General features: G+C 63.6%; 55 protein-coding genes, 1 tRNA gene and 1 pseudogene (1 of these 57 only partly in view). 25 read left to right on the forward strand and 32 right to left on the reverse strand.

What is annotated here, in order from left to right; genetic code table 11:
- The 7 genes and pseudogenes from KF827_RS02090 to KF827_RS02120 all read left to right on the forward strand — a co-directional run.
- A pseudogene (locus tag KF827_RS02090) lies at nucleotides 1–710 on the forward strand (F0F1 ATP synthase subunit alpha); the annotation flags it as partial.
- A gap of 21 nt (nucleotides 711–731) precedes the next feature.
- Nucleotides 732–1619 carry a F0F1 ATP synthase subunit gamma gene (locus KF827_RS02095; RefSeq protein WP_290999186.1) on the forward strand — a complete coding sequence of 296 codons (888 nt, stop codon included), beginning with the start codon at nucleotides 732–734 and terminating at the stop codon, nucleotides 1617–1619.
- Between the two features lie 49 nt (nucleotides 1620–1668).
- Nucleotides 1669–3093: a F0F1 ATP synthase subunit beta gene (gene atpD, locus KF827_RS02100; protein WP_290999189.1), complete on the forward strand. Its 1425-nt coding sequence runs from the start codon at nucleotides 1669–1671 to the stop codon at nucleotides 3091–3093.
- A gap of 33 nt (nucleotides 3094–3126) precedes the next feature.
- Nucleotides 3127–3528, forward strand: a complete 402-nt coding sequence (locus KF827_RS02105) for a F0F1 ATP synthase subunit epsilon (protein ID WP_290999192.1) — start codon at nucleotides 3127–3129, stop codon at nucleotides 3526–3528.
- A gap of 381 nt (nucleotides 3529–3909) precedes the next feature.
- Nucleotides 3910–5019, forward strand: coding sequence for an autotransporter outer membrane beta-barrel domain-containing protein (locus tag KF827_RS02110; protein WP_290999195.1), 1110 nt, complete (start codon nucleotides 3910–3912; stop codon nucleotides 5017–5019).
- 190 nt (nucleotides 5020–5209) lie between these two features.
- Complete coding sequence (locus tag KF827_RS02115; protein WP_290999198.1) at nucleotides 5210–6118, forward strand: alpha/beta hydrolase; 909 nt, start codon at nucleotides 5210–5212, stop codon at nucleotides 6116–6118.
- 73 nt (nucleotides 6119–6191) lie between these two features.
- Nucleotides 6192–8252, forward strand: coding sequence for a hypothetical protein (locus KF827_RS02120; protein ID WP_290999201.1), 2061 nt, complete (start codon nucleotides 6192–6194; stop codon nucleotides 8250–8252).
- A 198-nt stretch (nucleotides 8253–8450) separates the two neighbouring features.
- On the opposite strand, the gene KF827_RS02125 is transcribed toward KF827_RS02120, so the two are convergent.
- Nucleotides 8451–8675, reverse strand: coding sequence for a hypothetical protein (locus KF827_RS02125; protein WP_290999204.1), 225 nt, complete (start codon nucleotides 8673–8675; stop codon nucleotides 8451–8453).
- Between the two features lie 176 nt (nucleotides 8676–8851).
- Here KF827_RS02125 and KF827_RS02130 point away from each other — a divergent pair, with 176 nt between their 5' ends.
- The 4 genes from KF827_RS02130 to KF827_RS02145 are packed head-to-tail and all read left to right on the forward strand — an operon-like array spanning nucleotide 8852 to nucleotide 12906.
- Nucleotides 8852–10102, forward strand: coding sequence for a hypothetical protein (locus KF827_RS02130; protein WP_290999207.1), 1251 nt, complete (start codon nucleotides 8852–8854; stop codon nucleotides 10100–10102).
- Nucleotides 10099–10920 carry a VanZ family protein gene (locus KF827_RS02135; RefSeq protein ID WP_290999210.1) on the forward strand — a complete coding sequence of 274 codons (822 nt, stop codon included), beginning with the start codon at nucleotides 10099–10101 and terminating at the stop codon, nucleotides 10918–10920. Before KF827_RS02130 ends, KF827_RS02135 begins: the two co-directional genes overlap by 4 nt.
- Nucleotides 10895–12541 carry a sulfatase-like hydrolase/transferase gene (locus KF827_RS02140; protein WP_290999213.1) on the forward strand — a complete coding sequence of 549 codons (1647 nt, stop codon included), beginning with the start codon at nucleotides 10895–10897 and terminating at the stop codon, nucleotides 12539–12541. The genes KF827_RS02135 and KF827_RS02140 overlap by 26 nt, the downstream gene beginning before the upstream one ends.
- Entirely contained in the window at nucleotides 12538–12906 is a 369-nt protein-coding gene (locus KF827_RS02145; RefSeq protein WP_290999216.1) for a hypothetical protein, read from the forward strand. The genes KF827_RS02140 and KF827_RS02145 overlap by 4 nt, the downstream gene beginning before the upstream one ends.
- Nucleotides 12907–12928: 22 nt before the next feature.
- Here KF827_RS02145 and KF827_RS02150 read toward each other — a convergent pair whose 3' ends face one another.
- The 4 genes from KF827_RS02150 to sfsA all read right to left on the reverse strand — a co-directional run bounded on the left by KF827_RS02150 (nucleotide 12929) and on the right by sfsA (nucleotide 15824).
- The gene (locus tag KF827_RS02150) at nucleotides 12929–13546 is read right to left on the reverse strand and encodes a hypothetical protein (RefSeq protein ID WP_290999219.1); all 618 of its coding nucleotides are present in this window, start codon (nucleotides 13544–13546) and stop codon (nucleotides 12929–12931) included.
- Nucleotides 13546–14250, reverse strand: a complete 705-nt coding sequence (radC, locus tag KF827_RS02155) for a DNA repair protein RadC (RefSeq protein ID WP_290999222.1) — start codon at nucleotides 14248–14250, stop codon at nucleotides 13546–13548. Before radC ends, KF827_RS02150 begins: the two co-directional genes overlap by 1 nt.
- Nucleotides 14243–15058, reverse strand: coding sequence for a type I methionyl aminopeptidase (gene map, locus KF827_RS02160; RefSeq protein WP_290999655.1), 816 nt, complete (start codon nucleotides 15056–15058; stop codon nucleotides 14243–14245). Before map ends, radC begins: the two co-directional genes overlap by 8 nt.
- A gap of 70 nt (nucleotides 15059–15128) precedes the next feature.
- The gene (sfsA, locus tag KF827_RS02165; protein WP_290999225.1) at nucleotides 15129–15824 is read right to left on the reverse strand and encodes a DNA/RNA nuclease SfsA; all 696 of its coding nucleotides are present in this window, start codon (nucleotides 15822–15824) and stop codon (nucleotides 15129–15131) included.
- 46 nt (nucleotides 15825–15870) lie between these two features.
- Here sfsA and KF827_RS02170 point away from each other — a divergent pair, with 46 nt between their 5' ends.
- The 5 genes from KF827_RS02170 to KF827_RS02190 are packed head-to-tail and all read left to right on the forward strand — an operon-like array spanning nucleotide 15871 to nucleotide 18118.
- The gene (locus tag KF827_RS02170) at nucleotides 15871–16638 is read left to right on the forward strand and encodes a molybdopterin-binding protein (RefSeq protein WP_290999230.1); all 768 of its coding nucleotides are present in this window, start codon (nucleotides 15871–15873) and stop codon (nucleotides 16636–16638) included.
- Complete coding sequence (locus KF827_RS02175; protein ID WP_290999233.1) at nucleotides 16638–17009, forward strand: Rap1a/Tai family immunity protein; 372 nt, start codon at nucleotides 16638–16640, stop codon at nucleotides 17007–17009. Before KF827_RS02170 ends, KF827_RS02175 begins: the two co-directional genes overlap by 1 nt.
- Before the next feature lie 37 nt (nucleotides 17010–17046).
- On the forward strand, nucleotides 17047–17400 hold the full coding sequence (locus tag KF827_RS02180) for a hypothetical protein (RefSeq protein ID WP_290999236.1): 354 nt from the start codon (nucleotides 17047–17049) through the stop codon (nucleotides 17398–17400).
- Nucleotides 17397–17732, forward strand: a complete 336-nt coding sequence (locus KF827_RS02185) for a hypothetical protein (RefSeq protein ID WP_290999239.1) — start codon at nucleotides 17397–17399, stop codon at nucleotides 17730–17732. The genes KF827_RS02180 and KF827_RS02185 overlap by 4 nt, the downstream gene beginning before the upstream one ends.
- Nucleotides 17733–17773: 41 nt before the next feature.
- Entirely contained in the window at nucleotides 17774–18118 is a 345-nt protein-coding gene (locus KF827_RS02190) for a hypothetical protein (RefSeq protein WP_290999249.1), read from the forward strand.
- Between the two features lie 14 nt (nucleotides 18119–18132).
- On the opposite strand, the gene KF827_RS02195 is transcribed toward KF827_RS02190, so the two are convergent.
- From KF827_RS02195 to KF827_RS02215, 5 genes are read right to left on the reverse strand one after another with little or no spacing between them, the layout of a single operon-like run.
- Nucleotides 18133–19125, reverse strand: coding sequence for an ABC transporter ATP-binding protein (locus KF827_RS02195; RefSeq protein WP_290999253.1), 993 nt, complete (start codon nucleotides 19123–19125; stop codon nucleotides 18133–18135).
- Nucleotides 19122–20132 (reverse strand): ABC transporter ATP-binding protein, encoded by a 1011-nt coding sequence (locus KF827_RS02200; RefSeq protein ID WP_290999257.1) that lies wholly within the window; start codon nucleotides 20130–20132, stop codon nucleotides 19122–19124. Before KF827_RS02200 ends, KF827_RS02195 begins: the two co-directional genes overlap by 4 nt.
- 10 nt (nucleotides 20133–20142) lie before the next feature.
- Nucleotides 20143–20988, reverse strand: coding sequence for an ABC transporter permease (locus KF827_RS02205; RefSeq protein WP_290999260.1), 846 nt, complete (start codon nucleotides 20986–20988; stop codon nucleotides 20143–20145).
- Nucleotides 20981–21928 carry an ABC transporter permease gene (locus tag KF827_RS02210; protein ID WP_290999263.1) on the reverse strand — a complete coding sequence of 316 codons (948 nt, stop codon included), beginning with the start codon at nucleotides 21926–21928 and terminating at the stop codon, nucleotides 20981–20983. Before KF827_RS02210 ends, KF827_RS02205 begins: the two co-directional genes overlap by 8 nt.
- A 12-nt stretch (nucleotides 21929–21940) precedes the next feature.
- A complete protein-coding gene (locus tag KF827_RS02215) occupies nucleotides 21941–22159 on the reverse strand; it encodes a DUF1289 domain-containing protein (RefSeq protein WP_290999266.1) in 219 nt (72 codons plus the stop codon).
- A gap of 204 nt (nucleotides 22160–22363) precedes the next feature.
- Between KF827_RS02215 and KF827_RS02220 the strand changes: the two genes are divergently transcribed.
- Genes KF827_RS02220 through htpG form a run of 5 tightly spaced genes read left to right on the forward strand, consistent with a single transcriptional unit; the run spans nucleotide 22364 to nucleotide 28889 of the window.
- Nucleotides 22364–23104, forward strand: a complete 741-nt coding sequence (locus tag KF827_RS02220; protein WP_290999269.1) for an ABC transporter ATP-binding protein — start codon at nucleotides 22364–22366, stop codon at nucleotides 23102–23104.
- A 22-nt stretch (nucleotides 23105–23126) separates the two neighbouring features.
- Nucleotides 23127–23861 carry an ABC transporter permease subunit gene (locus KF827_RS02225; protein WP_290999272.1) on the forward strand — a complete coding sequence of 245 codons (735 nt, stop codon included), beginning with the start codon at nucleotides 23127–23129 and terminating at the stop codon, nucleotides 23859–23861.
- 3 nt (nucleotides 23862–23864) lie between these two features.
- A complete protein-coding gene (locus tag KF827_RS02230; protein WP_290999275.1) occupies nucleotides 23865–25823 on the forward strand; it encodes a Gldg family protein in 1959 nt (652 codons plus the stop codon).
- A gap of 29 nt (nucleotides 25824–25852) precedes the next feature.
- Nucleotides 25853–26983, forward strand: a complete 1131-nt coding sequence (locus KF827_RS02235) for a hypothetical protein (protein ID WP_290999278.1) — start codon at nucleotides 25853–25855, stop codon at nucleotides 26981–26983.
- A gap of 22 nt (nucleotides 26984–27005) precedes the next feature.
- Nucleotides 27006–28889 carry a molecular chaperone HtpG gene (gene htpG, locus KF827_RS02240; protein WP_290999281.1) on the forward strand — a complete coding sequence of 628 codons (1884 nt, stop codon included), beginning with the start codon at nucleotides 27006–27008 and terminating at the stop codon, nucleotides 28887–28889.
- Nucleotides 28890–28982: 93 nt separating this feature from the next.
- Here htpG and KF827_RS02245 read toward each other — a convergent pair whose 3' ends face one another.
- The 16 genes from KF827_RS02245 to KF827_RS02320 all read right to left on the reverse strand — a co-directional run bounded on the left by KF827_RS02245 (nucleotide 28983) and on the right by KF827_RS02320 (nucleotide 48174).
- Nucleotides 28983–29774 (reverse strand): hypothetical protein, encoded by a 792-nt coding sequence (locus KF827_RS02245; protein WP_290999284.1) that lies wholly within the window; start codon nucleotides 29772–29774, stop codon nucleotides 28983–28985.
- 43 nt (nucleotides 29775–29817) lie between these two features.
- Nucleotides 29818–30342 (reverse strand): GNAT family N-acetyltransferase, encoded by a 525-nt coding sequence (locus KF827_RS02250; protein WP_290999287.1) that lies wholly within the window; start codon nucleotides 30340–30342, stop codon nucleotides 29818–29820.
- A gap of 67 nt (nucleotides 30343–30409) precedes the next feature.
- Nucleotides 30410–31150: a DUF1223 domain-containing protein gene (locus KF827_RS02255; protein ID WP_290999290.1), complete on the reverse strand. Its 741-nt coding sequence runs from the start codon at nucleotides 31148–31150 to the stop codon at nucleotides 30410–30412.
- Nucleotides 31151–31262: 112 nt separating this feature from the next.
- Nucleotides 31263–34721 carry a double-strand break repair helicase AddA gene (gene addA, locus KF827_RS02260; RefSeq protein WP_290999293.1) on the reverse strand — a complete coding sequence of 1153 codons (3459 nt, stop codon included), beginning with the start codon at nucleotides 34719–34721 and terminating at the stop codon, nucleotides 31263–31265.
- Nucleotides 34718–37657 (reverse strand): double-strand break repair protein AddB, encoded by a 2940-nt coding sequence (addB, locus tag KF827_RS02265; RefSeq protein WP_290999302.1) that lies wholly within the window; start codon nucleotides 37655–37657, stop codon nucleotides 34718–34720. Before addB ends, addA begins: the two co-directional genes overlap by 4 nt.
- The gene (locus KF827_RS02270; RefSeq protein WP_290999305.1) at nucleotides 37641–38393 is read right to left on the reverse strand and encodes a nucleotidyltransferase family protein; all 753 of its coding nucleotides are present in this window, start codon (nucleotides 38391–38393) and stop codon (nucleotides 37641–37643) included. The genes addB and KF827_RS02270 overlap by 17 nt, the downstream gene beginning before the upstream one ends.
- Complete coding sequence (locus KF827_RS02275) at nucleotides 38390–39409, reverse strand: phosphotransferase (RefSeq protein ID WP_290999308.1); 1020 nt, start codon at nucleotides 39407–39409, stop codon at nucleotides 38390–38392. The genes KF827_RS02270 and KF827_RS02275 overlap by 4 nt, the downstream gene beginning before the upstream one ends.
- A complete protein-coding gene (tsaE, locus tag KF827_RS02280) occupies nucleotides 39406–39867 on the reverse strand; it encodes a tRNA (adenosine(37)-N6)-threonylcarbamoyltransferase complex ATPase subunit type 1 TsaE (RefSeq protein WP_290999326.1) in 462 nt (153 codons plus the stop codon). The genes KF827_RS02275 and tsaE overlap by 4 nt, the downstream gene beginning before the upstream one ends.
- Before the next feature lie 6 nt (nucleotides 39868–39873).
- Entirely contained in the window at nucleotides 39874–41991 is a 2118-nt protein-coding gene (locus tag KF827_RS02285) for a PAS-domain containing protein (protein WP_290999328.1), read from the reverse strand.
- A 96-nt stretch (nucleotides 41992–42087) separates the two neighbouring features.
- Complete coding sequence (gene ahcY / locus KF827_RS02290) at nucleotides 42088–43482, reverse strand: adenosylhomocysteinase (protein WP_290999331.1); 1395 nt, start codon at nucleotides 43480–43482, stop codon at nucleotides 42088–42090.
- Between the two features lie 116 nt (nucleotides 43483–43598).
- Nucleotides 43599–43880: an HPr family phosphocarrier protein gene (locus tag KF827_RS02295; RefSeq protein ID WP_367273109.1), complete on the reverse strand. Its 282-nt coding sequence runs from the start codon at nucleotides 43878–43880 to the stop codon at nucleotides 43599–43601.
- Nucleotides 43880–44287, reverse strand: a complete 408-nt coding sequence (locus tag KF827_RS02300; protein ID WP_290999334.1) for a PTS sugar transporter subunit IIA — start codon at nucleotides 44285–44287, stop codon at nucleotides 43880–43882. Before KF827_RS02300 ends, KF827_RS02295 begins: the two co-directional genes overlap by 1 nt.
- On the reverse strand, nucleotides 44284–45273 hold the full coding sequence (gene rapZ, locus KF827_RS02305; protein WP_290999337.1) for an RNase adapter RapZ: 990 nt from the start codon (nucleotides 45271–45273) through the stop codon (nucleotides 44284–44286). Before rapZ ends, KF827_RS02300 begins: the two co-directional genes overlap by 4 nt.
- Before the next feature lie 10 nt (nucleotides 45274–45283).
- Nucleotides 45284–45766, reverse strand: coding sequence for an HPr kinase/phosphatase C-terminal domain-containing protein (locus tag KF827_RS02310; RefSeq protein ID WP_290999340.1), 483 nt, complete (start codon nucleotides 45764–45766; stop codon nucleotides 45284–45286).
- Between the two features lie 68 nt (nucleotides 45767–45834).
- Nucleotides 45835–47463 carry a stimulus-sensing domain-containing protein gene (locus KF827_RS02315; protein WP_290999343.1) on the reverse strand — a complete coding sequence of 543 codons (1629 nt, stop codon included), beginning with the start codon at nucleotides 47461–47463 and terminating at the stop codon, nucleotides 45835–45837.
- 3 nt (nucleotides 47464–47466) lie between these two features.
- Nucleotides 47467–48174, reverse strand: a complete 708-nt coding sequence (locus KF827_RS02320; protein ID WP_290999346.1) for a response regulator transcription factor — start codon at nucleotides 48172–48174, stop codon at nucleotides 47467–47469.
- A 139-nt stretch (nucleotides 48175–48313) separates the two neighbouring features.
- On the opposite strand from KF827_RS02320, the gene KF827_RS02325 reads away from it, so the two are divergent.
- Nucleotides 48314–48703: a DUF2306 domain-containing protein gene (locus KF827_RS02325; protein ID WP_290999349.1), complete on the forward strand. Its 390-nt coding sequence runs from the start codon at nucleotides 48314–48316 to the stop codon at nucleotides 48701–48703.
- Between the two features lie 57 nt (nucleotides 48704–48760).
- Here the strand turns inward: KF827_RS02325 and KF827_RS02330 are convergent, their stop codons facing one another.
- Complete coding sequence (locus tag KF827_RS02330) at nucleotides 48761–49138, reverse strand: VOC family protein (RefSeq protein ID WP_290999352.1); 378 nt, start codon at nucleotides 49136–49138, stop codon at nucleotides 48761–48763.
- A gap of 84 nt (nucleotides 49139–49222) precedes the next feature.
- On the opposite strand from KF827_RS02330, the gene KF827_RS02335 reads away from it, so the two are divergent.
- Nucleotides 49223–50086 (forward strand): AraC family transcriptional regulator, encoded by an 864-nt coding sequence (locus KF827_RS02335; protein ID WP_290999355.1) that lies wholly within the window; start codon nucleotides 49223–49225, stop codon nucleotides 50084–50086.
- Here the strand turns inward: KF827_RS02335 and KF827_RS02340 are convergent.
- Genes KF827_RS02340 through KF827_RS02350 form a run of 3 tightly spaced genes read right to left on the reverse strand, consistent with a single transcriptional unit; the run spans nucleotide 49994 to nucleotide 52120 of the window.
- Nucleotides 49994–50542: a GNAT family protein gene (locus tag KF827_RS02340; RefSeq protein ID WP_290999357.1), complete on the reverse strand. Its 549-nt coding sequence runs from the start codon at nucleotides 50540–50542 to the stop codon at nucleotides 49994–49996. The two genes, KF827_RS02335 and KF827_RS02340, sit on opposite strands and share 93 nt — an antisense overlap.
- Before the next feature lie 4 nt (nucleotides 50543–50546).
- Nucleotides 50547–51359 (reverse strand): ABC transporter permease, encoded by an 813-nt coding sequence (locus KF827_RS02345; protein WP_290999359.1) that lies wholly within the window; start codon nucleotides 51357–51359, stop codon nucleotides 50547–50549.
- Complete coding sequence (locus tag KF827_RS02350) at nucleotides 51356–52120, reverse strand: ABC transporter ATP-binding protein (protein WP_290999361.1); 765 nt, start codon at nucleotides 52118–52120, stop codon at nucleotides 51356–51358. Before KF827_RS02350 ends, KF827_RS02345 begins: the two co-directional genes overlap by 4 nt.
- Before the next feature lie 161 nt (nucleotides 52121–52281).
- On the opposite strand from KF827_RS02350, the gene KF827_RS02355 reads away from it, so the two are divergent.
- Nucleotides 52282–52357 (forward strand) — tRNA-Phe (locus KF827_RS02355).
- A gap of 133 nt (nucleotides 52358–52490) precedes the next feature.
- Nucleotides 52491–53891: an esterase-like activity of phytase family protein gene (locus KF827_RS02360; RefSeq protein WP_290999366.1), complete on the forward strand. Its 1401-nt coding sequence runs from the start codon at nucleotides 52491–52493 to the stop codon at nucleotides 53889–53891.
- A gap of 62 nt (nucleotides 53892–53953) precedes the next feature.
- Here the strand turns inward: KF827_RS02360 and KF827_RS02365 are convergent, their stop codons facing one another.
- A complete protein-coding gene (locus KF827_RS02365; RefSeq protein WP_290999370.1) occupies nucleotides 53954–54658 on the reverse strand; it encodes a GDSL-type esterase/lipase family protein in 705 nt (234 codons plus the stop codon).
- Nucleotides 54655–55071: the 3' portion of a helix-turn-helix domain-containing protein gene (locus KF827_RS02370; RefSeq protein ID WP_290999373.1), read on the reverse strand. It continues 309 nt past the right edge of the window; 417 of the gene's 726 nt are visible here — the last part of the coding sequence; the start codon falls outside the window, past its right edge — the gene reads right to left on this strand; its stop codon occupies nucleotides 54655–54657. Before KF827_RS02370 ends, KF827_RS02365 begins: the two co-directional genes overlap by 4 nt.

A 55071-nucleotide genomic window follows, 5' to 3' on the forward strand; every position in this document is an offset into this window, starting at 1 on the left:
AGGCCGTTGCCTACCGCCAGATGTCGCTGCTGCTGCGCCGCCCGCCGGGCCGCGAAGCCTATCCGGGCGACGTGTTCTACATCCACTCGCGCCTGCTGGAACGCGCCGCGAAGATGAACGACAAGCTGGGTGCCGGTTCGCTCACCGCCCTGCCGGTGATCGAAACCCAGGCCGGCGACGTGTCGGCCTACATTCCCACCAACGTGATTTCGATCACCGACGGCCAGATCTTCCTGGAAACCGAACTCTTCTATAAGGGCATCCGTCCGGCCATCAACGTGGGTCTGTCGGTCAGCCGCGTGGGTTCGGCGGCGCAGATCAAGGCGATGAAGCAGGTTGCCGGCTCGATCAAGCTGGAACTGGCGCAGTATCGCGAAATGGCCGCCTTCGCCCAGTTCGGCTCGGATCTCGATCCGGCCACCCAGCGCCTGCTCAATCGCGGCGCGCGCCTGACCGAACTGCTGAAGCAGCCGCAGTATCAGCCGCTGCCGGTGGAAGAGCAGGTGGTTTCGATCTATGCCGGCGTGAAGGGTTATCTCGACAGCATCCCGGTGAATGCCGTGAATCGCTACGAGGCCACCTTCCTCAGCACCGTGCGTGCCAAGCATGGCGATATTCTGCAGGGCATCCGCGATGCCCAGGCGCTCACCCCCGAGGTGGAAGCCAAGCTGAAATCCGTGCTCGAGGACTTCACCAAGAGCTTCGCCTAAAGGCCCTGAGGGAACAGCCCGATGCCAAGCCTTAAGAGCCTGCGCATTCGGATCAACTCGGTCAAATCGACCCAGAAGATCACGAAGGCGATGAAGATGGTGGCGGCCAGCAAGCTGCGCCGCGCCCAGGAGGCGGCGGAAGCCGCCCGCCCCTATGCCGAGCGCATGGGCGCCATGCTTGGCGCCTTGGCCAGCGGCCAGGCGGGCCAGGATAACGCTCCGCGTTTGCTGGTCGGTACCGGCAAGAGCGATGTGCATCTGCTGGTGGTTGCCACTGCCGAGCGCGGCCTGTGCGGCGCCTTCAACTCGTCCATCGTGAAGCTGGCCCGCCGGCAGATCGAAGAGCTGACGGCACAGGGCAAGACCGTGAAGATCCTCTGCGTGGGCAAGAAAGGCCGCGACCAGTTGCGCCGCGACCATGCCAGCAAGATCGTCGATACCGTCGATCTCTCCAAGGTGCGCCGGATCGGCTTCACCGAGGCGCAGGAAATCACCGACCGTGTGGTGGCGATGTTCGAGGCCGGCGAATTCGACGTGGCCACGATCTTCTTCAACAATTTCGTTTCGGTGATCAGCCAGGTGCCCAGCACCACCCAGCTCATTCCCGCCCAGGTCGGCGGCGAAGCGGCGGGTGCGGGCGAGGCGGCCGGCGGCGCGATCTATGAATACGAGCCCGAAGAGGGCGAGATTCTGGAAAAGCTGCTGCCGCGCAATCTGTCGGTGCAGGTATACCGGGCGCTGCTGGAGAATGCCGCTTCCGAACAGGGCGCGCGCATGTCGGCGATGGACAACGCCACCCGCAATGCCGGCGAAATGATCAAGAAACTGACCACCGTGTACAACCGGTCGCGTCAGGCCCAGATCACCAAGGAACTCATTGAAATCATCTCCGGCGCCGAGGCCGTGTAAGAACGGCGCGCGCGGGACGGACGGAACAAGCCAAGAGCGGAGCAGTATCATGACAACCAACAAGGTCGGTCGCATCACCCAGGTCATCGGCGCCGTCGTCGACGTGCAGTTCGATAGCCATCTGCCGGCGATTTTGAACGCGCTGGTCACCACCAACCAGGGCAACCACCTGGTGCTGGAAGTGGCGCAGCATCTGGGCGAAAACACCGTGCGCACCATCGCCATGGATAGCACCGATGGTCTGGTGCGCGGCATGGAAGTGACCGATACCGGCGCGCCGATCTCGGTGCCGGTGGGTCCGGAAACGCTCGGCCGCATCATCAACGTGATCGGTCAGCCGATCGACGAGCGCGGCCCGGTGAATGCCAAGGCTGCCGCCCCGATCCATGCCCCGGCACCGGACTATATCGACCAGTCCACCGAACAGAAGGTGCTGGTCACCGGCATCAAGGTGGTGGATCTGCTCGCGCCGTATTCCAAGGGCGGCAAGATCGGCCTGTTCGGCGGCGCCGGCGTGGGCAAGACCGTGCTGATCATGGAGCTGATCAACAACATCGCCAAGACCCATGGCGGCTATTCGGTGTTTGCCGGCGTGGGCGAGCGTACCCGCGAAGGTAACGACCTTTACCACGAAATGATGGAATCCGGCGTTATCAAGACCGATGGCCCGGGCTCGAAGGTGGCGCTCGTGTACGGTCAGATGAACGAGCCGCCGGGCGCCCGCGCCCGCGTCGCGCTGACCGGCCTGACGCTCGCGGAATACTTCCGCGACCAGGAAGGCCAGGACGTGCTGTTCTTCGTGGACAACATCTTCCGCTTCACCCAGGCGGGTTCGGAAATGTCGGCCTTGCTGGGCCGTATCCCGTCCGCCGTGGGGTATCAGCCCACGCTGGCCACCGACATGGGCGGCCTGCAGGAGCGCATCACCTCCACCAACAAGGGCTCGATCACCTCGGTGCAGGCGATTTACGTGCCGGCCGACGACTTGACCGACCCGGCGCCGGCCACCTCGTTCGCCCACTTGGACGCCACCACGGTGCTGAGCCGCCAGATCGCCGAGCTGGGCATCTATCCGGCGGTGGATCCGCTCGACTCGACCTCGCGCATCCTCGATCCGCGCATCGTCGGCGACGAGCATTACGAGGTTGCCCGCCGCGTGCAGAACATCCTGCAGAGCTACAAGTCGCTGCAGGATATCATCGCCATCCTGGGCATGGACGAACTCTCGGAAGAAGACAAGCTGACCGTGGCGCGCGCCCGCAAGATCCAGCGCTTCCTCAGCCAGCCCTTCGACGTGGCGCAGGTCTTCACCGGCTTCCCGGGCGTGCAGGTGCCGATGGCCGAGACCATCCGCGGCTTCAAGGAAATCGTGGAAGGCAAGCACGACCATCTGCCGGAATCGGCCTTCTACATGGTCGGCACCATCGACGAAGCGATCGCCAAGGCGAAGAAGATGGCCGCCGAGGCGGCCTGAACCGCTTTCGGTTCGGAAAAGGAGTAACGCATCATGGCCGAGACCTTCGGGTTCGAGCTGGTGTCGCCGGAAAAGCTGCTGCTCTCGGTGCAGGCCGAGATGGTGACTGTGCCGGGCGAGGCGGGCGATATGGGTATCCTGCCGGGCCATGCCCCGGTGATTTCCACCCTGCGCCTGGGCGTGATCGAGGTGAGCAAGGCCACGGGCGGCGAAGAGCGCATCTTCGTGGCCGGCGGTTTTGCCGAAATGTCGAACAACAAGCTGACCGTGCTGGCCGAAGAGGCCGTGCCGGTGGCCCAGATCGACCGTGCCAAGACCGAGGCCAAGCTCAAGGATGCCCGCGAGGATCTCGCGGATGCCAAGACCGATCTGGCCCGCGCCAAGGCGCAGGCTGCGGCCGATAAATTCCAGGCGATGCTGGACTGCGCGGCCTGATAGTTTTCTCTCATAAGTTTTAAGCGTCGGCGCGAGTGTTGCTCGCGCCGATTGCGTTTCTGGCGACTCGCATCATTCGGAATGGCGAGTCGGACGCGCTCTCTTCTCTGCCAGGTAAATTTCGGGAAGAATCCCACTCCCCCTCACCTGCCCGGGGGATGCCCTGCCTATGGCCGGGGTTACGGGCGGGGTATTTGTTACCAAATTCTTTCCAGTGCTGTGGCTTTTACGCCACAACATGGTGTTTTTCTTATCGATATTCGGGGTGTTACGTGTAATGGCAATTGACGCAGCGCCAGTCGATCCCCTAACCTCACCCTGATTTTTCTGGCCATTTCATAACGGTCGGACATGGGGCTGGTTTTAATCGGGAGCGCATTGATGATCCGCAAATTCGTATTCGGCCTTGCTGTCGCAGGGTTTGCCGGCCTGGGGCTGATGGCCACCACTTCGGCTTTTGCCGCGTCTGACGTGAGCAACAGCGGTTCCGCCGCCAATCAGGCCGTCACAGCCGTGGCTGCGCCGATTGCCTCTGCCCAGACCGCGTCCCTCATCAGCGGCGCCATCGGCGGTGGCTTAAGCGGCGGCTTAGGCGGCTTCAGCGGCGGCACCGGCGGCGGTTTTTCGCCTGGCGGCGGCGGCGGCGGTTTTTCGCCTGGCGGCGCCGGCGGCAATACCACCAGCTTCCTGAACAGCCGCGAACAGGGCCGCGCTGCCGGTAACGGCGACAAGCGCTGGGGCGCCTGGGCCATGGGTTCCTACACCACCATCGAGAACACCCAATCCGGCGTGCAGATGGATGGTAACGTCTACAACCTGGTTGGCGGCCTCGATTACATGCTCACCGACCGTGTGGTTGTGGGCGTGTCGCTGGGTTACGAAAATCTCGACCTCGACACCACGTTCAACCTCGGTAGCGTAAAGAACGACGGTTTCTCGCTGATCCCGTATGTTGGCTATCAGATCAACAATACCTGGAGCGTCGATCTGGCCGGCGGTATGTCCTGGCTGAACTACGACGTGAAGCGCAACACCACCGTAACCGGTTCCTACGATGCCGAGCGTTGGTTGGTTTCTGCCAACCTGAGCGGCAATTACGGCTTCGGTCGTGTGCGCCTGATGCCGAAGTTCGGTGTGCTCTATCTTGAGGAAGAGAGCGATGCCTACCGTGAATCGACTGGCGGCACTGTCGCTGGCAACAAGACCAAGCTGGGCCGTCTGACGGCCGGTGGTAAGGTCGGTTATGCCTTCGACTCGGTCATGCCCTTCTTCAAGCTGGTCGGCGAATACGACTTCGATAAGAACGATCCTTCGTTGATCGCCCCGGGCCGCTTCACCCATGATGAAGATTTCGGTGCGCAGATCGGCGGCGGTTTCGATTTCTACGGCTCGAGCGTTATCTCGGGCACCGTGGAAGGCGCCTATCTGTCGGCTGGCCGCGAGGATCTGAACATCTGGACCGTCAGCGCCCGCCTCCGCGCCAAGTTCTAAGCTGACGGACCGGCGGGGCATCGCTCCCGCCTACCCGGTCCATCGCTGAACTTACGCAGCAAATCAGGGCCAGACCGCAAGGTCTGGCCCTTTTGCGTTGTTGCCCGCTTTACGGCGGCGCAGGCCCTTTTGTCGTATCGGCGATCTGCGGCATAGTGCCTGTCAGGTGCAAGGCAACGGGGGTGGATGGATGAGCGGCAGGAAGATCGGGCGGCTGGGTTTTATGCTGCGACTGCCGCTGCTTGCCGGTTTGCTATCGGCCAATCTGCTATCGGTCGGTTTGCTGTCTGGTTGTGCCAGCGATGGCGCGGCTGGGCTGTTCCAGTCCAATGCCGCGCGTGCCGATGCGGCGGCGGCCAGCGCCAATCCGCCGCTTGCCCGCACCCGCTTTGCTGCCCGCAGCTTCGATCTGGTCGGTTATTATCGCCAGGCCGCGCCCAACGACCCGCGCCTTGCGGTGTTCATCGAGGGCGACGGCATCGCCTATATCACCAGTGGACAGCGCTCGATCGACCCCACGCCCGACAAGCCGGTGGCGCTGGATCTGGCGGCGCGCCACACCGCTGCCAACGTGCTGTATCTGGCGCGGCCCTGCCAGTTCACCGGCGGGCAACGCGCGCGGAATTGCGATTCCGCTTATTGGACCACCCATCGTTTTGCCCCCGAGGCCGTGGCCGCGATCAACGAAGCCCTGGATCAGTATGTGCGGCAATTCGGCCCCCGGCGCATCACCTTCTATGGCTATTCGGGTGGCGCGCTGATGGCGCTGCTGCTGGCCGGCCAGCGCCAGGATGTTGATGGCGTGGTCACCATCTCAGGCCTGCTGGATCATCAGGCCTGGACCCAGCATTTCGGCGATACGCCGCTTTATGGCTCGCGCAACAGCCTGGAGGTGATCGACCGCCTGCGCCGTCTGCCGCAGCGGCATTTCGTCGGCATGCGCGATGACATGGTGCCGCCTGCGCTGGCCACGGCCTTCATGCGCCGCCTGGATCTGGCGCCGGAACGCTTCATCACAGCTTTGCCCAATGCCGACCATACCTGCTGCTGGGCTTCGCTTTGGCCGCAGCTTTCGCAGATGCCGCCCGTGACGCCGTGAAGCGTGCGCCGTGAAAAAGGCAAAGCGCCCTGCATCCCCAAAGCCGACCGCGCGGCAGGCGGTTGCGACAGCCATGCAGGCTGAGGCCCCGGCGCCGATTAAGCGATGGCTGGCCTTTGCCGCGGTGCCGGTTTTCTGGCTTGGCCTGGCCGGGCCGCTCTATACCTTGCCGGTTTTCAAGCGCGGCTTCTGGGAATTGGCCGAGCCGTTGGTGATCGGCAGCTTCGCCGCTGCCGGGCTGGCGGCCTTGCTGCTGGCGATCTGGCTGCTGGTTGGCGGCAGGCCGAGCCGTGCAGCCATCTGGCTGGCCATGCCGGCTTTCGGGCTGGGCCTGTGGCTGCTGTTCAGCGGACCGGGCGGCTTTGCGCTGGAGCATTGGCGCCTGCGCCTGTTGGGCACGGCACAATCCGGTTATGGCGCTCTGTGGTTCTGTGCGCTTGGCTGCTGGCTGTTGCTGGGCGATCTGCTGCGGCGCCAGGCCCTGGCCTGGCGGCTGGGCTTGTGGGGCGGCTTGCTTGCGGCGGCGGGTATTGTCGGCGTGCTGCTTGCCGACTTCATCCTGGACCGGTCCACAGTGTTCACCGTGCTGGCCTATTACGGCTGGATCGGCCTGCTGCTGCCGACGATAGCCCTGGCCCTGCCGCGTCCCGCTAAGCGGCAGCTTAGGGATCGCCTGGAATTGCTGCTGGCTTTGCTGCTGGCCCTGGCGGTGTTGCTGTTGTGCAAGGCGATCACCTTGCTGGGCGCGGGCCTGATCGGATTGATCATTGCGCTGGCCTGGCATTGGCTGCCGCAGGAAGGCGGCTGGGCTTTGCTGCGCCGCCCGGCTTGGCAGCCATTGCTGCTGGCAGTGGCGGCGCTGGCGCCGTTGGTGCTGGTGAGCCAGCCTGAGCTTACCCAGCAAATGCAATCGCTGGAATCGCGCCGGCTGGTCTGGCGCATGGTCTGGCTGATGCTGGGCGATCAGCCGCAGCATTGGCTGCTGGGCCATGGCGTCGGCAGCGTGCCAGACATGATGATGCAGCAGCTTGCCGCAACCGGCTATCCGCTCTGGGATCTGGATGGTTGGGATCTGCTGACCGGCGATTATTTCGATGTGCATAACTGGATTTTGCAGGCGCTGCATGATGGCGGGCTGCCGGCTGTGCTGTTGATGGCCTGGCTGTTGCTGCAACCGGTCTGGCGCGCAGATAATGCGCACCATGGGGTCGCCTTGGGCCTCACAGTGGCTTACCTGATCGGCATCGGCCTGTGGTTCCAGCTGATTTTCGTGTTGCCGTATCTGGCGCTGGCCTGGCTGGCGGTTGTTATGCCCGGTATCACGGCGGAAGCGGAGGCAGAAGCGCGGACCAGGCAAAAAACATCCATGGCGCATTTTGCCACGGCTGCGGGCTTGTTGTTGCTGGCCGGCTGTTATGGCTGGGGCGTATTGGCGCTGGAGCGTTTTGCGCGGCAATTCGATGCCCAGATCGCCTGGCTGTATGAAACCGATGAAAGGCAGCGGCCGGGCCAGGTGCCGGCATCGGATGCGCCCCTGCCGCCGCCGCCCGCCTATCCGGAAGATCCCCGCCGCCACGATGTGGTGATGGCGGATATGATGATGCAGTTGAACGGCCGCTTCATCGCGCGCTACAGCCAGCCCGTGGCGCCGGAAATGCATGATCGCCATGTGCAGCGATTGCAATGGCAGGCGCAGATCATCCGCGACCACCTGGCCTCGGCCAGCACGCCGCGCTTTGCGTATTTTGCCAGCCAGCTTTTTTCCAATGTGATGCTGTTGCCGGAGCTGGAGAAACTGCGCCCCGCCTTGCAGCCCTATCTGCCGCTCTGGCGCCAGGCGATTGATCGCGGCCTGCAATTGGCGCCGAAACGTCCGGATATCGCCTTGGGTTATCTGAACTGGACCCTGCAGAATGGCCGCAGCCAGGAAACCTTGAACCTTGCCCGCATCCTGCGCCAGCGCAATGCGGATGATCCGATCGGGCTGTATTTCGAGGGTGGCGTACTGGTGCTGCGCGAGGATCAGGCCAGCAAGCAGCAGGGCATCGCCTTGCTGCGCCGCGCATTTGCGATGGGGGTGGAGCAGTATTTCAAGGCGGATGAAACGCTGAAGCGCAATATCGGCGCGCTATGAGCAGGTCCGGATTGGGCCCGGATTGACCGGTGCGTAGTTGAAAAATCATGCACCTGAAAAATCATGCACCTGAGAAATCAGACGCCCGTGAATCAAATGCTCATGAATCAAAACGCCAAATCTGCCGGTCCGATGCGTTCTGCGCATTGTGCGCTTATGCAAGGGGCCGGCATATCCGGCATGCGCGCGAAGAGGCCGTTACTTCGCCTTCTTGGCGGCGTCTTCGGCTTTCTTCTTTTCGGCTTCCTGCTTTTTCTTCAGCGCATCCTGGGCGGATTGCGAGGCGCCCTGGGTCTGATTCTGAACGGCAGGCGGGGTAACGACCGGCGGCACAACCTGATTGGCGGCCTGTGCGAAGACCGGCGACTGCACGGCCAGAACCAGGCCGAAAGCAGCGAGGGAAGCGAGCGTGAGATATTTCATCGGAAACCTCCTAAAGAGTATTTGCGCCTAATTGGTGTAGCATATAAATGGGTGCACGTCAGTTTTCTGCAAGAGCGAGCCCAGGGATGACCGGCAGTAAATGCCTGCAGAAATTGTCAGCCGTCACACTTCTTGTCGGTTCAATTCTGCTTCTATCTGCATGCGGATATCCTCGTGTGCCGCAAGACCCGTTGCCGGCGGCGCAGCAAAATCAGCATTTACAAGGGGTTCCGCATACCGACCGGCAGGGCCGCGTGCGCTTTGCCTATGACGCAGCGGCCTCGTTCTTTCCGATCGGAATCTACCATGCATTGCATGGCGAGGCATTTGGTCGCAGCCATGATCTGGCGCAGTTCAGCCAGGCCGGCTTCAATACCGTGCACCTCTGGCCGATGCAGGATATTCCGGCCGCGCTGACGGCTGCGCGGCGGCTTGGCCTGCAAGCCATCGTGCAGCAGCCCAGCGAAGATTTCGTAGCCGCGCAACGCGGCAATCCTGCCGTGCTGGCCTGGATGATCGAGGACGAGCCCAGCGCGGTGGTTTCCGCTGCCGATACGCCGGCGCATCTGGCCGATTACGATACCCGCGCCGCGCGCTACAAGGCCATCGATCCCGATCGCGGTATGCTGCTGCTGGATGCACCGGGCATATCCAGGACGCAATATTGGCGGTGGCGCCATTGGCTGACACGGCCCGATATCCACATGCATTTCAATTATCCTTTCGCGCGCCGGCTCGATCCGGTGCGCAATATCGAGCGTGTGGCGGTTTCGGTATCGCGTGCCGTACGCTTCACCGATCAGCGCAAGCCGATCTGGTTCGTGGCGCAGGCATTCGAGGAACCGCGCCGCAGCTGGTATATGCCCGATGCCGATCAATTGCGCGCCATGGTGTTTGCCGCGATCATCCATGGCGCTAGCGGCATCGTGTATTTCGGCTATGACAGCCATGCCACGCGCGACGACAATGTGCTGGGCATCGCGCCGGATCCGCTGATCGAATATGGCGACACCCCGGATTACAACAATAACGGCTTGCCGCATCTGCGCACCGATGCTGCCGGCCTGCAGCGCAGTAAGACACTTTGGCATGGCGTGGAAGCCATCAACCGGGAATTGGCCGCGCTGGCGCCTAGCCTGCTGCAGCCCACTCTGCCTTATGTCTGCAACGCGCAAACCGCGAAATCCGATGGCCTGGCGCAGCCGATCCGGCTGTTGGCCAAGCCGGCGCCCGCGACAGACGGCCTCCTGCTGCTGGCGGTGAATCTGGAAAACCAGGCCCATGACGTGCGGCTCGATTGCCCGACCGGGTTTGCCACGGTATCGTCGTATTCGCCTGATCAAATGCCGCCGATGCAGCAGGATGGCACAAGTTTCACCGACCGATTTCCGCCCTTCGGTGTGCGGCTCTACCGGATAGTACGATGACGGCAGCGGCATCCATCAAGCAACGGGATTTCATGGCCTGGCTTTGCTGGGGCCTGGCTGTGTTGCTGGTGGCGGCCTTTGCAAACAGTTTTCCGCTCTGGCTCTGGTTGAGCGACCGGTTGGGGGCGGGCGCCAGGTTCATGCCCTTCGCGCTGGCGGGTTTGCTGCTGGCCGGGATGCTGTTCGCCAGGATGCTGTTCGCCAGTCATGGCCGGCAGCGCGATATCCGCTGGCTGGCGGCGGGGCTGTTGGCCGCTTTGCTGGGGCTTGTGCTGGCCGATCCGGATTTTCCGGCCAAGCGCGTGCATGTGGCGGAATACGCTCTGCTGGCCCTGGTGCTGCGTCGGGCCGTGCGGCCATGGTTTAGCGGCGGCGATCTGGTTTTTGCGGTGGCCCTGCTGGGCTTTCTGGCCGGCTTGCATGACGAAGCCATTCAGGGCCTGTTGCCTTCGCGCAGCTATGGCCTGCGCGATATCCTGGTGGATGGCCTGGGCGCCATTGCCGGGGCCTGCATTGCCCAGGGGCTGGGATTTCACAGCTCTGCCGCAGAGCCGGCGCGCTGGCGTGCCATGCCAAAGCCGTTATTGGCGCCGCTGGCCGGTGCCGTGCTGCTGGCGCTGGCGCTGCCGGGTTTCGAGGGCAATCCGATCCCGCCATGGAGCGCGGCGCCTTTGCTGGCCGGTTGCGCCGTCTGCCTGATGCTGCCGCTGCCCGCACAGGCCGCTTGGCGCGGCTTCATGATTGCGTTGCTGCTGATCCTGGCGCCGTTGGCGCTCTATCCGGTGTTGAGCCATGTACCGCCGCTGGTTTTTCGCTAGCCTTCTGGGCCTGGCCGCAATGGCAGCGGCGGCCACGGCCTGGTGGCCGGGCGGCGATGCCAGGCGGCTGAACGTGATTCTGCTGACGGTGGAAAGCACGCGGGCAGACATGGTGCGGCCCGATACCGCGCCCAATCTGCTACGTGCCGCCGAGAGCGGCCTGCATTTCCGCAATCATCGCGCCGTATCGGCCTGGACCGCGCCCAATGCCGTGTCGCTGCTCACCGGGCTGGATGCATTCGCGCTTGGCATTCACGCCGCCGGCGACAGCCTGCCGCGCATTGCCCTGCCGCCGGTGGATGGAAAAGCCGCCGAAGATCCGCCCTTGCGCAAATTGTCGGAACGCGGCTGGCGGGTGGCTGGATTGCAGGCCTTCATGCTGATCGATCAGTTCAACAATACCGGGCTGACCGTGGAGAGCGGCGGGGAATTTCTGCCCTGGCTGGCCGGGCGCGTGGTGGATCGCAAGCCGTTTTTCCTCTGGCATCATTATCTCGAAACCCATCTGCCCTATGGGCCGGCACCGGAATTCATGCCGGATTGGCGCGCCCTGTTGCCGCCCGGCGATACCGCCGCCCGGCAGCGGATCGAAACCATCATGCGTCAGCCGGCGGTACCGGCAGGCAGCGTGGCCTTCAAGCCTACCGACCGCGATGCAGTGGTGGCCGTGCATGAAGCAACCCTGCGGCAATTCGATGCCTGGTTCGGCCGCTTCTGGGATTTTTTCCAGGCCAGCGGTTTGCGCGACACAACCATTCTGGTGGTGACCGCCGATCATGGCGAGGAACATCTCGAACGTGGCGATGTGGGCCATGCCTCCACCACCCATCGCGGCCATCTGTATGAGGAAATCGTGCGCTTGCCGCTTTTCGTATGGCTCCCGCCCGATGAAAAGCGGTTAGAGCGCGGCCTGCGCAGCATCCAGGCGCCCACGCACCATAGCGATGTGATGCCCAGCATCATGGCCTGGCTGGAACAGCGGCGTTCGGCGCCGCTTACCCGGCTGGCGGAAAAACCCTGGCAAGCGATTACCAGCCTGGCCGGCTTTGCCGAGCCTGACCCGCTGCATGTGCGCGAATTCGTGGCGGCGCGGCTGGAAGCCGGCTGGAAACTCCATCGCCGCTATCGCGATGAAAAGCCGGTGGAGAACCGGCTCTATCATCTGGCCACCGATCCCGGCGAAACCACCGATCGGGCCGCCGAACGGCCAGACTTGGTGGAAAAGCTGGCCAAGCCGCTGGATGCAGCTTTCGCCAATCGCCGTCAGGTGCGGCGCGAGGCGGAGGCGGCAGCTCTCAGCGGCAATGCTGCCGCGCCGGCCTGGATTTTTCCCGCCGGCAACCGCGCGGTGCGCTTTGCCGATATCCGCGACGGCATCACGCTGCGCTGGAGCGGCGATCCGGCGGCGCGGTATGTGATCGAATACCAGGCCGGCGAGGGCGGTGCCTTGCGCTTGCAAGGCCGGCTGGAGGCGCAGGGGCTGGAAAAGGCTTTTGGCCGCATCGACGCGACCTATTGGCGCGATTATGTGTTGCCCTATGGGCGGCTGCGCATGCGGGTGGGTTTGCCGGGACGCGATGATGCCTGGAGCGAATGGGTAGAGGTGAGGGCCTTGCCATGACGAAGACCCGCGCCATGGCGCCACGCATTGCGATTGCGGCGCTGCTGCTTGCCGGTTTCGGCTCTTATGCCTGGGGTGCATTGCATGCGCCGTGGATGGATTCCAACCGCCCGGCGCAGCTGCAATTGGCGCGTCAGGTGATCAAGGAAGCCGATCAACGCAACGATATGGCCGAGCGCCGTCTCGCCGAGGATTACTGGACGCGTTATCCCGACGTGGCCGCCGACGCCTATTTCGGCCGCAATGGCAAGCTGGGCATCCAGGGCGCGCATGAACATTACCGGCGCCATGGCCGCCATGAGGGCCGCGTCTGGGGCCCTGATGCCGATGCGCCGGCCACAAGCGAGCCGGCAAAGTCGAAATGACGGGTCGGGGTTGCCCCAATAATCAGGGCTTGCCAAGGGCAGCGCAGGGCTGGCCGCGCAAACGGGTGTCGCAAACCTCCACCTGGCTGAAGAATTTCGCCCAGGCATCGCCGGTGGATTTGTCGGTCAGCGGCAATGGCGCGTATTCCGGCCCGCCGCGCCAGGCGCGCTGCACCAGATAGAGGCTGTCGGCGCCCTGCACGATCTTGGCCATCACGAATTCTCGGTGCATGCGGCCGGGCGGCGGCTCGGGATAGGAACAGGCCATGGTGGTGATGCTGGTGGGATAGTTCTTTTCCAGCCGTTGCTCCGGCGCGTTGCTGGAAAAAGCCGGGCAGGAGGCGCGCCATTCATTTTGCAAGGCGCTGGCCAGATCCTTCGGGTTGCGGCCCTTCATGCCGAAGAACACCACGATGCCGATGCGCTCGGTCCAGCTTTTTGCGGTCTGGCCTTCGGGCAGGAATTCGAACACGCGCTGCTTGTCGTCGATCTTGCTGTCGGTCAGCTTGAAGCCCGGCGGTGTGGGTGCAAAAATCTGCTCGGCCGGCGGTACGTCGTTTTGAGCCCAGGCTGGGCTGCAGGCTTGGCCGCAGACCTGGCTGCCAAGCAACAGCAATGCCGGCAAGACCAACCGCCGCATCAAAACAGCCCCTGTCCCTTGAAGCTGACATGGCCATGGCGGCCCACGATCACATGATCATGCAGCGTGATGCCCACGGTTTTGGCGGCATCGCGCACCTGGCGGGTCATGTCGATATCGGCCTTGGATGGCGTGGGGTCGCCGGACGGATGGTTATGCACCAGGATCACCGCGCTGGCCTGCAACTCCAGGGCGCGGCGCACCACTTCGCGCGGATAGACCGGGGTGTGATCCACGGTGCCGCGCTGCTGTTCTTCGTCGGCGATCACCACATTCTTGCGGTCGAGAAACAGGATGCGGAATTGTTCGGTGGGATTATGTTGCATGGCGGCGTGGCAGTAATCCAGCAAGGCCTGCCACGACGAGATGGCATTGCGCTGCATCACTTCGCCCTTCAGCAGCCGCAGCCCGGCCTCGCGCGTGGCTTTCAGCATGGCGATGGTGGCTTCCGTGCAGCCGGCCCGGTGCAATTGCTCCGGTTCGGCGCTGAGCAGCGGGCCGATGCCGCCGAATATCCGCAGCAATTCCTTGGCGATCGGTTTCACATCGCGGCGCGGGATGGTGCCGAATAACAGCAATTCCAGGATTTCGTAATCCGGCATGCCGGTGCCGGCGGTTTGCACGAAGCGTTCGCGCAACCTTTCGCGGTGGCCGTGATGATGCGGCTTCGCGGCCTGCCCTTTCGCGCCGGGTTTTTCAGGCATAGGGCGGTTTATGCAATCCCTTCGGCGAGATCGTGAAAATCTCGTAGCCGGTTTCGGTCACGCCGATGGAATGCTCGAACTGTGCCGACAGCGAGCGATCCTTGGTCACCGCGGTCCAGCCATCCGACAGCACCTTCACATCGAATTTGCCGGCATTCACCATCGGCTCGATGGTGAAGAACATGCCGGCACGCAGCGGCACGCCGGTGCCCGGGCGGCCGTAATGCAGGATATTGGGCGGTTCGTGGAAAATCCGGCCCAGGCCGTGGCCGCAGAAATCCCGCACCACCGAGAAGCGCTCGCGCTCCACGAATTTCTGGATGGCATGGCCGATATCGCCCGTGGTGGCGCCGGGCTTCACCACTTCGATGCCGCGCATCATGGCTTCGTAGGTGATGTCGCACAGCCGGCGGGCTTTCACGCCCACCGCGCCCACGTGATACATGCGGCTGGTATCGCCATGCCAGCCATCCAGGATGGGGGTCACGTCGATATTGAGTATATCGCCTTCTTCCAGGCGCTTTTCGCCGGGAATGCCATGGCAGACCACGTGGTTGATCGAGGTGCAGCAGGATTTCGAATAGCCGCGATAGCCCAGCGTGGCGGGGATGCCGCCATTCTCCACCATGAAGTTATGGCAGAGTTCGTCCAGCTTGCCGGTGGTGACACCGGGCACCACGAAGGGGGTGATGTAATCCAGCGTGGCTGCCGCCAATTGCCCGGCTTTGCGCATGCCCTCGAAATCCTCGGGCTTGTGCAAACGGATTGCGCCCGGGAAGAGATCCTGGTCTTCCGCTTCGGCTTCCATGGCTTTGGCAGTCTGTTGATTCAACGCGAATAATCCTCGGCAAGGCGTCGGGTTAATCCAAAATGTCGGGTTAATCCGAAATGGGGAGCGGTTCCGCCAGGGCAATGCCCTGCAACGTAACGTCGCAGGCGTAACATAACGCCTCGATGCCGGCTTTCCTAGCCTTGTGGAAGGCGGCGGCATAGGCCGGATCGCAATCGGCGGCTAGGCGGAATTCGCGGCAATCGGGCCTTTGCACCAGAAACAGCATCACTGCCCGCGCGCCGGCCTGGGCCTGTATGGCCAGTTCGCGCAAATGCTTGGCGCCCCGGGCGGTGACGCAATCGGGGAATTCCGCTAGGCCGGCCTGACGGCTGAGATGCACGTTTTTCACTTCGAGATAGCAATCCGGCCGGCTGGCATCGCTCAGGCGGAAATCCACCCGGCTGTTTTCGCCATAGGGCACCTCCGGGCGGATCTCGCCATAGCCGGCCAGTTCCGGGATGCGGTTGCCGGCCAGCGCCTCGGCTACCAGGCGATTGGGCAGGGTGGTGTCGATGCCAACCATCGCTCCTGAGGGCAGTTCCGTGAGCACCCAACCGTATTTCAGCTTGCCGCGCCCGGTTTTCAGCCAGATTTGCATGCCCGGTTCGGCCAGGCCCAGCATGGCGCCGGGATTCGGGCAATGCAGGGTGATCTCGCTGCCATCCGGCAGGGTGGCATCGGCCAGGAAACGCTTGTAGCGGCGGATCAGGCGGGCAGGCTGTAACGGCTCGGCAAAGCGCATGGTTTGGCTATACCCCAGCCGCGCCGGTCATGCTATGTCCTGCCCCATGCCGGAAGCCAATACACCGAAGATCGTCACAGCCGCCATCCTGGTGATCGGCAACGAAATCCTGTCTGGCCGCACCCGCGATACCAACATGCATTTCCTGGCCGGCAAGCTGACCGAACTGGGCATCCGCCTACGCGAGGCCCGCGTGGTGCCCGATGACGAGGCACGGATCGTGGCCGCGGTAAACGAACTGCGTGCGGCTTACGATTATGTCTTCACCTCGGGCGGTATCGGGCCCACCCATGACGACATCACCGCCGATTGCATCGCCAAGGCCTTCGGTGTCGGTATCGACGTGCAGCCCGAAGCGCGTCGCCGCCTGGAAGCGCATTACGAGGCCGGCATGCTGAATGCCGCGCGCCTGCGCATGGCGCGGATTCCCGATGGCGCCGGATTGATCGACAATCCGGTTTCCGCCGCGCCGGGCTTTTGCATCGGCAATGTTTTCGTGATGGCCGGCGTGCCGGCGATCTTCCAGGCCATGGTGGGCTCGGTGGCGCCGCAATTGGTGGGCGGCGATAAACTGCTGTCGCGCACCATCGTGGCGCAGGTGCCCGAAGGCGTAATCGCCGAGAAACTGCAGGCCCTGCAGAACGACTATCCCGAGATCGAGATGGGTTCCTATCCCGCCTTTCGTGGCGGCAAGGCCTCCACCTCTGTGGTGTTGCGCGGCACCGATGTTGAAAGACTTGCCCCGGCGGCAGCGCGCATGCATGAAATCTTCCGCGAATTGGGCGGAAATCCGGTAGAGAACGAGATTGTGTGATGCGCCGCGCGATTATCTTCGCCATGCTTTTGCTGTTTCCCGCCATTGCCATGGCGCAGATGCCGTCTGCATTGCAGCCGCCGCCGCCCTTCCTGGGGCGTGACCTGGCGGGCCTGTGCCGCGAGGCCGATGGCAGTGCCGGCCAGACCGGTTGCCTGCGCTATCTGCAGGCGGCGGTGGGAATGTACGAACTCGTGCTGACGGAGGGGCGAGACAACGCCTGGTTCTGTGCGCCGCGCGATGTGCCCCCGGCCACGTTGCGTAAGCAATTCCTGGAATTCGTTGGCGAGGCCACCGATCAGGAATTGGGCAAGGAAGCCATACAACTGGTGCGCCAGGCTTTCACAGACGCGTTTCCCTGTCAGGAATAGCCTTTTTTTTGCCATGCGGCGGGTGCAGACTCCGGTCATGCGCAAGATGCTTCTGATGGTTTCCCTGCTCACGCTGGCCGGTTGCGGCCCGGCGCTGCAATGGCATAAGCCGAACACCTCGGCCGAGGCGGTGCAGCTTGATGCCAAGGAATGCCGCGTGGCGGCGCGCGACGAAGCCTTCCGCGAAAACTTCCTGTACGGCCCGCCTTTCTACAGCTTTCCGTCTTACGGTCCGCGCGGCCTGCGCCATTGGCGCGACCCGTTTTATGACCCGTTCTTCGCACGTGAGATGCGCGAACAGAGTTTGCAGGATTTCTGCCTGCGTGCCCGTGGCTACCAGCTTGTGCCAATGTCGAAACAGCCGGAGCCGCAACAAGGAGCCCCATCATGAAGCCCGCCTATCTGCTGCCTCTGCTATTGCTTGCGGCTTGCGCGCCGGCCACCCATTGGGCCAAGCCCGGCATGAGCGGTTCCGGTGCCGATGCCGATGCGCTGTACAACGATACGGCCGCCTGCCGTGCCACGGCCTATGAACGCGCCAGCGCCGAACAGGCCGGGCTGTTGCCGGTGGATCCGCCCAGCAAGGTGGTGGTTGGGTCCAGCGGCGGCGGCGATGAAAGCGGCATGAATTACCGCCGGCAATACCGCGTGGCGCGCGAATACGAACTGATCGATTATTGCCTGCAGGGCAAGGGCTGGCGCCGGGTTTCCGACGGCAAATGAGGCGGGTCATGCGCGGGGCCAGGCTTCGGGCGGTTTTGCCATTGTTGTCCCTGGCTGGCCTGTCCCTGGCTGGGCTGTCGCTGGCCGGCTGCACCTTCGGTACCGGCACCGAATACTGGCGCGCCGATATAACGCCGGAAAACCTGGCCAGGGATGAGCAGGCCTGCCGCGAGATCGCCCGCGAACAGGCCTTCGAGGAAAGCTTCCATGCCGGGCCGATCTATCCGCCGCTGCGCGATACGCAATTCGTTTATGGCGGCGGCGATGAAGATGGCGGCGGTATCTATGCCAGCATCTCGCGCCGAGGCCCGCGCGAATATGAATTGACCGAATATTGCATGCTGCAGCGCGGTTATACCCTGGTGCCGATCAAGCCTAAGGCGTAGGGCAAGCCGAAATCTTAAAGTGCGATTTCTTCGGCGCGGTGGCAGGCAACGCTGCGGCCATCGAAATCGCGCAACAGCGGGGTTTCCGCCAAACAGCGTGCTGCTGCATGCGGGCAGCGTTCGGCCAGCGCACAGCCTGGCTTCAGATTCATCAGGCCGGTGGGATTGCCTTGCAGCAATTGCCGGCGCTTGCGGCGGCCCTCGGTTTTGCTGGGCGGCGCCGGGCGCGGCAGGGCCGCCAGCAGGGCGCGGGTATAGGGATGGGCGGGGCGGGCGAAGATCGCCGCCGTATCGCCCTCCTCGACAACGCGGCCGAGATACATCACCGCCACCCGGGCGCAGAGATGATCCACTACCGCCAGGTTATGGCTGATGAACAGATAGCTGACGCCGAATTTGCTCTGCAGTTCCGCCATCAGGTTCAGCACCTGGGCCTGCACGCTCACATCCAGCGCCGAAACCGGTTCGTCGGCCACGATCAGCTTGGGCCGGGTGATCAGCGCGCGCGCAATGGCAATGCGTTGGCGCTGGCCGCCGGAAAATTCATGCGGGTATTTCCCCATATCGCCGGCGCGCAGGCCCACCGTGGTCAGCGCATCGCCCACCCGCGCGCGGCGCTCGGCCCTGGTCTTGCGATCCAGCGCTTCCAGCGGTTCGGCCACGATGCGCTCCACGCTCATGCGCGGATCCAGCGAGCCGTAAGGATCCTGGAACACCATCTGGAAATGCCGGCGCTCGGCGCGCAATTCGGTTTCCGGCAGATCGATCAGGTTGCGGCCCTCGAACAATACGCGGCCGCTATCGGGCCGTTCCAGCACCATGGCCAGGCGGGCCAGGGTGGATTTGCCGCAGCCGCTCTCGCCTACGATGCCGAGATTCTCGCCGGCCTTGAGCGTGATGCTCACGCCATTCAGCGCATAAACCTTGCGCGGCGGCGCCAGCGGCGATTCCCGCGCTAGCGTATAGGTGCGATGCGCATCCTCGATCCGGAGCAGGGCGTTGCTCATGCCGGCTGCCCGCCAATCTTTTCCGCGAGAGTCTGGTCCGTGTGCCAGCAGGCGGCGGCGTGGTCGTTACCCAGGGCCGTGTTGGGGGGAGTCTGCGCGCCGCAGCGCGGATCGGCCAGGCTGCAGCGTGGTGCGAACGCACAGCCATGATCGGTCAGATCATGCAGATCCGGCACGATACCGGCGATGGTGGGCAGGGCCGGGCGCGGCCAGGCGGCCACGCCTTCATGCAGGCGCGGCATGGCGGCGAACAGGCCGCGTGTATAGGGATGCGCCATGCGCGCGAACACATCCTGCACCGGGCCATGCTCCACCGCACGGCCGGCATACATCACCAACACACGATCCACGGTTTCGGCGATCACGCCCAGATCGTGGCTGATCAGGATCAGCGCCATGCCGGATTCATCCACCAGCCGGCCGATCAGATCGAGAATCTGGCCCTGAATAGTCACGTCCAGCGCCGTGGTGGGTTCGTCGGCCACCAGGATATCTGGTTCGCAGGCCAGCGCCATGGCGATCATCACGCGTTGCCGCTGGCCGCCGGAAAGCTGGTGCGGATAGGCATCGATGCGCTGGCTGGGATTGGGGATGCCCACGCGATCCATCAGATCCAGCGCGCGCTGATGGGCCTGGCGCGGCGTCATCTTACGATGCAGGCGCAGCGGCTCGGCAATCTGTTCGCCGATGCGATGCAGCGGGTTCAGGCTGGTCATCGGCTCCTGGAAGATCATCGCCATGCGGTCGCCGCGCAGTTGGCTGAGCTGCGTTTCATTCATCGCCAGCAGATTCTGATCATGCAGGCTGATGCTGCCCGAGGCGCGGGCATTGTCGGGCAGCAGGCCCATCAGGGCCAGCGCGGTCATCGACTTGCCGCAACCGCTTTCGCCTACGATGCCGAGCGTTTCGCCGCGTTGCAGGCTGAAATCCAGGCCGCGCACCGCCTGCACGCTGCCGCGTGCGGTGCGAAGATCGACCTTGAGGTTGGAGACATCCAGCAAAGCCATCCGTGCCGCCTCAGCGTTGCCTGGAGAGGCGCGGATCGGTGAGATCGCGCAGGCCATCGCCCAGCAGGTTGAGGCCCAGCACGCTGATCACGATGGCAAGGCCGGGAAAGATCACCAAAGACGGGGCGCGGAAGATCATCGCCTGGGCTTCGTTCAGCATGCGGCCCCAGGATGGCGTGGGTGGCTGGGTGCCGAGGCCCAGATAAGACAGCGCGGCTTCGGCCAGGATCGCCAGGGCGAACTGGATGGTGACCTGCACCACCAGCACTGCCAGGATATTGGGCAATACATGCTCGATGGTGATGCGTACAGCGCCTTTGCCGGCTGCGCGCGCCGCCAGGATGAAATCGCGCGCCCAGATCACATTGGCCGATGCGCGCGAGACGCGGGCGAAGATCGGGATGTTGAAGATGGCAATCGCGATGATGGAGTTGATCGAATTCGGCCCCAGGATGGCGGCGAACATGATGGCGGCCAGGATCACCGGAAAGGCATAGGTGAAATCCGAGAGGCGCATGATGATTTCTTCCACCCAGCCGCGCTTGGCGGCGGCCAGCAGGCCCAGCAGGGTGCCGATGCTCATGCCGATGCCCACGGCGATCATGCCCACCACGATGGAATTTTGCGCTCCCACCAGGATCATGGAGAATACGTCGCGGCCGAACGGATCGTTGCCCAGCCAATGATCCCAACTCGGCCCGGCCAGGCGCTTGCGCACATTGATGGCGGTGGGGCTGTAAGGGGTCCAGAATACCGACAGTGCGGCCATGCCCAGCATGATCGTGGTAAGCAGGCCGCCCACCACGAAGCTGCGATGCCGCAAGGCGCGGCGCATGAATTCCAGCACATTAAACATCGGCCGCCTTCAACCGCGGATCGATGGCGGCATAAAGCAGATCGACGATGAAATTCACCAGCACCACGGTGAAGGCCAGCAGGATCACCACCGCTTTCACCACCTCGATATCGCGGTTGCTGATGGCCTGGAATACCAGGCGGCCCAGGCCGGGCAGCGAAAACACCTGCTCCACCACGATGGCGCCGGTGAGCAGCGCGCCAAACAGCAGGCCAGCCACGGTGATCACCGGGATCAGCGCATTGCGCAGCACATGGCCCCACAGGATGGCGCCGCCGGTGAGGCCCTTGGCGCGCGCCGTGCGCACGAAATCCTCGCGCAGCACTTCCAGCACCGCCGAGCGGGTGATGCGGGTGAGAATGGCCGCCTGCACCACGGCCAGCGACAGGCTGGGCAGCAGCAGGCTCTTATAGCCGGCGGCAGGATTGCTCCAGCCGGCAAAGCCGCCGGCGGCGAACCAGCCCAGATGCACGGCAAACAGCAGCACCAGCAGGATGCCGAACCAGAAGCTGGGGATCGAAATGCCGATCTGGCTCAGGGTCATCACCAGCACGTCGCCCAGCTTGTTGTGGCGCGAGGCGGCGAAGATGCCCAGGCTGAGTGCCAGCAGCATGGTGATCGCCATGGCGTTGATGGCCAGCGGATAGGTGAGATACAGCCGCTCCACGATCAGGCCGGCCACCGGCACCTTGTAGGAATAGCTCATGCCGAAATCGCCCTGCAGCAGGCCCAGGGTCCAGGCCACATAGCGGGTAAAGGCGGGGCGGTTGAGGCCCAGTTCCTCGCGCAGGGAAGCCAATTGTTCGTCGGTGGCGTCCACGCCCAACAGCATCAGCGCCGGATCGCCGGGCAGGATTTCCAGCACCAGGAAAACGATCACCGATGTGGCGAACAGGGTTGCCAGCAGGGTGAGGAAGCGTTTCAGGAGAAACTGGGGCATGGGTGAGACTAACTAACCCCAGCGCCGCGCTGCAAGCTGCCGCAGCAAGGCGTGCTGTTCGGCGGCATCCATGGCCGGCCAGGCGCCGATCTCGGCGCCGGTGCGCCAGCAGCCCAGGCAATAGCCGGTGGCAGTGTCGATCCGGCAGACCTTTGTGCAAGGCGATGCGGGCGCGCAAGGCGATGCGGGGCGCTCGTCTAACGTGTCGGCGAGAGGTGCATTATTGTGCATTGCAACACCGCTAGCATTGCCGCTGCCGCCTGTCCAGCGGCAAGATGAACCTTGCGTGAATGACAGCGCTTTTTTCCGGCTAATTCGGCTCGATTCAGCCCCCACCCCTTGATGCCCGGAGTGCCAGCGCTTATCTGTCGGGCGCCTGCAGGATCAGGGGCTGCAGCGGGGGCTGCCGTGTGGGCGAGGAGCGACGCGAAACCGATGATCGAAATACAGAATCTGGTAAAGAAATTCGGTCCTTTCACCGCCGTGGACGGGATCAGCCTGACGGTCGCCAAGGGCGAGGTGCTGGGCTTCCTGGGCCCCAACGGCGCCGGCAAATCCACCACCATGAAAATGCTCACCGGTTTTCTCACCCCAACCTCGGGCCGGATCACGGTTTGCGGCCATGACGTGGCGGAAGCACCGCTGGAGGCCAAGCGCAGCATCGGCTATCTGCCGGAAGGCGCGCCGGCCTATGGCGACATGACCCCGCGCAGTTTTTTGGATTTCGTGGCCGATGTGCGCCGGCTGAGCGGCGAGGAGCGGCGCTGGCGGCTGGAGAAGGTGGCCGACCAGGTGAATATCGTCGAGGTGCTGGATCAGCCGATCGACACGCTCTCCAAGGGTTTCAAGCGCCGCGTCGGCCTGGCCCAAGCCATCCTGCACGATCCGCCGGTGCTGGTGCTCGACGAGCCCACCGATGGTCTCGATCCCAACCAGAAGCATGAAGTGCGCGGCCTGATCCAGAGCATGGCGAAGGAAAAGGCCATCATCATCTCCACCCATATCCTCGAAGAGGTGGAGGCTTTGTGCAAACGCGCCGTGGTGATCGCCCGCGGCCGTGTGGTGGCCGAGGGCAGGCCCGAGGGCGATGGCTGGCGCATCGGCGACATCCTGGCCCAGCCGGGCAAGCTGGACGCCGCCTTCCGCCAGGTTACGCAGCCCCGCAAAGCCGCCTGAAGCTGCATTCGAGGATAGACTCATGAATGGATTGTCCGCTGTCTTCCGCCGCGAGTTGGCCGGGTATTTCTCCACCCCCGTGGCTTATGTGTTCATCGTGGTGTTCCTGTTCACCACCGGCGTCTTCACTTTCTATCTTGGCCAGTTCTTCGAACGCGGCCAGGCCGATCTGAAGGCGTTTTTCCTGTTCCATCCCTGGCTCTACCTGTTCTTTCTGCCGGCCATCGCCATGCGGCTCTGGGCGGAAGAGCGCAAGAGCGGCACCATCGAATTGCTGCTCACCCTGCCGATCCCGCTCTGGGCGGCGGTGCTGGGCAAGTTCCTGGCTGCCTGGGCTTTCGCCGGCATCGCACTGGCGCTCACCTTTCCGCTCTGGATCACCGTTGCCTGGCTCGGCTCGCCCGATCATGGCGTGATCGCGGCCGGCTATATCGGCAGCCTGTTGATGGCTGGCGGTTATCTTGCCATCGGTTGCTGCCTGTCGGCCCTCACGCGCAATCAGGTGATCGCCTTCGTGCTCAGCGTGGCGGTGTGTTTCGTGTTCACCGTGGCCGGCGCGCCGATGGTGCTCAGCTTCTTCCAGGGTTGGGCGCCCACCCTGGTGGTGGATACCATCGCCAGCTTCAGCTTCCTCAGCCATTTCAACGCCATCATCGAGGGCGTGATCGATCTGCGCGATGTGGTGTATTTCCTCTCCCTGATCGCGGTGTGGCTCTATGCCACCGCCGTGGTTGTTGATCTCAAGAAGGCGGGCTGAGCGATGACCGGCGGCAAGAAAACCCTCCTCACCAGCACCGGCCTGATCGCGGCCTTCGCGCTGTTCTTCGCGGTCAATCTCGGTTCCAACCAGGGCCTGCGCGATGCCCGGCTGGATCTCACCCAGGCGCGGCTCTACACACTCTCCGATGGCACCCGCAATGTGCTGAAGAATGTGCAGGAACCGATCACGCTGCGTTTTTTCTTCTCCGACAAGGTGGCCTCCCAGGCACCGCAGTTGAAGCAGTATGGCCTGCGCGTGCGTGAATTGCTCGAACGCTATGCCACGCTTTCGGGCGGCAAGATCCGGCTTGAGGTGATCGATCCCGAACCTTTCTCGGAAGCCGAAGACCGCGCCGTGCAGGCCGGTGTGCAGGGCATTCAGTTCGGCGGCGCCGGGCAGAATCTGTATTTCGGCCTGGTCGGCACCAACAGCGTGGACAAGCAGGAAATCATCCCCTTCTTCCAGGCGGAGAAGGAGCAGTTCCTCGAATACGATCTGACCAAGCTGGTTTACGGCCTCACCAATCCAAAGAAGCCTACCGTGGGCATCCTCGGCGAATTGCCGTTGGAATACGGCCCCGGCGGGATGATGGCCGCCATGCGCGGCCAGGCCCAGCCCTATCTGATCCTGGGCCAGATCAAGCAGTTCTTCGATGTGAAGATGCTGGAAGGCAAGCCCGAGCAGATCGACGACAAGATCGATCTGCTGCTGCTGGCCCATCCCAAGGGCTTGAGCGACGAGTTGCAATATGCCGTCGATCAATTCGTGCTGAAGGGCGGCCGGCTGATCGTATTCGCCGATCCCTATTCCGAAACCATGGCGGCGATGCCCAATCCGATGACCGGCCAGCCGATGCCGGGCGGCGATAGCGGCTCGCTGCTGCCCAAGCTGTTCCAGGCCTGGGGCGTGGATGTGGCGCAGGATAAATTCGTGGCCGATCTCACCCTGGCCCAGCGCGTGCAAACCGGCCGCAGCGGCCCGGCGGCCGTCGTGGATTATCTGCCCTGGCTCGCGGTACCCGGCGAGCGACTGAGCCATGAGGATGTGATCACCGCCGATCTCACCAGCATCAACTTTGCCTCGGTGGGCAGCATCAAGAAGCTGGAAGGCGGCACCACCAGCGTCACACCGCTGATCCGCTCGTCTGACAAGGCGATGCTGATGGATACCGCCGAACTGAAGGGCGATCCCAATCCGCAGGCATTGGCCGAGGCGTTCAAGCCCACCGGCGAAATCTACACGCTTGCCGCCCGCATCACCGGCCCCGCCAAAACCGCTTTCCCCGATGGCCCGCCCAAGCCGGCCGCCAAGGAAGGCGAACCCAAGAATGGCGAGAAGCCGGCCGAGCCGGCGGCTGCGCCCGCGCCGCAGATCAAGGAAAGCGCCAAGCCGATCAACGTGATTCTGGTGGCTGATGCCGATCTGCTGGATGATCGTTTCTGGGTGCGCACGCAGCAGATGTTCGGCCAGCAGCTCTATGTGCCGATCTCCGCCAATGCCGACATGGTGGTGAATGCCATCGACAACATGTCTGGCTCGGGCGACCTGATCGGCCTGCGCAGCCGTGGCAAGTCGCAGCGGCCTTTCGAAGTGATCGATGGTCTGCGCCGCGAGGCCGACCGGCAATTCCTGGCGCGCGAGCGCGAATTGCAAAAGCGCATGGAAGAGACCGAGAAGAAGATCGCCGATTTGCAGAGCAAGTCGGATGGTGCCGCGGCAGGCAATGCGCTGATCACTGCCGAGCAGCAGGCCGCCATCGAGCAATTCCGCGCCGATCTGCTGTCCACCCGCAAGGAATTGCGCGATGTGCAGCGCGAGTTGAACCGCGATATCGAGCGGCTGCAACTGGGCGTGAAGTTCATCAATATCGGCCTGATGCCGTTGCTGGCCGCGTTGGTGGCGATCGGTTTGAGCGTCGCCTGGCGTCGGCGGCGCGTGGCCCGGCGCGTCGAGGGCTGAAGCTGCAATAGTTTAGAGGGGTAAGGGCAATGCGGGGCAAGACTTGGGCGATCCTTCTGGTGGCGGCCGTGGCTGTGGGCGGCGGCGCCTGGTACATCACCGCGCAGCGTGATCGCGCCACCCAGGCGGATTTTGCCACCAAGCCGCTTTTCCCCGACCTGGCCAAGCGCGTGAACGACGTGGCTGTGCTGGAACTCGAAACCACCAAGGGCAAGATCCGCATCCAGCGCAGCAATGATGGCTGGGTGCTGCCCGAGAAGGCTGGCTATCGCGCCAAGATCGATCTTACGCGCAAGAATATCCTGGGCATCGCAGGCCTGGAAACCCTGGAGCCGCGCACCGACAAGCCGGAGCTTTACAGCCTGATCCAGGTGAACGAGCCGAAGGATTATCAACCGGCCGACGAAGCGGCGAAATCCGATCCAGGCCCGATCCTGGCGCGTTTGCTGGACGACAAGGATCAGGTTCTGGCCGCCGTGATCGTGGGTAAGGTGAAAACCCGCGAACTCGGCTCGCGCCCCGCCGAAATCCATGTGCGCAAACTGGGCGAGGCGCGTGCCTGGCTGGCCAAGGGGCGGGTGGATTTGCCCGCCGATGCCGGCGCCTGGCTCGACAAGGATATGGTGAAGATCGAGCGCGCCCGCGTGGCCGCTGCCCATGTGCAGCATGCCGATGGCGAAAAGCTGGATCTGGTGCGTACCAATGCCGCCGATGGCACGTCGAAAGACGATTTCCGCCCCAGCCGGATTCCCGCCGGCAAGAAGGTGGCCTCGCAATATGATGTGAATAGTCTGCCCGGCGCGTTGGCCTTCATCTCGTTCGATGACGTGGCCAAGGCCGACAGCCAGGATTTCTCCAAGGCAACGCTCAGCGTGATCGAAACCCTGGATGGCATCCGCGTCAGCATCAAGAGCATTCCGGCCGCCGACAAGAAGGCCTGGATCACCCTGGCGCTGGATTACGATCCGGCCCTGGTCAAGCAGGATGCGGAAAACACCGTTTTGCTGAACGAAGAAGCTGCCAAAAAGCAGGTGGCCGACAGCAATGCCCGTTTGCAGGGCTGGACCTATCTGGTGTCGGAATATACCGCGCGCGATATCACCCGCCGGTTGGCCGATCTGCTGGAAGACGACAAGCCCAAAGAAGAGAAGAAAGACTGAAGCACGAAGAAGAGGTCTCGTCATGACCGATCAGACGATGCAATTTCAGGCGGAAGTGGCGCGGCTGCTGCATATCGTCACCCATTCGCTCTACAGCCAGAAGGAAATCTTCCTTCGAGAATTGATCTCCAACGCATCCGATGCCTGCGACAAGCTGCGTTTCGCCGCCCAGACCGATAGCGGCCTGTGGGATGGCGACAGCGACCTGAAGGTGATGCTGCGGATCGACAAAGCCGCCCGCACCATCACGCTGACCGATAACGGCATCGGCATGAATCGCGATGAGTTGATCGCCAATCTGGGCACCATCGCGCGCTCCGGTACCGGCGAATTCGTCGCCGGGCTACAGGACGACAATGCAAAAGACGTATCGCTGATCGGTCAATTCGGCGTCGGCTTCTATTCCGCCTTCATGGTGGCGGGCAAGGTGGAGGTCACGTCGCGCCGAGCCGGCGAGGCCCAGGCCTGGCATTGGGTGTCTGACGGTACCGGCAGCTTTACGATTGGCGAAACCGATAAGCCCGGCCGTGGCACCAGCATCCTGCTGCATCTCCGCGAAGGCGAGGATGAATTCCTCGAAGCAGACCGCCTGCGCGGCATCGTGAAAACCTATTCCGACCATATCGCACTGCCGGTGGTTTTGCAGTTGGAGGATGACAAGGAAGAAACCCTGAATGCGGCTTCCGCGCTGTGGTCGCGCGCGAAGTCCGAGGTGACGGAAGAGCAATACAAGGCCTTCTATCATCATGTGGCGCATGCCTTCGACGATCCCTGGGCTACGCTGCATGCCCGCGCCGAGGGCAAGCTGGATTACAGCCTGCTGCTTTTCGTGCCCAGCCAACCGCCACGCGATCTGTTCGATCCGGCGCGCAAATCGGCTTTGCGGCTCTATGTGCGCCGCATTTTCATCACCGATCGGTGCGACGAATTGGTGCCCGCCTGGCTGCGCTTTCTGCGTGGCGTGGTGGATTCCGCCGATCTGCCGCTCAATGTCAGCCGCGAGATGCTGCAGAATAATCCGGTGTTGACGCGTATCCGCCAGGCCATTACCCGGCGTGTGCTGGGCGAGCTGGAACGCAAGGCCGCCAACGAGGCCGAAAGCTATGCCGACTTCTGGCAGAATTTCGGCGCGGTGCTGAAGGAAGGCATCTACGAGGATTTCGAGCATCGCCAGCAATTGTTGAAGCTGGCGCGGTTTCGTTCATCCGAACATGACGGCTGGGTGTCGCTGGCCGATTACATTGCCCGTATGAAACCGGGCCAGAATGCCATCTACACCATCAACGGCGATTCCATCGAAGGTCTGAAGCGATCTCCGCAACTTGAAGGCTTCCGCGCCAAGGGTGTGGAAGTGCTGTTGCTCACCGATGCGGTGGATGATTTCTGGCTGGCTTCGGCGCCGGATTTCGAAGGCAAGCCGTTTCGCTCGGTCACCCGCGGCGGTGCCGATCTGGACGCCATCCAGGGCGAGGAGAAATCCGAAACGGACAAGGCCGGCGAAGACAAACCCGAAGCCGTGGAAGGCGCGGCATTGGGCACATTGGTGGCGCTGCTGAAAACCGTGCTGGGCGAACGCGTGCGCGATGTGCGCGAGTCCAAGCGGTTGACCGACAGCGCCTGTTGCCTGGTGGCCGGCGATGGCGACATGGATATGCATCTGGAACGCCTGCTGCGACTGAACAAACAATTCGCGCAGGAAACCCCGCGTATCCTGGAAATCAATCCGCGCCATCCGCTGATCAAGGGTATGGCCGAGCGCGCCGGGCAATCCGGCGCTGCGGATGCCTTGCGGGATAATGCGCTGTTGTTGCTCGATCAGGCCCGCATCGTGGAAGGCGAACCGCCGGCCGATCCGCAGGCTTTCGCCCAGCGGCTGGCGAAAGTGATGGCGGCGGGCATCATCTGATCGCGCATATACCATCAAACGTCACCACCGGGCTTGTTCCGGTGGTCATGGTTCGGCGGTTTCGCTGTGTGATGGTTTGAGTGCGCCGCCCAATCACATGCCGATCTGGCTGATCGGAATGCCGGTGATGCCATAGCCGGCTTCGGCTGGGATGCGCAGATGCGGCTCGCCGGGCGCGGTTTTATCCAGCACCGGCATTACGGTCACGATCGGTTCGGCCTGTGCGCTGCGGAAGGCTTCGGCCACGCTGGCAGACCGCGCCAGCTTGATCAATTGCATCCGGGTGGGAAACACGATCACGCGTTCGCGCTTTTCCCAGGCGTCCAAACCGGCCTGCGGGTTCAGCCATTCTGAATCCACCGACTCAGACCCGTCATGGCTGCCGATCTGGCCCTCCGGCCCCGGCGCCAGGAAAAACCAGGTATCGAAGCGCTTGGGCATGTTGGTGGGCGTCACCCAATGGGCGAAGGTGATCAGCGCATCCAGCGCGTAATCCAGTTGTTCGGCCTCGGCCATGTCGCGCAGGGTTTTTGCGCCGCTATTCAGCGGATCGCGCCAATGTGCCAGCGCGGCAACTTCGTCGGCGTCGAGAAAACGGCCGGCGCCTTTGCGGCGGGCCAGCAGCAAGCCGGATTCCTCGAAGGCCTCCCGCACCGCGCCCAGCGCAAATGGCGTCAGTGCCGGATCGAAGCTTCCCGGGCGCACATGCCGGCCCAGCGCCGGATCGGAATCGCCCTCGGCCAGCTTGCCGCCGGGAAACACCATGGCGCCGGATGCAAAATCGATGGCGTGATGGCGTTTCACCATGAAGACTTGCAGGCCTTGCTGGCTGTCGTCGCGCAGCATCAACAGCGTGCTGGAAGGAAGCGGTGTGGCTTCAGGCATGATCGGATGTTTCCTCGGTTTTTTTATTTTCTTGGATTTTTGCTTATGTAACGTCGCGGCGGAAATAGTAGCGCTGATAGCCGCCGGGGCCGGGCGAGCGGATTGCCACGAAATCGTTGCGGCCGAGCCAGGCAATCACCGGCAACATGGCCTTTTCCACTGAGGCCTCCAGGGCTTGCAGGCCAAGGCTTGCGGCATGGCCGGTTGCAAAGGCGATCAGCATCTTGCCCACGCCCTGGCGCTGCATATCCGGGTCCACCGCCAGGCTATGCACCATCAGCGCATGATGCAGGCCTAGCAGCACGGCAAATCCCGCCACGCCATCGCGGCCCTCCACCACGAAAACCGCATCATCGGCAATCAACAGCGCGTAATCGTCGGTGAGCGCCGAAGGCGGCTTGGGCAGGTCCTTGCGATAGGGGCCGTAGGTAGCCTCCGCGATCTGGCGGATACGTGCGATATCGGCCTTGTCGGCCGGGCGCAGCCGCAGGCTTGGCGGCGGCACATGGCGCGGCGGCTCTGGGCGGCGCGGCAGGGGCTGCATCGGCGGTTTGCTGGCAAGCGACATGCAGCCAGCTTTCACCCTGCGGGCGCTGCTGTCAATTGATCAGTAGGCTGGCAAGAGGTCCGTGGCGTCAGCGATGGCCCAATTCGGCCACGCCCAGGATCGGGCCGCGGGTGGATTGCAACAGAATGGCACCATTGCTGCCGTGCCAATCGTAATCGGCCAGATCGGGCAATGCGATTTCGGCCGGCCCACCATCCCATAGCCCGAGTTTCTGCCAGGAACGCGCCACGTTCACATAGGTTATGCTGCGGCCGGTATTTTCACCGCGCTCGATGATCACGTCGCGTTTGCGGTCGAATAGGCAGAGCCATACCACGGCCTCGCCGATCCAGTTGGCGCTGGCGGGAAGCTTCACGGCCACCGGCAGGCCATCGGGCTTGCGCTGCACATCCAGCGCCAGGCGCATATCCTTGCGCGCTGCCTGCATGGCTTCCTTCAACGCGGCGCGGTTGGAGCCGACGACCTGATACTGCCCATCGATCACCGCTTGCGGCGTATAGATCTGGCGCGAGCCGGTGCTGCGTGCATAGGCTTGCTGGCGCTTCACATGGCCGGGGCGGCTCAGCGTGTCTTTCCAGCCGAGATAATCCCAGTAATCCACATGCAGCGACAGCACCAATACGCCAGGATCGCGGCTCCATTCATGCAGCAACGCATCGGCCGGAGGGCAGGATGAACAGCCCTGGCTGGTGAACAATTCCACCACGATGGGTGCTTCGCGCTTATCTCCGGCATGCGCAACGCCGCCGCTGAATCCGGCAAGGATCAGCAGGGCAGCGGCAAGGGTGCGGAGGCGAAGCAAAATCATGCGGGGTAAGCTATGGCGTGCGGCAGGGTGGGGCGAGTCACGTTGTGGTGAGAGCAGTCTGGGTGGTGAGAGCAGTCCGGGTGGTGAGAGAAGCCCGGGTGGTGAGAGAAGACTAGGCGGTAAGAACCGCCAAGCTTTCCGTAAGGGCGGCATCGGGCAATTCCATCAGCAGGGGCGCATGGGTCCAGAGCAAGGCCACGCGCACGCTGCGCCCAGGGAATATAGCCTGTAAAAGCCCGTGATACAGCGCCATCTGGCGCAAATAAGCCGGCGGAGTGTCGCGCCAATCGGTGGGTGGCGGTCGGTCGGTCTTAAAATCCAGCGCCAGCACGCGGTCATCCATCACGATTAAGCGATCAAGCCGGCCCGATACGATACGGTTGCCCAATTTCCCCGCAATCGGCGCTTCCGCCAAAGCACCGGGGGTAAAGAGCGGCGCGAATACCGGATCATCCAACAGCCGCAGCACTTCCGTGGCGATATCGTTTTGCAGCGCGGTATCCAGGCCATGGCTGGGATGCGCCAGAAAACGCTGTGTAGCCTGCTTGCGGTCTGCCTCAGGCAATTCCGGCAGGCTTTGCAGCAGGCGATGGATCAGCCGCCCGCGCGCCAGGCCCTGGCTGTTCTTGGGCATCGCCGGGCTAAGCGGCGCGGGATCGGCAATCTCGGGCCGCGAAGGCGCCAGCGGCAGCGGTGGGCTCGGCTCGGCCGGCGCCGGGCGGCGCAGCCAATCGGGCAGCATGATTGGCTTTTCTGCGGATGCAGCGGCAGCCTGCGTGCCGCTTGCCGCGGCATCGCCAATCACGCGGCGGCGGCCCTGTTCGCCCCAGGGCAGGCTCACCTCATGGACATCTTGCAGCCCATCGAAGGCGGCGGCGATCAGCGCATACCAGCTTTCTTCCGGCGGCCCCTTGGCTGCCGTGCGGCGGTTGAGATAGCCGGCCACGTAAAGCCGGTCGCGCGCGCGGGTGAGCGCCACATAAAGCAGGCGGCGGTATTCCTGCTTGGCGGCATCCTGCCGCGCGCTGCGCGCGGCCGCCGAAATCTCCACATCGAATTCCTTGCGCGGCGGCCAGAGCAGCATGGGTGCTTTGGCGGTTTCGGTCCAGAGCAGGCCTTCATCTTCGCGCGGGATCGGCAGGTCGCAGGTATCGGGCAGGATCACCACCGGCGCTTCCAGGCCCTTGGCGCCGTGCACGGTCAGCACGCGCACTTCGTTGCGGCCCTGATCCAGGTCGCGTTTCACTTCGCCGGCATGGCGGCCGAACCAGTCGACAAAGCCTTGCAGACCGGTGCCGCCCTCCTGTTCAAACCGCAGGCAGGCGGCCAGGAATTCGTCGATCGGCTCGTTGGCTTCCTGGCCCAGCCGGGCTAGCAACCGCTGCCGCCCATGCCCGGCCCCCAGCAATTCGGCGAAGAAGGCAAAAGGCGTGGTCAGGTCTGCGCGCGCCAGCAGATGGCGCAGTTCCTCGGCGGCCTGGGCCCAATGCGCCTTCTCGCCGGCGCGGTTTTTCAGCGCATGCCACAGGCGCGGCTGTTCGCGGCCATGGCAGAGCGGAAACAGATCGGTGTCGTCGTCGAACTCGAATAGCGGGCCTTTCAACACCACGGCGAGATTCAGGTCGTCTTGCGGCAGCAGACAGAATTGCGCCAGCGCCAGCAGATCCATCACCGCGATCTGGCTGGCCAGATCCATGCGGTCGGCGCCCGCCACCGGCACATCGGCCAGTTTCAATTCACGTACCATCGCATCGAAAAACACATTGCGCCGCCGCACCAGGATCATCACATCGCCGGCCCGCAGCGGGCGCGGCTGGCGATTTTCCGCATCAATCACGGTTTCGCTGCCGATCCAGGCCTTTATCTGCTTGGCAATGGCATTGGCCAGGCGTGGGCGCGGATCGTCCTCGCTCACGTAATCCAGCGGCACCGCCCAATCCTCGCCATCCTCGCTATTCTGCGGCACGAAGGGTGGCCATATTTCCACCAGACCGGGGTCGATGCTGCGTCGCGCCAGATGGTGCAGCGGCCGGTCTTCCGTCACCACGCCGCTTTTGGCGCCCTCCAGCGCAAATACCGCATCCACCAGCCCAAGCACAGCCCGTGTCGAGCGGAACGACATATCCAGGCTCAGGCTGCGGAACAGTTTGTCCGCGGCCTGGGCGGCATTGCGGAAATACTCGCGCATATTCAGGAAGGCCTGCGGCCGTGCGCCCTGGAACGAATAAATCGATTGCTTCACATCGCCCACGGCAAACACCGTCCGATGGCGCTCCACGGCGGTTTCGCCGCTGAAGAAATCATCCGCCAGGGCTTTGATCACCTCCCATTGATCGGGGCTGGTATCTTGCGCTTCATCCACCAGCACATGATCGATGCCCTGATCCAGCTTGAACATCACCCAGGCCACTTTGCCGGGTTCGGTCAACAGGTCGCGGCTTTTCAGGATCAGATCGTCGTAATCCAGCAGGCCTTCGGCATGCTTGGCTTCGGCATAGGCATCCAGCAGTTTCTCACTCAACCGCAGCAATGCAGCCGTGGCTTCCAGCACATGCAGTGCATTCAATTCTTTGCCCAGCGCGATCAGCCGATCCTGCTCGCGGCGCAGAATATCATCGCAGCCCGGCAATAGCTTCTCGCTCTCCTTGCCGGCCAGTTTCTTGCGCGGTTCGCCGGCCTGGGTGAAGAAGCAGGGCCACCAATCCTCGAGCAATCGCTGCGGCGGGCAATCCTGCGCCAGCCAAATGGCAAGCCGCTCGGCCAGGGCAGCATCGGTCTTGTTGCCCTGCGCCATGGCCTCCGCTGAGGCACGCAGATCGGCTCGGGCCAGGCCAGCCACATGCTCGGTCAGCGCGGTTGCCTGATCGCGGTGCAAAGCCAGGCCCAGCAGCGCGCGCAAGGCGCCGATGGCGGCATCCGCGCTGCCATGATCGGCCAGCAGGGCATGCAATTCCCGGCGCTTGCCCAGCAATGCATTCAACAATTTGGTAAAGCGGGTATCGTCCAGCTTTTCCGCCATGAACAACAGGGCTGCGTTGATGCCGGCATCATGCAGGCCTTGCCGCAGCACGTCGTCGCGCGCGGCCTGCAGCAATTCATTCGCATGGGCTTCGTCGACAACCGTGAAATGCGGCGGTACCCGTGCTTCGATTGGAAAACGCTTCAGCAGCGCTTCGCAGAAGGCATGCACGGTTTGCAGCCGCAATCCACCCGGCGCTTCCAGCATATGGGCAAACAGCGCACGGGCGTTTTGCATCGTTTTGGCATCGGGATCCTGGCCCAGCAGATCCTGCAATTGCTGACGCAAGGTGTCGTCGGGCTGCACCGCCCATTCGCCCAGGCGCTTGTTCAGCCGCAAGGCCATTTCGGCGGCGGCTGCCTTGGTGAAGGTGAGGCAGAGGATGCGGCTGGGTTTGTTGCCGGCCAGCAGCAGGCGGGTGACGCGGTTCACCAGCACGCTGGTCTTGCCGGCGCCGGCATTGGCCGCCACCCAGGCCGAAAGGTCGGGATCGGCGGCGTTGCGCTGATTGCCGGTATGGCGCTGCAGGTCGGTTTCCGGGGCGCTGCTCATTCGTCGCCCTCGCTGCGTTCGGCGGTTCGGGCGAGATGATCGTAATCCCCGGCATATGCCACGAATTGCGGCCGGGGGCGCGAGAGATAGGGCATGGATGCATCGTCGAAGCGCGACACCCAGTTTTTCAGGCCATTCAGTGCCATATCGGCCAGTTCATCGGCGCCAGGGATATTCTTGCCTTCGATGCTGGATGCCTCGCCCGGCACCTCGCCGCCGCGCAGCCGGATATAAACCAACTCAGCAATCGCGGCCGCAGGCAGATCGGCAAAGCCGCCGGCCTTGGCGATGGCGGCTTCCAGCGCCAATTGCGGCGCAAGCCCGGCCTTCACCTGCTTGGTGGTGGGCGGAGTGCCGGTCTTGTAATCCAGGATCGACAACATGCCGAATGCGCTGCGGTCGATGCGGTCGGCGGTGGCGCTCAGCGTGAAGCTGCCTGCGGGAGCGGCGAATTCAAGTTCGCCTTTCTGCTCCAGCAGAACCGGCCGGAAGCCGTGCATACGGCGCTCGCGTTCGTAATCGAGAAACCAGCGCATGGCGCGCTCGAAACGCGGCCACCACAGGGCGGCGACTTCCGGTTGCTGCATGTAGGGCGCGAATGTTTCCTGGCCCAGGGCCAGCAACTCCGCCAGTGCGGCATCGTCGTCTGGCAATGCATCGGGATGTTGGCGCAGGAATTTTTCCAGCGTGTCGTGGATCGCTTCGCCGCGCACCCGGGCATCGGCTGGCCGTGCCAGTTCATCCAGCGGCTTGAGCGCCAGAATCCGCCGCGCATACAGCGCATAGGGATCGCGGATCCATTCCTCGATACGGGTGACCGACAATGCACGCGGCCGCGCTGCCACTGGCGGGCGCGGGCGCGGGCGACTGTCGGTCTGTTTGTACATGGCCGGACGATCCAGCATGTCGGCCCAATGCAGGTAGGGATTCTGCAAGGTGGCCTTCCAGGCATCGTTTTCGCCCAGCCGTGCCTCCAGCCGGGCCAGCCAGCGCGCCGGCACGGTGGGCGTGCCATCCACCTTGGCCGAACGGCTGAGGATGCAATCGGCATGGGCGGCGGCCATCACGAAATCATGGGCGGTCTGGCCTAGCCGGCGCTCCGGTGCGGGCAGGCCCAGTTGCTTGCGCATCGGCCGGCTGAGCCAGGGATCTTCCTCAGGCTGCGGCGGCCAGGTGCCTTCGTTCAAGCCGGCCAGGATCACACGATCGGCGCGGACCAGGCGCGCTTCCAGCAGACCCAGGATCGACAGACGCGGATGCGAACCCCAGCGCGGCCGCACCACGGCACCGGCCAGCAGGGCTTCAAACAGGCGCGGCCATTGCGCCGGCGCGATGGGGCCGAAGCTTTCGCCGCTGCCCAGCAGGTCTACCATCAGGCCATGCAGGGCTTCGCCATCTTCCTGTTGCCATAGCGGCATGTCGCGGCCGCTGGTGGTGGCGCAAAGCCGTTCGGCGCAACCGATCAAGGCGCGCAGCATTTGCGGGATGCTGCTCTGCGCCTGGCTGAAAGCATCCAGCAAGGGCAGCAATGCGGCACGGAAATCCTCGAAGATTCCTGTCAGCCGCGTATTCTTGCCGATCTTGTCGGCCAGGCCATCCAGCCCCTTGCCTTTCAGGGTGCCGCGCAATGCCTCGCGCTCCAGCAGCCGCACCCAGCGCAGCCACTCGCCGCGCGGCAGGTTCAGTCGCAGAAAGGGATGTTTCAGCAGGCTCAGCAGCGGCACCGGGGCAAAATCTTCCGCCAGCGCGGCATTCAATTGCCGCAGCAGAATGGCCGGCGGGGTTTGCCCTAGCGGCCGGCCGGCGGAATCATCCACGGCGATATCGAAGCGGCGCAATTCGGCTGCCACGCGCCGCGCCAGGCCGCGATCAGGCGTGATCAGCGCTGCCGTGCGGCCGGGTATTTCCAGGGTCTCGCGCATGGCCAGCGCGATTGCCATGGCCTCTTCGCGCGGCCCTGGCGCTTCTATGCGTTGCAGGCCGTCGAAGGCTGCCGCAGGCGGGGGCGGCAAGTCGCGCCAGCGATGGGTTTGCTCGGGCGGCAGCAGGGCTTCGCGCAGCAGGCTCAGGCGCGGCGTTTCCTCCTGCGCCATATCAGACCAGGGCTGCACTTCGGCACGGGCTACTTCCAGTTTTTCCAGCAATTGCGCCAGGGCATATTGCGGATGGGTGGGTTCCTCGCGCAATTCCGCCCAGGAAGCGTCGTCCAAGTGTTGATCCAGGCCGGGCAGCACCACACAGCCTTGCGGCAGGCGCGCCACCAGATGCAGCAGGCGCGCCGTGGCCGGTATGGTGCCGGTGGAGCCGGCGGCGATCACCGGGTCATGGGGAGGGGCGGCGCGCCAAAGATCGATCCAGGCCTGCATCCGCAAGCGCCGATGTTCGGCGCTATCGAGCTGGCCGCGCTCGGCCTTGATGGCTGGCCATTGCTCGCGGATGATGGCGAGGAATTGCACTGTCTGCTGCCAGTGATCGGCCAATTCGCCCTGCACCAGATCGGGCAGCTTATCCAGGCCAACTTCCTCGGTCTGGGTGGTATCCAGCAAAGCGGCCAGCGGGCGGGCCAGATGCAGCGCATTGGCCGGATCACCGCCGGCGAGGGGCGTCAGCATCAGCAGGCGGGCCAGCAGCAGGTCGCGCTCCAGCGAGGGCATCGGCTGTTGGCTGGCATCCAGCGCACCGCGCAGATCCAGTTCATCCTCATCTGCATCGCCCAGCGGGCGGATCACCGGCAGCAGCAAGGGGGCGCCATCGGCGGCACGCAGGAAAGCATCGCTTAAATTCCGGCAGGCGCGCCGCGTGGGTAGCAGGATGGTGACGCGCGCCAATGCATCCGGGTTGCGGCCATATCGGCGCAGAATACCTGCGGCCAGGGCTTCCAGAAACGGAATGCCCGGATCGATGCTGAATATTTGCGGCTTAGCGGCGGCCGCCATTCAGCAAAACCTCGGCTTGCGCCATGCCTGCATGATTGCCCACATCCATCCAGTCGCCTTCATGGCGCAGGCCGAAAAGCCGACCCTGTTCGATGGCGCGATCATACAGCCGGTTGAGCGAGAAGGCTTCCGCCTTTTCGCCTTGCGGCACGCCATCGAACAGGCGCGGCGATACGATCTGCACGCCGGTGTAAACGAATGGCGCCGTGCAGCGGCTGTCGCGTCGTGTCAGCCCGCCCATCTGATCCATCAGAAAATCGCCCATGCCTTCATAGCCGGTGGCCCCGGTGGTGGGCTGCAGCAATAGCAGGGCATCCATGCTGGCGGCATCGAAACGGGCCGCCAGGCGGCGTAGCGCATTGCCGCGCGCATCGCGCCAGATCAGGTCGGAATTCACCGACAGGAAGGGTTCGCCGCATAATAGGGGCCCATTGCAGAGTAGGGGCAGCGCGCGCGCGATGCCGCCGCCGGTTTCCAGCAAGCGGTCGGATTCATCGGAAATCACGATCTCGATATCCCGGCGATTTTGCAGATGCCGGCGAATCTGCTCGCCCAGCCAGTGGATATTCACCACTGCGCGCTGCACACCGGCTTCCACCAGGCGATCCAGGCAATGATCCAGCAGGCTGCGGCCAGCCACTGTCAGCAACGGCTTCGGTGTGGTTTCGGTCAAGGGCCGCAACCGTGTGCCCAGGCCGGCAGCCAGCACCATGGCTGTTTTGGGCACGGCATTCATGGTGCCAGGCCCGGCAACGGCTTGCGGCGCAGATCCGGCGGCACGGTGCGGTCCATCCAGGTGCGCAAATCGGCCAGGGCCGGATGCGCTAGGTCGCGTTCCACCAGGCCCCACATGCGTGGCATGAAAGCTTGATAGCCAGGCTTGCCATCGCGCTTCCAAAGCCGGGTGAATACACCCAGGATGCGGATATTGCGTTGCGCACCCAGAATGGCATAGGCACGGCGGAAGGCGGCATCGGATGCGCCGGCAGCGCCGATATAGCGTTGCAGCATGCGCTCGGCCAGATCGGGCGGCACATCGCGGCGGGCATCCTCCAGCAATGAAACCAGATCATAGGCGGGATGGCCGGCCACGGCATCCTGGAAATCCAGCAGGCCCACGCGGGCCTTGCCTTGCCGCCCAGGCAGCCAGAGCAGATTTTCTGCATGGAAATCGCGCAAGACGGTCACCGGATTTTGCGCCACCGCCTCGGGTGCCAGGCTTTGCCACAAAGCGGCAAAGCTTTCGCGCGTAGCGGTATCCGCCGGGCTACCTGTCAGTGCGGGCAGATACCAGTCGATGAACAGCAGCGCTTCTTCAACCAGCCTGTTGGCATCATAAGGCGCCAGCGAGGCGGCCGGATGATCGCGCAACGCCAGCAGCACATCGATCGCGGCGGCATAAAGCGTTTCTTCATCGGCACGCGTTCCATCGTTCCGATCCTGGCGCAGCAGGCGAGCGTAGAGATCGTCGCCCAAATCCTCCAGCAGCAGAAAGCCGTTGCCCACATCTTCGGCCAGAATGCGCGGCGCGCTGAAACCATGGCTGGCGAGCCAGCGCGCGATATGCACGAAAGGCCGCACATCCTCCTGCGGCGGCGGTGCATCCATCAACACGGCGCTTGAGCCGCCGTTATCGCGACGTAGCCTTTCATAGCGGCGGAACGAGGCATCGCCGGCCAGCGGTCCGCGCACTGCATCATGCCAGCCGGCCTGCTGCAAAAAGGCGTCGCTCAAACTCTTGCGGTCGGTCATGGGTGAAAGTCCGTTAAACGTGGTGCCCAGCTTTCATCGCCGCTCAGGCTGGCCAGGCGGCGGTTTTCTTGTGGGGTCAACGCGATGGTCAGGGCATGGCGCGGCAGCCATGGGCCCAGGCGATCAGGCCATTCGATAAGCGCAATGCCGTCGCGCTGGATTTCATCCAGCCCCAATTCATCCACGTCGCGCGGATTGTCCACGCGATAGAGATCCACATGCCAGAGTGGGCCCGATGGTGTGTCGTAGGTCAGCACCAGATTGAAGCTGGGGCTGGGCACTTCGATGCCGGGGCCGCAAAGCGCGCGGATGATGCCGCGTGCCAGGCTGGTTTTGCCAGCGCCCAGCGGGCCTTGCAGCAGCAGGGAATCGCCGGGCCGCAGATATGGCGCCAGAGTTTGCGCCAGCCTTTGGGTGGCGGTTTCATCAGACAGGACGATATCCCGGGTAAAGGCCATGGCGCGTTATCGGCCGCTTGGCGCGGCAATCGCCACCATGCCATCGCGCGGCAGACGGATGATTGCGCTCTGCACGCCATCGGCCTCGCGGGCCTGTACGCTGCCGCCATGCAACTCGATCAGCCCGCGCGCCACCAGCAGCGACAGATCGGCATTGGCCCGGCGCTGTTCGGTGGCGGCGGCCAGATCGGCGAAGATGCGCGTCGGCCGGATCGGCGCCAGACCGCCGCTATGGCTTTCCACCTTCAGCAGCAGGGCATCATCGGCATCGGCCTGTGCGGTAAGGCGCACCAGGCCGCCCTGCGGCGTGCCGGCAAGGGCGGCTCCCATCACATTGCCCAAAGCCTGGCGCAAGCGCATCGCATCGCCTTGGCCATTGCCGCAATCGCCATCGGGAGCCGGCAATTCCAGCCGCAGGCCGCGGCGTTCGGCGATATCGGCCCAGCCGTTCATGTCGTCGCGCCAAATCGCGGCGCGCGGATACAGTTCCGGTTCCAGATCCATCTGGCCCACCTGGATGCGGGCAATCACGATGATATCGTCCACCAGCCGCAGCAGATGGCGCGAATTCTCCATGATGTCGGCGCAATATTCGGCCTGGCGCGGATTCATCGGGCCGAGGATGCCTTGGGCCATCACCTCGGTCATGCTCATCAGCGTACCGAGCGGCGAGCGCAATTCATGGGTGATGTTGGCGATGAAGCCGGCATTCATCCGGTCGGTGCGTTCCAGGGTTTCGTTGCGGTCGCGCAACGCACGTTCGATGCGGATGGAATCGGTTACGTCCATATAGGTCAGCAGCATGGCGCCATCGGGCAGCGGCACGCTGGCATGGTCGATCACGCGGCCATCGCCGCGCTCCATGCGGCCCTGGTTGGTCTTGCGTTCGGCGAATTCCGCCAGCAGACGGGTGCGCAAGCCGGCCCAATCGCTGCCACGCTGCAACAATGCGCGGCTGGCATCGAGGATTTCGGTGATATGCGGCTTGCGGTTCAGCCAATCGGGATCGAGCTGCCAGAGTTCGGCATAGGCGCGGTTATAAAGCGACAGCCGGCCATCGGGGCCATACACCACCACGGCATCATAAAGATTATCCAGCGTGGCGCGCTGCACAGCGATCATGGTGTTGGTAGCGCGTTCCAGGCTGAGCTGGCGGGTCACGTCGTCATAGGCAAACAGCAGGCCGCCGGCGGGATAGGCGCTCACCGAAAGCCGCAGCGCCGAGCCATCGGGCAGGTGGATCAATTCCTCGATCTGGTCGATCACCGAAGTGAACAGGGCCAATTGCGCACGCTTATAGGCCTGCCAGTCGATCTGTTCGGGCAGGCGGCGGGCGGCGCGCAGATGCTCCAGCACCTCGCCATAGCTCGGTCGCTGCTCCAGCCAGCTTTCTTCCATATCCCACAGCCGGGCATAGGCGCGGTTCCACAGCAGCAACCGCTTGTCGGTGCCGAAGATCGCCGTGGCGGTGGAAAGCGAGCGCAGCACATCGAAATGGATTTCGGTCTGCCGCTTCAACTGACCGCGCGCATCGGCTTCGGCGGTGATGTCCTGCCCGAAACCCAGGAAGCCATCGGCCAGCGGCACTTCCGTCACCCGGTAATTGCGGCGGTCGCCCTCGGCCACGAAACGCCGCTCCTCGGTGAGCGGCAGGCCGGCTGCGGCGGCGCGCAGCGCCAGGGCGCGGGCGGTTTCGGGATCGCGCGGGGCGGTGAATTCCATGCCGCGCGCCACGGTATCGGTTGGGCTTGCCTCGGCCAGTTCGGCCGAGCGGGCATTCACCCAGGTCAGTTTGCCGTCGCGGTCGCGGCGCCAGATCGGGAAGGGGGCGGCATCCAGCAGTTTTGCCGCCTGTTCGGCGGCATCGCGCAGGCGGCGGGTTTCGCCGCGATCGGTATCAAGGGCGGAGCGCAGTTTGCCGGCCTGGTCGGCGGCATCGGCAAGATCGGCGATTTCGCCGCGCAGCAGGCGGATCGCATCGTCGCGTTCAATGAGGCGCGCCTCGGCTTCACGCGCGCGGGCCTCGGCGGCTTGCCGGCGGTTTGCCTGCCATATCCAGGCGCCGCCAGCAGCCAGGGCCGCCGCCAGTGCAGTGAGGCCCGATGTCCAGATAAGCCAGTTCACGCCCCGCTTCCCGCCTGTTTCATAGCCGGACTATGCGGCCAAGATTCGGCGGCGGCAAGAGCGGGGCGCAACCTGCTTCGTCGTTGATCTACCGGTTTAGTACCGGTAGTGATCGGGCTTGAAGGGGCCGGTCTGGCCGATGCCGAGATACTTGGCCTGGGCATCGCTCAGCTTGGTCAGCTTGGCGCCCACCTTGGCCAGATGCAGGCTGGCCACCTTCTCGTCCAGATGCTTGGGCAGGGTGTAGACCTGCTTCTGGTACTTGCCCGGATTGGTCCACAGCTCGATTTGCGCCAGCACCTGATTGGTGAAAGAGGCGCTCATCACGAAGCTGGGATGGCCGGTGGCATTGCCCAGATTCACCAGGCGGCCTTCCGACAGCACGATGATGCGCTTCTTGTCGGGGAATTCCACCTCGTCCACCTGCGGCTTCACATTGTGCCATTTCAGGTTCTTCAGCGCGCCGATCTGGATTTCGCTGTCGAAATGGCCGATGTTGCAAACGATGGCGCGATGCTTCATGGCGCGCATGTGATCCAGCGTGATCACGTCCACATTGCCGGTGGCGGTCACGAAGATGTCGCCCTTGGGCGCGGCATCTTCCATGGTCACCACTTCATAGCCTTCCATCGCCGCCTGCAGGGCGCAGATCGGATCGATTTCGGTGACCATCACGCGGCAGCCGGCATTGCGCAGCGAAGCGGCCGAGCCCTTGCCCACATCGCCATAGCCGGCGATCACGGCGATTTTGCCGGCCATCATCACGTCGGTACCGCGGCGGATGCCATCCACCAGGCTTTCGCGGCAGCCATACAGATTGTCGAATTTCGACTTGGTGACGCTGTCATTCACGTTGATGGCGGGGAACAGCAGGCGGCCTTCCTTGGCCATCACATACAGGCGATGCACGCCGGTGGTGGTTTCTTCGGTCACGCCCTTGATGGCGGTGCCCATCTTCGTGTACCAGCCCGGCGAGGTCTTCAGCTTCTTGGCGATGGCGGCATAGAGGACGGTTTCTTCCTCATTGGTCGGCTTGGAGATCACCGACGGATCCTTCTCGGCCTGCATGCCCAGATGCAGCAGCAAGGTGGCGTCGCCGCCATCGTCCAGGATCATGTTGGGCGTGCCGCCGTCCGACCATTCGAAAATGCGATGGGTGTAATCCCAGTATTCCTCCAGGCTCTCGCCCTTCACGGCGAAAACCGGGATTCCGGCGGCGGCAATCGCGGCGGCGGCATGATCCTGGGTGGAGTAGATGTTGCACGAGGCCCAGCGGATATCGGCGCCCAGCGCCTTCAGAGTCTCGATCAGCACGCCGGTCTGGATCGTCATATGCAGCGAGCCGGCGATGCGAGCGCCCTTCAGCGGCTGTTTCTTGCCGAATTCCTCGCGCGTGGCCATCAGGCCCGGCATCTCGGTTTCGGCCATATCCAGTTCCTTGCGGCCCCAATCGGCCAGGCCGAGATCCTTCACGATATAATCGGCAGACATGACAAAGCACTCCATTCTGCATGGTTTGGGCTGTGGTTTCTGGCCGGGGGTATAGCAGGGCAGGCCCGGCCTGTCCAGCAATACATAAAGAAATCTTTATATGGGAATATAAGGCGCTATTCGCTCTCGCCGAATTTATCTTCCACCAGGTCCATCAGGGCATTCACCGCATCCCGGGCCTGGGGGCCGCTGGCCGAGATTTCGATGCTGGAGCCCTGGGTGCCGGCCAGCAGCATCAGGCCCATGATCGATTCGCCGGGCACGGTCTGGCCATCCTTGGAAACCTGGATGCGGGCATTGGGGAAGCGGGCCGCCACCTGCACGAATTTGGCCGCGGCGCGGGCATGCAACCCACGCTGATTCACGATCATTGCCGTGCGCGTTATGGCGTCTCCCACTATACCGAATCTCCGGCCAGCAGCTTTGAGGCGACGTTGATGTATTTGCGACCGGCTTCCTGGCCGGCGGCCACGGCGGCTGCGAGGTCGCATTTGCCGCGCACGCTGGCCAGTTTGATCATCATCGGCAGGTTCACGCCGGCGATCACTTCCACCTTGGCCTGATCCATGATGGAGATTGCCAGATTGGATGGCGTGCCGCCGAACATATCGGTCAGCACGATCACGCCCTGGCCGGAATCGACTTCGGCCACAGCAGCCAGGATGTCCTGGCGCCGCTGCTCCATGTCATCATCCGGTCCGATACAAACAGCACGAAGATTCCGCTGCGGGCCGACCACATGTTCCGTTGCGAGAATGAATTCCTCAGCCAACCGGCCATGGGTCACAACGACAAGTCCGATCATCGGGATACCGTCTCTCGATTGACGCCGTGCTCTTTTGCGACCGGCAAAGCGCGGTCGCTATGCTCTTTCGCGACCGGCAAGGCGCGGTCGCCGTGCTCTCCCACAGCCGCCAAGTCGCGGTCGCGGTGCCGCAGACTGACCGGATAGCCCGCCGAGCGCAAGCGCTGGCTGAGTAATCCGGCCACATACACCGAGCGGTGGCGGCCACCTGTGCAGCCGATGGCGATGGTGAGGTAACGCTTCCCCTCGGCATCGAATCGCGGCAGCAGGTCGATCACCAAGCTGGAAACTTTCTCGAAAAATGGCGAAAAATCCGGGTCTTCGGCGATGTACTCGCCCACGCCGGGGTCGTCGCCGGCACGCGGACGCAGGGTTTCGTCGTAAAATGGGTTGCGTAAAAAGCGCGCATCGAAAACCAGATCGGCTTCGCGCGGAAGTCCATGTCGATAGGAAAAAGACACCACGTCGATTGTGAGCTTGTTGCCGCTTTCCAGCGCGAAATAGGCTGCCAGCATGCGGCGCAGATCAGGCAACGAAAGACTCGTGGTGTCGAAAATCCGGTCGGCGCTGCCGCGCAGGGGCGAGATCAGCGCGCGTTCGGCGGCGATGCCATCCGTCACGCTGCGATCATGCGCCAGCGGATGCCGCCGTCGCGTGGCGGTGAAGCGCTTATGCAATGCATCGTCGTCGCAATCGAAATACAGCAGCGTCACGTTCAGTTCGGGCCGCGAGCGCAGATCCTCGATCAGCAGCAGCAATTGCACCGGATTGAAATCGCGCGTGCGGCAATCCACGCCCAGCGCGATGGCGCCGCGGGGCGGGCGATCCAGGCTGTCGCCATCGCTCACCACCAGGCGCCGCAGCAGCGACAGCGGCAGGTTGTCCACCGCCTCGTAGCCCAGGTCTTCCAGGATTTTCAGGGCGGCGGATTTTCCCGCGCCGGATAGTCCGGTCACCACCACCACGCGGGTGCGTCCGGTACTCATGGCAGTTTCCTCATGCTAAGGGCCGGATACCAGGGGCTGGGCGGAATAGTAAGCCGGACTTGGCCAGACGCAAAGCCTGCAATGCCTTCAAGGCGGCCGCCGCCGAAAAAGCCTCGAGCCTGACCAACGGCAATGTGATGCCGCACAGCGTTTCATGGGCTGGATCGGGCAGACGAGGCACGGATTCCGGCGGAACCAGGTCGATCAGCAGGGTCACCATCGCGTGATCGAGTGCAGGCATGCGAACCAGGCCGATGCCGCGGATTTCGATGATATCGCGCAGGGCCGCAGGGGCCGCCGCATGCAGGCCGTCGGCGGCGGGCTGCAGCATCACCTGGTCATCGGCCACCAGCCTTGCGCCCTGCGCAATCATGCGCAATGCCAGGTCGGATTTGCCCGCACCCGAAGGGCCGCGCAGCAACAGGCCATAGGCCCCCGCCTTGCCCGTCTCGGGTTCGTCCAACGCTACGCAGGTGGCGTGCAGGTTTTGCATGGGGCGCGAGCCTGCCGCTTATGGCGGGGCCGCGTCAAGTTTCAGGCACCTGTCTTAATGCGGGCGGCTTATACCGGCAGGCGCACGATGAAGCGCGCGCCGCTGGGCCGGTCGCTGCGGTTTTCGGCGCGGATATCGCCGCCCAGGGATTGCACGATCTGGCGGGCGATCGAAAGCCCGAGGCCGGAATGCAGGCCGAAGGCTTCGCTGCTCGGCCGTTCGGTATAGAAACGCTCGAACACCGATTCCAGATTATCGGGCGGAATGCCGGGCCCCTCATCGGCCACGTCGAATTGCACCATGCCGCCATCGCGGCGCAGGTTTACGGTGATGGTGCCGTTGGGCGGGCTGAAGGAAATCGCGTTGTCGATCAGGTTGCGCGCCACCTGGCCCAGCCGGCTCTCGAAGCCCGGCGCCCGGAACGGGCCTTTGCCATGCTTGCGGAAATCAAGCTGCGGCAAATCCTTTCCGCTGCGATTGGCATAGGATTCGATCACCGATTCCAGCATGGCGGCGATATCCAGCATATTGGCTTCGGCGCGGCCAAGTTCGGCATCCAGCCGCGAAGCTTCGGAAATATCGCTGATCAGGCGATCCATGCGCCGCACATCATCCTGCATCACCGCCAGCAGGCGCTGGCGCATGCCGGGGTCTTCCACGCGGGCGAAGGTTTCCATGGCGCTGCGCAACGAGGTGAGCGGATTCTTGATTTCATGGGCCACATCGGCGGCGAAATGCTCGATGGCATCCAGCCGCTGCGACAGCGCTTGCAGCATGCCGCCCAGGGTGGCGGAAAGATCGCCGATCTCATCCTTGCGCGACGAGAAATCCGGTATTTGCAGATGGGCGATGCGGCCCTTGGCGGCGCGCACCCGGTCGGCGGCTTCGGCCAGGCGATGAATCGGCCGCACGATGGCGCCGGCCAGATACAGCGATGCCAGCACGGTGAAGCCCAGGATGGCGGCAAACAGTTTCAGGATGGTGAGGCGTTCGGCGCGCACGCGCTCGTCGATCTCCTGGCTGTCCACACTCAGCATCAACGCGCCCACCACCTTGCGCAGGCCCTGCACTGGCACGCCCACGCTGATCAGCAGCCGGCTATCGCCGGTTTCGCGCAGGCCGCTGGCCACTTCGCCATTCAGGGCGCGCCGGGTTTCGGCATAATCATTGGCATGGGGAAAGGGAAATTCGGTATAGCGCGGCAGGTCCAGCGTAGTCATGAACAGCGCGTTCACCTTGTCGTAAAGCTCGCTCAGCGCCTTGTCCCATGGGGTTTGCACATTGGGCGGCGGCAAGATGCGCGTCACCACGCCGCGACCGGCGGCCAGTAGCAGGCTGCTATCGGCCAGCAATTGACCATCGGCATCGAACAATCTTGCCCGCGCGCTGGATTGCGCCGAAAGCCGGCGCAGCAATTGCCGCGCCAGATCGCGATCCAGCGCGGTGGTCATTTCCTGCGGGCTGATGGCGCTTTCGCCCAGCGCGCCGGCAATCAGGTTGGCCTCGTATTGCAGCGAGTTGGTGCGCGCCTCGATCAGCCCTAAGCGGAATTGATCGAGATACAGAAACGCCACCGCAAGCAGCATCGGCGCCGCCAGATTGATCAGCAGGATGCGCCGGGTCAGCGGCGACATCACCCGCCGGCGCGCCCGCTTCGGCGGGGATGCATCTTCGTCGCTGGGGCGCCGGCGCGCCATTGATTACTGCCCGGCTTCCTTGAAGCGATAGCCGACGCCATAGAGGGTTTCGATGGCATCGAAATCGTCGTCCACCGATTTGAACTTCTTGCGCAGGCGCTTGATGTGGCTGTCGATGGTGCGGTCGTCCACATACACATTGTCGTCGTAGGCCGCATCCATCAACTGGTCGCGGTTCTTCACATGGCCGGGGCGCTGGGCCAGGGCCTGCAGCAGCAGAAACTCGGTCACGGTCAGCACCACGTCGTTGCCGTTCCAGGTGCATTTGTGGCGCGAGGGATCCAGCGACAGCGGGCCGCGCTGGATCAGCTTCTCAACTGCGGTTTCCGGCATGCCGGGCTTATCGGCCTCGACGCGGCGCAGCACCGCCTTGATGCGTTCGATCAGCAGGCGCTGGCTGAACGGCTTCTTGATATAGTCGTCGGCACCCATCTTGAGGCCGAGCATCTCGTCGATCTCCTCGTCCTTCGAGGTGAGGAAGATCACCGGCACCTGGCTGGTGCGGCGCAGGCGGCTCAGGGTTTCCATGCCGTCCATGCGCGGCATCTTGATATCCAGAATCACCAGATCGGCGGGTTGCTGGGCCAGCACGCGCAGGGCCTCGGCACCATCATTATAGGTGCGGACCTTATAGCCCTCGGCTTCGAGGGCGATGGAAACCGATGTGAGGATATTGCGGTCGTCATCGACCAAGGCAATGGTGGCGCTCAAGACCAGCTCCTTATTTTTATCTGCCGCCATTCTAGCGCCGGCTGTTGTGAGACAACACCGCGGGGCGCGTGACGACGGTCACGGCTTTGAAGATAATGGAGCTTAGGGAAAATTTCAGCGGTCAGACTAGGATCGATGCATGAATATTGCTCCGATCCTGGCTGCTTCCCTTGCCGTGAAAATCCATCTTTTCGCCACAATCCTGGCGTTGGCGCTGGGTTGTATCATCCTGCTGCGTGCCAAGGGCACATTTTGGCATAAACGGCTGGGTTGGGCTTTTGCCCTGGCCATGCTTACGGCGGCTTTATCCTCCTTCTTCATTACCTCGGATGGGCATTTCAGCCTCATCCATATTCTGTCGGTGGTGGTGTTGATCAGCCTGCCTTACGGCCTGGTGCAGGCCCGGCGCGGCAGGTTGAGGGCCCACCGCGCCACCATGCTCAGCCTGTACGGCACCGGATTGGTGCTGACGGGCATTTTCACCCTGATACCCGGGCGGCTGCTCGGGCGAGTGTTTTTCGGTTGGTAAATTATTACCGCCCGGCCTGTTTCCGCCCGGCCTGTTACCACCCGGCCTGCATGCCGCCTATTTTGCAGCCGCCGTATAGGCTTCGATGCGATAGCCATCGGGGTCGATGGCAAAGGCGGCATAGTAGCTGGGATCGTAATCCGGCCGCAGGCCGGGCGCGCCGTTATCCTCGCCGCCTTGATCCAGTGCCGCCTTGTGGAAGGCACGCACCGCCGTGCGGCTGGGGGCATCGAAGCAGAAATGCAGCCCGGATTTCATATCCGGCTTCACCGGGCGTTCCACCTTGTTGATCCACAGCACCACCGCCTTGTCGCCATAACCCAGGCCGCCCGCGCTTTCATACAGGCAGCGATAGCCCAGCGGCTTCAGCGCCGCGTCGTAGAAACCCTTGCTGCGGGCGATATCCTTCACGCCGATGGAAACATGATTGAGCATGCAAGCCTCCTGTTCGCTCGATAGGCAGGTTGCTTAACGCGAAACCGCATTCCGCCGCTTGGGGAATATTGCTATTCTGCGGCCATGTCCCAAACCCTCGATAGACCGCGCCTGCCCAGCAAGCGTTCGCTTGCCGAAGGCGAAGGCTGGTCGGTGGCCGATATCCTGTGCCAGGCCGGGCCGGAGGATCGCCCGTTCGAGGAGCGGCATGGCGCGGTTTCGATTTCGGTGGTGGCCGCCGGCAGTTTCGACTACCGCACCGATAGCGGCCATGGCCTGATGCATCCCGGCAGTTTCCTGCTCGGCAATGCCGGCGCCTGTTTCCAATGCGGACATAGCCATGGCCGGGGCGACCGTTGCCTGGCTTTATCGTTTGCACCGGACGTGTTTGCCGAGATCGCTGCCAGCCATGCCGGCAGTGCGCGCTATCGTTTCAAGGCTGCCATGCTGCCCTCGCATCGCCGGTTGGGCCATGCGGTGTGGGGCCTGGAAAGCCTGCTGCATGGGCGCGATGCCATGCAGGCAGAGCAGCAGGTATTCGCCATCGCCGAGACCGTGCTGCGCCATATCGATGCGGGGGCGGAAAGCACGGTGGCGCCATCGGTGCAGGATCAGCGCCGCATCGGCCGCGCGCTGCGGCATATCGAGGCCGAGGCGCATCGCGCGCTGGACCTGACCGAACTGGCAAGCGTGGCGGCGATGAGCAAATATCATTTCCTGCGGCAATTCCGCCGTATCACCGGCGCCACGCCCTATGATTATCTGATCGGACTGCGTCTGCGCCGGGCGGCCGCGCGGCTGGCGGCGGAGCGCGCGCCGGTTGCCGCCATCGCCTATGACAGCGGCTTCGGCGACCTATCCACCTTCAACGGGGCTTTCCGCGCCGCCTATGGCCTGGCGCCCGGCGCTTTCCGCCGTCGCCATGGCGTCGCTCGCCAACCGGCCTAGCAGGATCACATCCCGCGCGCCATCCGGCCCGCGCCGATAGCCGCGCAGCCGGCCTTCCCAGGCCAGGCCGAGTACCTGCGCCAGACCCAAAGCCGCGTCGTTGCCCGGATCGATCCGCGCGCCGATGCGGTTGAGGCCGAAATCGCGAAAGCCGTAATCGATGATCCGCGCCATGGCATCGTGCATCCAGCCTTGCCGGCGCTGTGCGGGCAGGATGAAGCCATCCAGATTGGCGCGGGCATGGCGGGGATCGATCTCGCGCAGGCCAACCCAGCCGAAAGCCGGTAGGCGCAGGTTTTCGGCCAATTGCCAAAGCAGGGCGCGGCCCTGGGCGGCTTCCGCCAGCAGGGCTTCGGCCACGGCAGGCTCCAGTCCCAGCCTTACGGCATCGCGGCGGGTGAGGGGTTTAAGGAAAACTTTGGCGCCGCGCAGCAGCGGTGCGTCACCCGGCTGCATGTCGCTACTCGCCCTGGCCCAGCAACTGGCCGCGGCGCCGCGCGCTTTCAAACAACGCCATGAAAGCCAGGAAGCCCAATGCCATATACAGCGCGTTCAGCCCCAATGCGCCCAGCATCAGATCGGCGCGGAATGTGCCATCCACCAGCAGGGCGCGTACGCCCTCGAACACATAGGCCGGCGGGAAGCACCAGGCCACCATCTGCAGCCAGCCGGGCAGCACCGAAACCGGGTAATACACCGCGCTGATCGGCAGAAACAGAAAAGCCGCCGCCCAGGCGATATTCTCCGCGCCCAGGCCCTGGCGCATCACCAGGCCGCTGACGGCCAACCCGATCGCCCAGCCGAACATGGTCAGGCTGGCGAAGAACCCGGCCAGCGCCAGGCCCATGGAATAGATCGAAAAATCGAAGAACCACCAAGCCATCAGGCTGACCGGCACCATGCCCAGCAGCGTGCGGGTAACGCCCATCACCAGCAGCGAGGCGGCGAATTCGCTGGGCCGCAGCGGGCTGACGAACAGGTTGCCCAGATTGCGGCTCCACATTTCCTCCAGGAAGGAAATCGCCACGCTGAGCTGCACCCGGAACAGCGAATCCCACAGGATCATGCCGGCCAGCAACAGACCGAAGGCTTGCGCGATATAGCTGGTCTGCCCGGCCAGGAAGCGGCTGAGAAAGCCCCACATGATCATCTGCACGGCGGGCCAGTATACCAGATCGATCAGCCGCACCCAGGAGCCGGACAGCAAAAACCAGTGGCGCAGCAGCATGGCGCCCACGCGATTGAAGCTGAAGCCGAGGATATCCATGCTCATGCCGCACCGGCCTGCAAAGCGGCGGCCTTGCCGCGCCCGCGTGCGATATCCAGGAACACGTCTTCCAGGTCGTCGCGGCCATAGCGGGCCAGCAGATCCGCCGCGCTGCCGCGATCCACGATCTGGCCCTGCTTCATCATCAGCACCATATCGGCCAGGCGTTCCACCTCGGCCATGTTATGCGAGGCCAGCAGGATGGTGGCCTGGCGCTCGCGGCGATAGCTTTCCAGCAGGCCGCGCACCCAATCGGCGGTGTCGGGGTCCAGGGATGCTGTGGGCTCGTCCAGCAGCAGCAGGTCGGGCTTGTTGATCAGCGCCTTGGCCAGCGCCACGCGGGTTTTCTGTCCGGCTGAAAGCGCACCGGCCGGGCGCTCCAGCAGAGCTTCGAAGCCCAGCGCGGCGGCCAGTTCGGCGATCCGCTCGGCCGGTCGCGGCACGGCGTAGAGCTTGGCGAAAACCCGCAGATTCTGCCGCACGGTGAGGCGATGCGGCAAATCCACATAGGGCGAGGAGAAATTCATCCGGGGCAGCGCCTTGCCGCGCTCACGCAACATATCGGCGCCCAGCACGCTGATGCTGCCCGATGTGGGGGTCAGCAGGCCCAGCAACATGGCGATCGTGGTGGTTTTGCCTGCGCCGTTGCCGCCCAGCAGGGCCGTGATGCCGCCTTTCGGCACGGCAAAGTTCACCCCCGCCACGGCCGTCACCTGGCCATAGCGCTTCACCAGGTCGCGCACCTCTATGGCATTGATTTCACTCATATTGAGAGCATATCTGGGGGATTTCCCGGCGGACCGATTTTCTCGCCCCGATCATATGGACAGGTCGGGCGGATTTGTCTATAACCCCGCCGCGTCGCACTTCGTTCACAAAACGGTCGCGACCAGGCCCCGCCGGTCCTATCCCCGGGGCAGCATGGTGTGCCCAGGTAGCTCAGTTGGTAGAGCAGAGGACTGAAAATCCTCGTGTCGGCGGTTCAAATCCGTCCCTGGGCACCATTTTTTGCTAAAAATCTCCACTGCATAAAACCATCACGGTCTTTTCCGCGTTCTGTCACCCAGTCTGAACCCGGCTGTCACATCCGGCGCGTATCCCCTCGGGCCTTGTTAAACGAAACAGGGGATTCCCGAAATGAAGCCTGTCGCCGCAGCCTTGCTGTTTTCCACCGCGTTTTTCGCCGCCCTGCCTGTGATGGCGCAGGCGCAAGAGGCCAAGGCCTTCCGCGCCACCGTGGCCGGCCATGCCTTTCTGCCGGCGCAGACTTTCGTGCCCGCGCCGCAGGATGCGCCGGATTCGCTGAAGACCTCGGGCAAGTTCACCGGCGACATGCGCAACGACAAACTGGGCAGCGTGGAAGGCATTTCGGCTTTGTCCGACAAGGCGGCGCCGCGCAAGATCGGCATCAGCCTGCCGTTCCAGGGCCAGCCGGTGCAGGGTTTTTCCGGCATCCGCTCGCTGGGCAATGGCGAGTTCATCGTGGTGACCGATAACGGCTTCGGCAGCAAGGCCAATTCGCCCGACGCCATGCTGATGTTCCATCGCTTGAAGATCGACTGGGCCAGCGGCCAGGTGCAGCGCCAGCAGACCATCTTTCTGCATGACCCCGATAAGAAAGTGCCCTTCCTGATCGTGAATGAAGGCACCGACAAGCGGTATCTCACCGGCGCCGATTTCGATCTGGAATCGATTCAGCCGGTGGGCGACAGCCTGTGGTTCGGTGAGGAATTCGGCCCCTACCTGATCGAGGCCGACCGCAATGGCCGCGTGAAGCGCATCGTGGAAACCAAGGTGGATGGCAAGCCGATCCGTTCGCCCGATCATCCGGCCATGCGTATGCCGGGCGCGCCGGGTGCGGTGGCTTTCGAGGCGCGCCGCTCCAAGGGCTATGAGGGCATGGCCGTGAGCAAGGATGGCAAGTTGCTCTATCCCCTGCTGGAAGGCGCACTGTGGAATGCGGCGGCCAACGGCACCGAGAAGGGTGCGGATGGCAAGGAATATCTGCGCATCCTGGAATTCGATGTGCAGAAGGCCGAATGGACCGGCCGCTCGTGGAAATACCGCCTGGAGGTGAACGGCAATTCGATCGGCGATTTCAACATGATCGATAATGAGACCGCCATGATCATCGAGCGCGACGACACCGAAGGCAGCCCGGCGCAGGCCTGCAAGGCGGAGCCGAAGCCGGATTGCTTCAATCGGCCGGCCAAGTTCAAGCGCGTTTATAAGATCGACATGAGCAAGCCGGATGCCGATGGTTATGTGCGCAAGATCGGCTATATCGACTTGATGGACATGGCCGATCCGAACAAGAAGGCCCGCCAGGGCGGCGAGCCTGGCCAAGGCGCGCAGCAGGGTGAGCAGCGCCTGACCTTCCCGTTCTTCACTATCGAGAATGTGGATGTGGTGGATGCCACCCATATCATCGTGGGCAACGACAACAATCTGCCCTTCTCGTCTGGCCGCGCGCTGGGCAAGAGCGACGACAACGAGTTCGTGCTGCTTGAAGTGAAGGATTTCCTCGCGGCGAAGTAAGCGTTACCGCTTCGCCATGAGAAGAAGCCCGGATGGCTGTTATGCCGTCCGGGCTTTTTCGTTTATTGGAACCAGGCGCGCCAGGCTTCCCATGCGCCGATCATGCCGGCCACCTTGGCATAGCCAGGCGAAGCCGGATTGGAGCCATCGCCGGCCTGGGTGAGATCGGGCCAATCCGGATCGGCCAGCAGCGGCGTATGGATATCCAGGAAGGGGATGCCCAGTTCGGCGGCCACTTGCGCATAGCGCGCGTTGTATTCCGCCTGAATCGCATTGGAAAAGGTATATTGCGGCCCGCTGAGCAGCTTGGGATAGGGGCGCTGTTCGTTCATCGGAATCAGGCCGATCCAGATCGTGGGCAGCCAGGCTTTGGCCTCGCCGAGAATCTTGCGCGCATTGGCCGCTGATTCTTCCAGTGGCACTTCCGGCGTTTTGCCATCCAGCAGCTTTGCATCATTGCCGCCGAACATGAAAACCAGCTTGGCATTGGCGCTGGGCGGCAGGCGGGCTTCGCATTCGCCGCGCCAACGCTGGCCGATCAGCCGCGTGGTGCCGCCGCGTATGCCGAGATTATAAGCCGTCACGTCATGGCCCTGGCGCCATTGCTCGGCGCAAAGCCGGCCCACCCAGCCCAGCATGGTTTCATCGCCTGCGCCCACGGTGAAGGCATCGCCCAGGAAGGCAATGCGGCTCCAGGAGCGCCGGGCCGGTGCTGCTTGAAGGGGGGCGGCTTGAAGGGGGGCCGCTTCGGTATGCTTGCTGCTCATCGTTTCGGATTCCTCGGAAGGTGAAAACTGTCGCCGATTTCCTGCGCTATGGCGCGCGATGCGGTCTGTATCCGGCTTTTGATCTTGCCGCGCATCGCCGCCGGGGCGGCATTGTCGGGAAACGAAATCGAAAAGCCGATGCATTGGCCATTGCGGTCTTCGCGCAGAGCCGTGCCAATGGCGGTGATGCCGGGCACCGAGCGGCAGGGCACTTCGATAACCCTGTCCGCCATGAAGGCCTTGGCCTGCTTGCGCTGGGCCGGCCCGATCTCGGGCGAGCCCAGCAGATTGTGCCGCGCCATCAGCGCCACGCCGATCGCCATGTCGGATGGCGGATGATGCTCGCCCACTTCCAGCACATAACGCAGGCGATACCAGCCCTGGTGCTGGCGCAGGATCACAACCTCGTCGCC

Source organism: Ferrovibrio sp., from assembly GCF_019636075.1.
GTDB lineage: Bacteria > Pseudomonadota > Alphaproteobacteria > Ferrovibrionales > Ferrovibrionaceae > Ferrovibrio.

What these genes read in the sequence shown, in the direction of transcription:
- KF827_RS02095 (WP_290999186.1), top strand. Translation starts at nt 732, where the DNA reads ATGCCAAGCCTTAAGAGCCTGCGCATTCGGATCAACTCGGTCAAATCG.
- atpD (WP_290999189.1), top strand. Translation starts at nt 1,669, where the DNA reads ATGACAACCAACAAGGTCGGTCGCATCACCCAGGTCATCGGCGCCGTC.
- KF827_RS02105 (WP_290999192.1), top strand. Translation starts at nt 3,127, where the DNA reads ATGGCCGAGACCTTCGGGTTCGAGCTGGTGTCGCCGGAAAAGCTGCTG.
- KF827_RS02110 (WP_290999195.1), top strand. Translation starts at nt 3,910, where the DNA reads ATGATCCGCAAATTCGTATTCGGCCTTGCTGTCGCAGGGTTTGCCGGC.
- KF827_RS02115 (WP_290999198.1), top strand. Translation starts at nt 5,210, where the DNA reads ATGAGCGGCAGGAAGATCGGGCGGCTGGGTTTTATGCTGCGACTGCCG.
- KF827_RS02120 (WP_290999201.1), top strand. Translation starts at nt 6,192, where the DNA reads ATGCAGGCTGAGGCCCCGGCGCCGATTAAGCGATGGCTGGCCTTTGCC.
- KF827_RS02125 (WP_290999204.1), bottom strand. Translation starts at nt 8,675, where the DNA reads ATGAAATATCTCACGCTCGCTTCCCTCGCTGCTTTCGGCCTGGTTCTG.
- KF827_RS02135 (WP_290999210.1), top strand. Translation starts at nt 10,099, where the DNA reads ATGACGGCAGCGGCATCCATCAAGCAACGGGATTTCATGGCCTGGCTT.
- KF827_RS02140 (WP_290999213.1), top strand. Translation starts at nt 10,895, where the DNA reads ATGTACCGCCGCTGGTTTTTCGCTAGCCTTCTGGGCCTGGCCGCAATG.
- KF827_RS02145 (WP_290999216.1), top strand. Translation starts at nt 12,538, where the DNA reads ATGACGAAGACCCGCGCCATGGCGCCACGCATTGCGATTGCGGCGCTG.
- KF827_RS02150 (WP_290999219.1), bottom strand. Translation starts at nt 13,546, where the DNA reads ATGCGGCGGTTGGTCTTGCCGGCATTGCTGTTGCTTGGCAGCCAGGTC.
- radC (WP_290999222.1), bottom strand. Translation starts at nt 14,250, where the DNA reads ATGCCTGAAAAACCCGGCGCGAAAGGGCAGGCCGCGAAGCCGCATCAT.
- map (WP_290999655.1), bottom strand. Translation starts at nt 15,058, where the DNA reads ATGGAAGCCGAAGCGGAAGACCAGGATCTCTTCCCGGGCGCAATCCGT.
- sfsA (WP_290999225.1), bottom strand. Translation starts at nt 15,824, where the DNA reads ATGCGCTTTGCCGAGCCGTTACAGCCTGCCCGCCTGATCCGCCGCTAC.
- KF827_RS02170 (WP_290999230.1), top strand. Translation starts at nt 15,871, where the DNA reads ATGCCGGAAGCCAATACACCGAAGATCGTCACAGCCGCCATCCTGGTG.
- KF827_RS02175 (WP_290999233.1), top strand. Translation starts at nt 16,638, where the DNA reads ATGCGCCGCGCGATTATCTTCGCCATGCTTTTGCTGTTTCCCGCCATT.
- KF827_RS02180 (WP_290999236.1), top strand. Translation starts at nt 17,047, where the DNA reads ATGCGCAAGATGCTTCTGATGGTTTCCCTGCTCACGCTGGCCGGTTGC.
- KF827_RS02185 (WP_290999239.1), top strand. Translation starts at nt 17,397, where the DNA reads ATGAAGCCCGCCTATCTGCTGCCTCTGCTATTGCTTGCGGCTTGCGCG.
- KF827_RS02195 (WP_290999253.1), bottom strand. Translation starts at nt 19,125, where the DNA reads ATGAGCAACGCCCTGCTCCGGATCGAGGATGCGCATCGCACCTATACG.
- KF827_RS02200 (WP_290999257.1), bottom strand. Translation starts at nt 20,132, where the DNA reads ATGGCTTTGCTGGATGTCTCCAACCTCAAGGTCGATCTTCGCACCGCA.
- KF827_RS02205 (WP_290999260.1), bottom strand. Translation starts at nt 20,988, where the DNA reads ATGTTTAATGTGCTGGAATTCATGCGCCGCGCCTTGCGGCATCGCAGC.
- KF827_RS02210 (WP_290999263.1), bottom strand. Translation starts at nt 21,928, where the DNA reads ATGCCCCAGTTTCTCCTGAAACGCTTCCTCACCCTGCTGGCAACCCTG.
- KF827_RS02215 (WP_290999266.1), bottom strand. Translation starts at nt 22,159, where the DNA reads ATGCACAATAATGCACCTCTCGCCGACACGTTAGACGAGCGCCCCGCA.
- KF827_RS02220 (WP_290999269.1), top strand. Translation starts at nt 22,364, where the DNA reads ATGATCGAAATACAGAATCTGGTAAAGAAATTCGGTCCTTTCACCGCC.
- KF827_RS02225 (WP_290999272.1), top strand. Translation starts at nt 23,127, where the DNA reads ATGAATGGATTGTCCGCTGTCTTCCGCCGCGAGTTGGCCGGGTATTTC.
- KF827_RS02230 (WP_290999275.1), top strand. Translation starts at nt 23,865, where the DNA reads ATGACCGGCGGCAAGAAAACCCTCCTCACCAGCACCGGCCTGATCGCG.
- KF827_RS02235 (WP_290999278.1), top strand. Translation starts at nt 25,853, where the DNA reads ATGCGGGGCAAGACTTGGGCGATCCTTCTGGTGGCGGCCGTGGCTGTG.
- htpG (WP_290999281.1), top strand. Translation starts at nt 27,006, where the DNA reads ATGACCGATCAGACGATGCAATTTCAGGCGGAAGTGGCGCGGCTGCTG.
- KF827_RS02245 (WP_290999284.1), bottom strand. Translation starts at nt 29,774, where the DNA reads ATGCCTGAAGCCACACCGCTTCCTTCCAGCACGCTGTTGATGCTGCGC.
- KF827_RS02250 (WP_290999287.1), bottom strand. Translation starts at nt 30,342, where the DNA reads ATGTCGCTTGCCAGCAAACCGCCGATGCAGCCCCTGCCGCGCCGCCCA.
- KF827_RS02255 (WP_290999290.1), bottom strand. Translation starts at nt 31,150, where the DNA reads ATGATTTTGCTTCGCCTCCGCACCCTTGCCGCTGCCCTGCTGATCCTT.
- addA (WP_290999293.1), bottom strand. Translation starts at nt 34,721, where the DNA reads ATGAGCAGCGCCCCGGAAACCGACCTGCAGCGCCATACCGGCAATCAG.
- addB (WP_290999302.1), bottom strand. Translation starts at nt 37,657, where the DNA reads ATGGCGGCCGCCGCTAAGCCGCAAATATTCAGCATCGATCCGGGCATT.
- KF827_RS02270 (WP_290999305.1), bottom strand. Translation starts at nt 38,393, where the DNA reads ATGAATGCCGTGCCCAAAACAGCCATGGTGCTGGCTGCCGGCCTGGGC.
- KF827_RS02275 (WP_290999308.1), bottom strand. Translation starts at nt 39,409, where the DNA reads ATGACCGACCGCAAGAGTTTGAGCGACGCCTTTTTGCAGCAGGCCGGC.
- tsaE (WP_290999326.1), bottom strand. Translation starts at nt 39,867, where the DNA reads ATGGCCTTTACCCGGGATATCGTCCTGTCTGATGAAACCGCCACCCAA.
- ahcY (WP_290999331.1), bottom strand. Translation starts at nt 43,482, where the DNA reads ATGTCTGCCGATTATATCGTGAAGGATCTCGGCCTGGCCGATTGGGGC.
- KF827_RS02300 (WP_290999334.1), bottom strand. Translation starts at nt 44,287, where the DNA reads ATGATCGGACTTGTCGTTGTGACCCATGGCCGGTTGGCTGAGGAATTC.
- rapZ (WP_290999337.1), bottom strand. Translation starts at nt 45,273, where the DNA reads ATGAGTACCGGACGCACCCGCGTGGTGGTGGTGACCGGACTATCCGGC.
- KF827_RS02310 (WP_290999340.1), bottom strand. Translation starts at nt 45,766, where the DNA reads ATGCAAAACCTGCACGCCACCTGCGTAGCGTTGGACGAACCCGAGACG.
- KF827_RS02315 (WP_290999343.1), bottom strand. Translation starts at nt 47,463, where the DNA reads ATGGCGCGCCGGCGCCCCAGCGACGAAGATGCATCCCCGCCGAAGCGG.
- KF827_RS02325 (WP_290999349.1), top strand. Translation starts at nt 48,314, where the DNA reads ATGAATATTGCTCCGATCCTGGCTGCTTCCCTTGCCGTGAAAATCCAT.
- KF827_RS02330 (WP_290999352.1), bottom strand. Translation starts at nt 49,138, where the DNA reads ATGCTCAATCATGTTTCCATCGGCGTGAAGGATATCGCCCGCAGCAAG.
- KF827_RS02335 (WP_290999355.1), top strand. Translation starts at nt 49,223, where the DNA reads ATGTCCCAAACCCTCGATAGACCGCGCCTGCCCAGCAAGCGTTCGCTT.
- KF827_RS02340 (WP_290999357.1), bottom strand. Translation starts at nt 50,542, where the DNA reads ATGCAGCCGGGTGACGCACCGCTGCTGCGCGGCGCCAAAGTTTTCCTT.
- KF827_RS02345 (WP_290999359.1), bottom strand. Translation starts at nt 51,359, where the DNA reads ATGAGCATGGATATCCTCGGCTTCAGCTTCAATCGCGTGGGCGCCATG.
- KF827_RS02350 (WP_290999361.1), bottom strand. Translation starts at nt 52,120, where the DNA reads ATGAGTGAAATCAATGCCATAGAGGTGCGCGACCTGGTGAAGCGCTAT.
- KF827_RS02360 (WP_290999366.1), top strand. Translation starts at nt 52,491, where the DNA reads ATGAAGCCTGTCGCCGCAGCCTTGCTGTTTTCCACCGCGTTTTTCGCC.
- KF827_RS02365 (WP_290999370.1), bottom strand. Translation starts at nt 54,658, where the DNA reads ATGAGCAGCAAGCATACCGAAGCGGCCCCCCTTCAAGCCGCCCCCCTT.